Source organism: Chloroherpetonaceae bacterium (assembly GCA_033763895.1).
GTDB lineage: Bacteria > Bacteroidota > Chlorobiia > Chlorobiales > Thermochlorobacteraceae > JANRJQ01.
Genome location: JANRJQ010000011.1, coordinates 115,344 through 173,014, shown reverse-complemented (window position 1 = coordinate 173,014; position 57,671 = coordinate 115,344). Strand labels below are relative to the sequence as shown.

General features: G+C 40.8%; 49 protein-coding genes and 1 pseudogene (2 of these 50 cut by a window edge). 22 read left to right on the top strand and 28 right to left on the bottom strand.

All coding sequences use genetic code 11. The features are described from left to right. Together SFU91_13070 and SFU91_13065 are read right to left on the bottom strand one after the other, a co-directional pair. Nucleotides 1–490 carry the 5' end (the start) of a DUF4065 domain-containing protein gene (locus tag SFU91_13070; GenBank protein MDX2129957.1) on the bottom strand. It extends 515 nt beyond the left edge of the window, so the window shows 490 of its 1,005 coding nt (coding positions 1–490); the start codon lies at nt 488–490; the stop codon falls past the left edge of the window. An 8-nt stretch (nt 491–498) separates the two neighbouring features. Next, nucleotides 499–855 carry a toxin gene (locus SFU91_13065; protein MDX2129956.1) on the bottom strand — a complete coding sequence of 119 codons (357 nt, stop codon included), beginning with the start codon at nt 853–855 and terminating at the stop codon, nt 499–501. Nucleotides 856–1,180: 325 nt separating this feature from the next. Between SFU91_13065 and aat the strand changes: the two genes are divergently transcribed. The 9 genes from aat to SFU91_13020 all read left to right on the top strand — a co-directional run bounded on the left by aat (nt 1,181) and on the right by SFU91_13020 (nt 12,467). After that, nucleotides 1,181–1,906, top strand: a complete 726-nt coding sequence (aat, locus tag SFU91_13060; GenBank protein ID MDX2129955.1) for a leucyl/phenylalanyl-tRNA--protein transferase — start codon at nt 1,181–1,183, stop codon at nt 1,904–1,906. Nucleotides 1,907–1,908: 2 nt separating this feature from the next. Next, nucleotides 1,909–3,393, top strand: a complete 1,485-nt coding sequence (gene crtI, locus SFU91_13055) for a phytoene desaturase family protein (protein MDX2129954.1) — start codon at nt 1,909–1,911, stop codon at nt 3,391–3,393. 309 nt (nt 3,394–3,702) lie between these two features. Next, entirely contained in the window at nt 3,703–4,188 is a 486-nt protein-coding gene (locus tag SFU91_13050) for a hypothetical protein (GenBank protein ID MDX2129953.1), read from the top strand. A gap of 264 nt (nt 4,189–4,452) precedes the next feature. Next, entirely contained in the window at nt 4,453–5,421 is a 969-nt protein-coding gene (locus tag SFU91_13045; GenBank protein ID MDX2129952.1) for a hypothetical protein, read from the top strand. A 149-nt stretch (nt 5,422–5,570) separates the two neighbouring features. Further along, nucleotides 5,571–8,006 (top strand): TonB-dependent receptor, encoded by a 2,436-nt coding sequence (locus tag SFU91_13040; GenBank protein ID MDX2129951.1) that lies wholly within the window; start codon nt 5,571–5,573, stop codon nt 8,004–8,006. Between the two features lie 89 nt (nt 8,007–8,095). Further along, nucleotides 8,096–9,529, top strand: a complete 1,434-nt coding sequence (locus SFU91_13035) for a BCD family MFS transporter (GenBank protein MDX2129950.1) — start codon at nt 8,096–8,098, stop codon at nt 9,527–9,529. Nucleotides 9,530–9,541: 12 nt separating this feature from the next. After that, on the top strand, nt 9,542–10,921 hold the full coding sequence (locus SFU91_13030) for an MFS transporter (protein MDX2129949.1): 1,380 nt from the start codon (nt 9,542–9,544) through the stop codon (nt 10,919–10,921). A 32-nt stretch (nt 10,922–10,953) separates the two neighbouring features. Then, nucleotides 10,954–11,754: a class I SAM-dependent methyltransferase gene (locus SFU91_13025; protein MDX2129948.1), complete on the top strand. Its 801-nt coding sequence runs from the start codon at nt 10,954–10,956 to the stop codon at nt 11,752–11,754. A gap of 17 nt (nt 11,755–11,771) precedes the next feature. Then, nucleotides 11,772–12,467: an isoprenylcysteine carboxylmethyltransferase family protein gene (locus tag SFU91_13020; protein ID MDX2129947.1), complete on the top strand. Its 696-nt coding sequence runs from the start codon at nt 11,772–11,774 to the stop codon at nt 12,465–12,467. Nucleotides 12,468–12,521: 54 nt separating this feature from the next. Here the strand turns inward: SFU91_13020 and meaB are convergent, their stop codons facing one another. From meaB to SFU91_12995, 5 genes are all read right to left on the bottom strand, one after another. Further along, entirely contained in the window at nt 12,522–13,460 is a 939-nt protein-coding gene (meaB, locus tag SFU91_13015) for a methylmalonyl Co-A mutase-associated GTPase MeaB (protein ID MDX2129946.1), read from the bottom strand. Nucleotides 13,461–13,587: 127 nt separating this feature from the next. Beyond that, the gene (locus SFU91_13010) at nt 13,588–14,349 is read right to left on the bottom strand and encodes a lysophospholipid acyltransferase family protein (GenBank protein ID MDX2129945.1); all 762 of its coding nucleotides are present in this window, start codon (nt 14,347–14,349) and stop codon (nt 13,588–13,590) included. A 108-nt stretch (nt 14,350–14,457) separates the two neighbouring features. Further along, the gene (eno, locus tag SFU91_13005; GenBank protein MDX2129944.1) at nt 14,458–15,741 is read right to left on the bottom strand and encodes a phosphopyruvate hydratase; all 1,284 of its coding nucleotides are present in this window, start codon (nt 15,739–15,741) and stop codon (nt 14,458–14,460) included. Between the two features lie 194 nt (nt 15,742–15,935). Then, nucleotides 15,936–17,639, bottom strand: a complete 1,704-nt coding sequence (gene dacB / locus SFU91_13000; protein ID MDX2129943.1) for a D-alanyl-D-alanine carboxypeptidase/D-alanyl-D-alanine-endopeptidase — start codon at nt 17,637–17,639, stop codon at nt 15,936–15,938. A gap of 86 nt (nt 17,640–17,725) precedes the next feature. After that, nucleotides 17,726–17,956, bottom strand: a complete 231-nt coding sequence (locus SFU91_12995; GenBank protein ID MDX2129942.1) for a hypothetical protein — start codon at nt 17,954–17,956, stop codon at nt 17,726–17,728. Nucleotides 17,957–17,988: 32 nt separating this feature from the next. Between SFU91_12995 and SFU91_12990 the strand changes: the two genes are divergently transcribed. From SFU91_12990 to SFU91_12980, 3 genes and pseudogenes are all read left to right on the top strand, one after another. Beyond that, entirely contained in the window at nt 17,989–18,972 is a 984-nt protein-coding gene (locus SFU91_12990) for a B12-binding domain-containing protein (protein MDX2129941.1), read from the top strand. 356 nt (nt 18,973–19,328) lie between these two features. Next, nucleotides 19,329–21,602, top strand: a complete 2,274-nt coding sequence (locus SFU91_12985; protein MDX2129940.1) for a photosystem I reaction center subunit IX — start codon at nt 19,329–19,331, stop codon at nt 21,600–21,602. A 220-nt stretch (nt 21,603–21,822) separates the two neighbouring features. After that, nucleotides 21,823–22,107: pseudogene (locus SFU91_12980) on the top strand (4Fe-4S dicluster domain-containing protein). A 55-nt stretch (nt 22,108–22,162) separates the two neighbouring features. On the opposite strand, the gene SFU91_12975 reads toward SFU91_12980, so the two are convergent. Both SFU91_12975 and purH read right to left on the bottom strand, forming a co-directional pair. Beyond that, nucleotides 22,163–22,852 (bottom strand): glycosyltransferase family 2 protein, encoded by a 690-nt coding sequence (locus tag SFU91_12975; protein MDX2129939.1) that lies wholly within the window; start codon nt 22,850–22,852, stop codon nt 22,163–22,165. A gap of 18 nt (nt 22,853–22,870) precedes the next feature. Further along, nucleotides 22,871–24,469, bottom strand: coding sequence for a bifunctional phosphoribosylaminoimidazolecarboxamide formyltransferase/IMP cyclohydrolase (gene purH / locus SFU91_12970; protein MDX2129938.1), 1,599 nt, complete (start codon nt 24,467–24,469; stop codon nt 22,871–22,873). 79 nt (nt 24,470–24,548) lie between these two features. Here purH and asnB point away from each other — a divergent pair, with 79 nt between their 5' ends. Both asnB and SFU91_12960 read left to right on the top strand, forming a co-directional pair. Next, nucleotides 24,549–26,480 (top strand): asparagine synthase (glutamine-hydrolyzing), encoded by a 1,932-nt coding sequence (gene asnB, locus SFU91_12965; protein ID MDX2129937.1) that lies wholly within the window; start codon nt 24,549–24,551, stop codon nt 26,478–26,480. Between the two features lie 60 nt (nt 26,481–26,540). After that, nucleotides 26,541–27,575, top strand: a complete 1,035-nt coding sequence (locus SFU91_12960) for an aspartate-semialdehyde dehydrogenase (GenBank protein MDX2129936.1) — start codon at nt 26,541–26,543, stop codon at nt 27,573–27,575. On the opposite strand, the gene SFU91_12955 is transcribed toward SFU91_12960, so the two are convergent. The 6 genes from SFU91_12955 to SFU91_12930 form a co-directional block, all read right to left on the bottom strand. Then, on the bottom strand, nt 27,572–28,243 hold the full coding sequence (locus SFU91_12955) for a MarC family protein (protein MDX2129935.1): 672 nt from the start codon (nt 28,241–28,243) through the stop codon (nt 27,572–27,574). The two genes, SFU91_12960 and SFU91_12955, sit on opposite strands and share 4 nt — an antisense overlap. Beyond that, complete coding sequence (locus SFU91_12950) at nt 28,234–29,040, bottom strand: alpha/beta hydrolase (protein ID MDX2129934.1); 807 nt, start codon at nt 29,038–29,040, stop codon at nt 28,234–28,236. Before SFU91_12950 ends, SFU91_12955 begins: the two co-directional genes overlap by 10 nt. A gap of 14 nt (nt 29,041–29,054) precedes the next feature. Then, nucleotides 29,055–29,441: a YtxH domain-containing protein gene (locus SFU91_12945; protein ID MDX2129933.1), complete on the bottom strand. Its 387-nt coding sequence runs from the start codon at nt 29,439–29,441 to the stop codon at nt 29,055–29,057. 2 nt (nt 29,442–29,443) lie between these two features. Then, nucleotides 29,444–29,755 carry a heavy metal-associated domain-containing protein gene (locus SFU91_12940; GenBank protein ID MDX2129932.1) on the bottom strand — a complete coding sequence of 104 codons (312 nt, stop codon included), beginning with the start codon at nt 29,753–29,755 and terminating at the stop codon, nt 29,444–29,446. Between the two features lie 112 nt (nt 29,756–29,867). Further along, on the bottom strand, nt 29,868–31,457 hold the full coding sequence (locus tag SFU91_12935; GenBank protein ID MDX2129931.1) for a RagB/SusD family nutrient uptake outer membrane protein: 1,590 nt from the start codon (nt 31,455–31,457) through the stop codon (nt 29,868–29,870). A 68-nt stretch (nt 31,458–31,525) separates the two neighbouring features. Then, complete coding sequence (locus SFU91_12930) at nt 31,526–34,720, bottom strand: SusC/RagA family TonB-linked outer membrane protein (GenBank protein ID MDX2129930.1); 3,195 nt, start codon at nt 34,718–34,720, stop codon at nt 31,526–31,528. Between the two features lie 325 nt (nt 34,721–35,045). Between SFU91_12930 and SFU91_12925 the strand changes: the two genes are divergently transcribed. Then, nucleotides 35,046–36,791, top strand: a complete 1,746-nt coding sequence (locus SFU91_12925) for a methylmalonyl-CoA mutase family protein (protein ID MDX2129929.1) — start codon at nt 35,046–35,048, stop codon at nt 36,789–36,791. Further along, nucleotides 36,788–37,948: a glycoside hydrolase family 3 N-terminal domain-containing protein gene (locus SFU91_12920; GenBank protein MDX2129928.1), complete on the top strand. Its 1,161-nt coding sequence runs from the start codon at nt 36,788–36,790 to the stop codon at nt 37,946–37,948. Before SFU91_12925 ends, SFU91_12920 begins: the two co-directional genes overlap by 4 nt. 25 nt (nt 37,949–37,973) lie before the next feature. On the opposite strand, the gene SFU91_12915 is transcribed toward SFU91_12920, so the two are convergent. After that, on the bottom strand, nt 37,974–39,476 hold the full coding sequence (locus SFU91_12915; protein MDX2129927.1) for an NAD(P)/FAD-dependent oxidoreductase: 1,503 nt from the start codon (nt 39,474–39,476) through the stop codon (nt 37,974–37,976). Nucleotides 39,477–39,536: 60 nt separating this feature from the next. Between SFU91_12915 and SFU91_12910 the strand changes: the two genes are divergently transcribed. After that, the gene (locus tag SFU91_12910; GenBank protein MDX2129926.1) at nt 39,537–40,364 is read left to right on the top strand and encodes a PhzF family phenazine biosynthesis protein; all 828 of its coding nucleotides are present in this window, start codon (nt 39,537–39,539) and stop codon (nt 40,362–40,364) included. Between the two features lie 61 nt (nt 40,365–40,425). On the opposite strand, the gene SFU91_12905 is transcribed toward SFU91_12910, so the two are convergent. Next, nucleotides 40,426–40,794 (bottom strand): iron-sulfur cluster assembly accessory protein, encoded by a 369-nt coding sequence (locus SFU91_12905; GenBank protein MDX2129925.1) that lies wholly within the window; start codon nt 40,792–40,794, stop codon nt 40,426–40,428. Between the two features lie 166 nt (nt 40,795–40,960). On the opposite strand from SFU91_12905, the gene SFU91_12900 reads away from it, so the two are divergent. The 4 genes from SFU91_12900 (at nt 40,961) to SFU91_12885 (ending at nt 44,969) form a co-directional block, all read left to right on the top strand. Further along, on the top strand, nt 40,961–41,617 hold the full coding sequence (locus tag SFU91_12900) for a DedA family protein (GenBank protein MDX2129924.1): 657 nt from the start codon (nt 40,961–40,963) through the stop codon (nt 41,615–41,617). A 69-nt stretch (nt 41,618–41,686) separates the two neighbouring features. Further along, a complete protein-coding gene (locus SFU91_12895) occupies nt 41,687–42,427 on the top strand; it encodes an electron transfer flavoprotein subunit beta/FixA family protein (protein MDX2129923.1) in 741 nt (246 codons plus the stop codon). A 66-nt stretch (nt 42,428–42,493) separates the two neighbouring features. Then, on the top strand, nt 42,494–44,257 hold the full coding sequence (locus SFU91_12890; protein MDX2129922.1) for an ABC transporter ATP-binding protein: 1,764 nt from the start codon (nt 42,494–42,496) through the stop codon (nt 44,255–44,257). 22 nt (nt 44,258–44,279) lie between these two features. Next, nucleotides 44,280–44,969: a DUF1573 domain-containing protein gene (locus SFU91_12885; protein MDX2129921.1), complete on the top strand. Its 690-nt coding sequence runs from the start codon at nt 44,280–44,282 to the stop codon at nt 44,967–44,969. 47 nt (nt 44,970–45,016) lie between these two features. Here the strand turns inward: SFU91_12885 and rho are convergent, their stop codons facing one another. The 11 genes from rho to pgi form a co-directional block, all read right to left on the bottom strand. Beyond that, nucleotides 45,017–46,342, bottom strand: coding sequence for a transcription termination factor Rho (gene rho, locus SFU91_12880; GenBank protein ID MDX2129920.1), 1,326 nt, complete (start codon nt 46,340–46,342; stop codon nt 45,017–45,019). 391 nt (nt 46,343–46,733) lie between these two features. Then, nucleotides 46,734–47,342, bottom strand: a complete 609-nt coding sequence (gene ruvA / locus SFU91_12875) for a Holliday junction branch migration protein RuvA (GenBank protein MDX2129919.1) — start codon at nt 47,340–47,342, stop codon at nt 46,734–46,736. A gap of 7 nt (nt 47,343–47,349) precedes the next feature. Next, complete coding sequence (gene rpe, locus SFU91_12870; GenBank protein MDX2129918.1) at nt 47,350–47,997, bottom strand: ribulose-phosphate 3-epimerase; 648 nt, start codon at nt 47,995–47,997, stop codon at nt 47,350–47,352. A 9-nt stretch (nt 47,998–48,006) separates the two neighbouring features. Beyond that, nucleotides 48,007–50,400 (bottom strand): BamA/TamA family outer membrane protein, encoded by a 2,394-nt coding sequence (locus tag SFU91_12865; protein MDX2129917.1) that lies wholly within the window; start codon nt 50,398–50,400, stop codon nt 48,007–48,009. A 35-nt stretch (nt 50,401–50,435) separates the two neighbouring features. After that, the gene (locus SFU91_12860; GenBank protein ID MDX2129916.1) at nt 50,436–50,663 is read right to left on the bottom strand and encodes a DUF2795 domain-containing protein; all 228 of its coding nucleotides are present in this window, start codon (nt 50,661–50,663) and stop codon (nt 50,436–50,438) included. A gap of 235 nt (nt 50,664–50,898) precedes the next feature. Further along, nucleotides 50,899–51,885 (bottom strand): M23 family metallopeptidase, encoded by a 987-nt coding sequence (locus SFU91_12855; GenBank protein MDX2129915.1) that lies wholly within the window; start codon nt 51,883–51,885, stop codon nt 50,899–50,901. Between the two features lie 137 nt (nt 51,886–52,022). Further along, the gene (locus SFU91_12850) at nt 52,023–52,754 is read right to left on the bottom strand and encodes a DUF4412 domain-containing protein (GenBank protein ID MDX2129914.1); all 732 of its coding nucleotides are present in this window, start codon (nt 52,752–52,754) and stop codon (nt 52,023–52,025) included. Nucleotides 52,755–52,768: 14 nt separating this feature from the next. After that, nucleotides 52,769–53,953: a glycosyltransferase gene (locus SFU91_12845; GenBank protein ID MDX2129913.1), complete on the bottom strand. Its 1,185-nt coding sequence runs from the start codon at nt 53,951–53,953 to the stop codon at nt 52,769–52,771. A gap of 18 nt (nt 53,954–53,971) precedes the next feature. Next, on the bottom strand, nt 53,972–54,496 hold the full coding sequence (locus SFU91_12840) for a DUF1801 domain-containing protein (GenBank protein MDX2129912.1): 525 nt from the start codon (nt 54,494–54,496) through the stop codon (nt 53,972–53,974). 24 nt (nt 54,497–54,520) lie between these two features. After that, nucleotides 54,521–55,039, bottom strand: a complete 519-nt coding sequence (locus tag SFU91_12835) for a DinB family protein (GenBank protein ID MDX2129911.1) — start codon at nt 55,037–55,039, stop codon at nt 54,521–54,523. A gap of 79 nt (nt 55,040–55,118) precedes the next feature. After that, nucleotides 55,119–56,795, bottom strand: a complete 1,677-nt coding sequence (gene pgi, locus SFU91_12830) for a glucose-6-phosphate isomerase (protein ID MDX2129910.1) — start codon at nt 56,793–56,795, stop codon at nt 55,119–55,121. A 211-nt stretch (nt 56,796–57,006) separates the two neighbouring features. Here pgi and SFU91_12825 point away from each other — a divergent pair, with 211 nt between their 5' ends. Next, a protein-coding gene (locus SFU91_12825; GenBank protein MDX2129909.1) for a sugar transferase crosses the window boundary here: on the top strand, nt 57,007–57,671 show its beginning. 922 nt of this gene lie beyond the right edge of the window; only the first 665 of its 1,587 coding nucleotides appear in the window; it begins with the start codon at nt 57,007–57,009; the stop codon falls past the right edge of the window.

Here is a 57,671-nt window from a genome sequence, read left to right as displayed (position 1 = left end):
TATATTCTTGAAACGCCTCGAAACCGCGATTTTGATCTTTTAGCTCTGAAATTTGCCGTGCCCGTTGGCAAACTTTCAATTTGATTTCACTACTTAGGGTTGTTGATAGTTCCACCATTTTAGTAAAGTATGTACTATCATCTACCATCTGTATAATCTTTGCATTGGCAATGCTTGGGATTTCTCCCGCTTCGTATTGGCGATAGCCGTTCACGCCAAACCCTAACACTTCAGACATTTTAACAGCCGATAACCCATACTTTTCACGTATTCCGGCGATTTCTTCAGGGAACGGAATGTTGAATTTTTCGCGGTATCGGTTATGAACTTGATTGATATTCAATTCATCCAATGCCGTGGTGGTAAACTGCTCTCCACTATCCTCACATTTGTAATAATGATATACAATCTCAATTTTTTCCTTGCGAAATTCCATAGACCTTTTTTCTTTCTTTAAGGTCATTTCTTTCCCTGTAATTGGACTTTTCATATACAGTGTTACTTTAATGGGTACTTCATTTTGTGCTCCGCTTCATGAAATGAAATACAGATGACACTTCTCCCGTGTTGACCCATTGTGATTTTGATGTAAACTTCTTTTTTCTTTACCTCTTTCCCAAAAACCCACATATCTGCTCCGTGGTAGAGCGTATCGGAGAAAGGCCCTTCGGAGTAATCGTTTATATAGAGATTTTCAAGTACCTTGTTTCGCTCAATTGGGCGTAGCTCCAAGTCTAAAAGGGCTTGGGCATTCTTGCCTCTTTCGTCGCGGAAGAGCACATCCCATACTTTCATCTTTTCCTTAAAGTTCTTAAGGAAAGAGGCAACTTCCTTTTCTTTTGCCTTTATATCCATTCATAACGATTAACACTTTGTGGAATTGTAAATATACAATGTTAAAGTTTATTTAATCATATTTTTACTAATTTTCTCAATGTTAAAGTTGCTTTACACACAAAATAAGTATCTATTCCCTTCTTTGTCCTTCTTCTCATTTCACCGCACTTAAGGCTTAAATGAAATGGAGTCATCCTTAGGTTATGCATCAGCTTATCCCCAAGCCACATCAAAAGAAATCTTTATTTTTATTCTCAAAATCGATTTACATTCGAAGATTATCTTCTTTTAGTGTTCTTGGTTTCAATCATTTTACCATATTTTTATCGAGACATCGCTACGAATGAAAATACCACAACCTGCTCCGGCACTCACGCCGGATTTAGTTCTATACGGTTATACTATTGGGGTTTTCCCAATGGCCGATTCTGAAAACGGCATCATCCGTTGGTATTTCCCACTCAAACGCGCCATTATTCCACTTGAAAATTATCATGCCCCGCGCTCGCTTCGGCAAGTGATAAAAAAATCCACTTTTGAAATTCGGGTGAACACCAATTTTGAAGCCGTGATGCGCGCCTGTGCTAGTGAACGCGGCGATGGCTACGGCACTTGGATTTCGGATGAAATGATTGAAGTTTATACCGAGCTTCACAAAGCCGGTTATGCGCATAGCATTGAATCGTATTATAATGGTGAGCTTGCCGGTGGGCTTTATGGGATTTCAATCGGGGCGGCGTTTTTTGGCGAATCAATGTTTTACCGTGTCCCCAATGCAAGCAAAGTCGCGTTTGATTTTCTTATCTCCCGGCTGAAAGAGCGCCAATATGAACTCTTGGATTCGCAATACATTAATGACAATGTGAAACGGTTTGGTGCAATCGAAATTTCTAAAGAAGAGTACACCGATAAGCTAAAGCTCGCACTTCGGCGGCAGCTTTACTTTGATCAAACCCCAATTAACCCCATTTTGAACGATTCGGATTGGGATCGAGAGGAAAATGAAGCCATTATTGTTCCCAATACCCGAATCATCTTAAATAACGATTGGGAAGAAGAAGGCGACTAACTGTGGCATCCTCCAAAAAAGTTATTGTCATTGGCGCAGGATTGGGCGGACTTTCAGCAGCCATTCATTTGGCAGCGAAAGGCTTTGATGTAACCATTATTGAAAAAAATGCAACTGTGGGCGGAAAAATGCAAGAACTTCGCTCGCCAAATGGCTACCGGTTTGATTTAGGCCCAACACTTATCACAATGCCCTTCGTTTTTGAATCTCTTTTTGCGGCGGCGGGCAGGAAACTTTCCGACTACCTTGAACTCATTCCACTTGAGGCGTCGTGCCGATATTTCTTCCAAGATGGCACAGTCTTTACGGCATATTGCAATCGCTTTCAGTTTGAAGAGGAAGTCGCCCGTGTTTTTCCTTCAGCCGCTCCCGCGCTCAAGCCATACTTTGATTATGCTAAGCGCATCTATGATGCCACCGCCGAAAGTTTTATTTACAACCCACTTTCTTTTTCACGCCTTTTTAAAACAAATCCGATTGACTTATTCAAAATCGACGCGCTTTCGACCGTCCATAAAAGCAACGTGCGTTTTTTTTCGGATCCTCGTTTTGTGCAGTTTCTCGATCGGTTTCCAACCTATGTGGGCTCTTCACCATATTTCGCACCCGCAACCCTCAATGTCATTGCATTTGTGGAACTGGCTTTTGGCGGCTTTTATATTAAAGGCGGGATGCAGCGGCTTGCCGAGGCTTACCTGAAGCTTGCCTTAGAACTTGGCGTTACACTTGAAACCAATGCCGAGGTGACGGCAATTCTTGATCGCAATAAAGTTGTGACAGGCGTTCAAGTCAAAAAAAACGGGGCGATAGAAACGTTGGAAGCACTGGCTGTCGTCTCGAATGATGATGCGATACACACATACACGGCATTAACCGATAAAGCCCCAAAGCGATTGAAAAATCTTGAGGCGTCTTGCTCGGGCTATGTTCTTACGCTCGGTGTAAAGGATACTTATCCAAACCTTTCTCATCACAATATATTTTTCACAAAAGATTATAAGCACGAGTTCGAAGAAATTTTCACGCAAGGTGTTATGCCAAGCGACCCCACGATTTATCTCACTCGGTCGTGCCATAGCGATGCTGGACAATCGCCCGAGGGCTCGGAAAATTGGTTTCTCTTAATCAATGCGCCGTTTCTTTCTGAGCGTTACAATTGGAAGCAAGATGGGAAATTGTACAAGAATTTGGTGAATGAATCGCTGGAGAAGCGCGGTTTTATTGGGCTTTCGGGGAAGATTGAATTTGAAGCTGAAGTGACGCCCGAAATGCTTTATCAAAAATTTTATTCACACCGAGGCTCAATCTATGGCCTTTCGTCAAATGGGATGATGTCGGCTTTTTTGCGCCCTCGAAACCGCTCGCCTTATTTGAAAGGGCTGTACATCGCGACAGGGAGCGCGCATCCGGGTGGTGGCACACCAATGGTGACTCTCTCGGGGAAGTTCGCGGCAGAACTCTTAATCCAAGATTTTCAAGAATTGTGAAAAAGTTCCCCGTTTTATCCTTCGAGAAACTGGTTAAAAGCGGATTCGAAGTAACGAAACGGTCGATTTTCCCTGTAAACCACGATTTTATCGTCACTTAAATTTAACCCTAAATCATCAACTTTCACTGAATCTCTAAACCTTTGTAGTTATTCCTGTGAGTAACTTTGTGAAGTTATGAAGTTAGGTCATTGATATTCTCTTTTGGTTGTAGTCAAAAGGTTGAACCATTGAGAATGTTAATGCTCGTTGAGTGAGGTGAAGAAATGAACACCTTTTTGAAGTAAAGAGAAAAGAAGTTAGGGGAAAATGCCAAAGCGCGAAAACATCCACCGCCGATTTGCCAAAAGCATCTGGAAGCTTGTTGAAGTCCAGATTTTCTTTTGGGTTTCGATTCTTAGTGGCGGGAACGCGATTATGAAGCATTCTTTGGCCGATGCTTCAAAGGCAAAAGATAAAACAATCAAGACGGCGAGCGGTAAGGTTTACCACCGCGGGATTGAGAATTTTGTTTTTGAGCGTCCGAAAGAACCAGATGATGAACTCTTCGCTTCTACCTCACAAAACAATGTTGCCAAACTTCCATCAAGCGCCATTGAAAAAGGGGCTGATTCTCATGTTTCCATCGCAGCTGTCGCAGATGTTGGGTCTCTTGTCAATCTTTTTTGTGCGTTATCACAAGCGAGAAATGACTTGCACCCCAGTTGCAGCCTTGAGGGGTATTTCAGCAGCGATTTCTTGTCCGATTTCTCTCCGATGAACCTCCACGAATATCTTATTCCGCTTCGATCATAGCCAGCCCGAATCTTATTCCAACTTAAAGTCTTAACACAATAGTTCGAATCATCGATTTCGCCTTTGAGTTTGGAATCACCGCTTTGCGATACAACAATTTTTAAAGAGCCGAAATTGCCTTTTGTATAAGGTTTAGCTGTGCATTTCTAAAATGAACGCGTTATGCTGCTAACCTTTCAAGAAGCTGGTTTCCAAAAGTAACCACGGCTCAACCTTGTTCTTTATTTTTTAATCAAAATCAATTCTTGAAAGGAATCAATAACTATGAATTACCGTCAAACGATTTCGTTGGCAAAACGAGCAATGTTGCTCACCCTTGTCGGCTTTTTGCTGATTAGCACCGGTTGTAAAGATAACGGCGGCGCACCGACCGACCCGACCGTCATAACCGGAACCATCACTTTTACATATAAAGGGGCTGCATTTGACCCGGCAAAGTGGCCAAATTCATCTGATTCATCACTTGCATTTCCATCGGGCTATGTCCGAATTGCAGTGAATCCCTCAAACGAAGCAGGCGCCGCCATTGCAGCACCAGCGAAGATTTTCGGCGGAAACAGCACCGGAATTCAAATATCAGAATTAAGTAATGGTGTTTATACCTACAGACTTGAAACACCTGACATTCTTGAAAACAGCTATTATCTCATTCTTCCCACTTATGTCAATCCGGCAGGTACACGTGGCGGTCCGGGAGGCGATATCCAAGTGGCCTTAGGATACAATGGCGCACAAACCATTAACGGCTTAGGAACACCTGTGAAAGCCGTTCCCGGCATTACTGTTGCAAACCTTACCGTTGACCTTGCAATGGGCGAATATGCTTACAACGCTTCCAAAGCAAAATCACAAATGACCATTCTTGGAACCGTGAAAGTGGATCAACTTGAAAAATGGCCAACCGGTGGAAAATATTTAGCGGTTGTTGGTTATAAATCGGGTGTCACACCCGGCCCGGGCATTCAACCTGATTTATTTGTTAAAATCACCAAGCCCGTCGCCTCAACTGTTGCTCCTTTTTCAAAAAACAGCGGCTTTAATGGCCTTGGCTTTGTACCGTATCAATTTGGAACCTACGACAATATCTCAGTCGGTATTTATAACTCAGATAATACACTTTCAAGCACACTGTCATCAATGACGACCGCTTCAGGTGCTACAAGCGTAACGACGAATGCTCAGAATTATATGATGATCTGGCATCCGCAAATCACTTTACCTGCAGTTCAATAAATCTGTTCTCCGAGAAGTGGATTTGTTCTCACTTCCCGTATTACAACAGAAAACTTGTTCTCTTTTCTCTGCCGGAAACGGCAGCATAATGATGTCAAAGTTGTGTTGCCGTTTCATTATTTCTAAAGAGAACATTCAAGGAGAAAATTATGAATCGGTTTAAAACCATTGCCTTTGGGCTACTCGCACTTGCCACGTTTGCCGTGCTTTCATCTGAAATAAGGGCGGAAGGCGGCGAAACCGGCATCCTAACCGGAAAAGTAACCTCATTATCGGGAGAGCCGATAATTGGGGCAACGATCAAAATTCTTGGAACCACATTAGGCGCAACCACCAATATCCGTGGGGAATTTCGAATTTCGAAAGCTCCTGCAGGAAAGATTTCCCTTCGTATCTCTGCATTAGGATACGAACCCATATCAGATGTTTTTGACTTGGAAGGTGGCGCAACTTCAACCGTTACTTTTACACTTAGTGAATCAAATTTTTCTGCATCCGAAGTTGTCGTTTCTGCTTCAAAGCATGAGCAGAATCGATTGGAAATTCCAATCACCACAACCGTTATCAGTGAGCAAGCCATTAATGCTTTGCCGCTCAGTTCATTGGATCAAGTTTTGGAATCTATCCCCGGCGTGGATGTTACCCGCTCGGGAGGCTTTGGCTCAAGCAGCGTTCAAATTCGGGGCTCAAACAGCATGACGGGCGGCGGAATCGGAACGCGTGTGATGATGCTTTATGATGGCTTTTTGATGAATACTCCCGATGCAGGCTCGGTGGATTGGCAAAATTTTATGATGAATGGTATTGGCCGACTTGAAGTCGTAAAGGGTGCGGCATCCTCACTTTACGGTTCAGGTGCAATGGGCGGAATTATCAATGTCATTGGGACAATGCCAAGCGAAATGACATTTAATGTTCGGTTTTCAAATGGATTTTATGATGCACCACCATCGTTTGTGAATACCCGAAACTACCCGAATGGGAAAGTACCGTATTTCTATAACACAATGTTTACACACGGAAATACGATTGGCGATCTCAGCTATAATGTTATTTACTCTCGAATGAGTGATGAAGGCTACCGTCAAAATTCAAATCAATTGATGGATGATTTAAAGCTCAAACTCACTTATCAGATTACTCCGACACAGCAATTGATATTCTCTGGATTAATTAATCGAAACGAAGGCGGACAGGTTTACCCGTGGCGCTCAAAAGCCAATGCACTCAGCGCCGATGCTAATGATTATCTCTCCGACGATCAAAAAGAATCTGGAATGGAATTTGCCGGGCTTACACATGTTATGGTTTTTGATCAATACACGAAACTTGAAACACGCGCCTCATACTACAGGTATCACTTTGTAATCAAATATTATCCTCAGTTTAGCGAAGCGTTCGGCCCATTTCAACAATACACCTTACGCCGACGCGCGCCGTATGACCCCAACGACCCAAATACATTCAACAATTCTGATGCTAAGCGCCTTTCCTTTGGTATTCAATTGAACCGGCTTGCTTCTGATCATCAAATTACAACCGGTATAGATGCATATATAGACGATGTTCAATCCACGCTTTATTACAATAATAAGTCCTATACGATTGGGGCTTATATACAAGATGATTTCAGTCTCGGTGAACGCCTTCGATTCAGCTTCGGAATTCGTTTTGATTTGAACCATCTGATGAATCGAACAGATGTTTCATACCTTGATATTCTTAATCCGTTTTCAACTGCACAGCCTGACGGCTCAATCTACCCGACGGTTGTGTCTCAAATTGAGCATCCGACTTTGTGGCAGCTTAGCCCAAGAGTTGCAGCAACTTATAAACTTGATGACGAATCGGCACTGCGCGCCTCCGTGAGCCGCAGTTTTAGAGCGCCAACGCTTGCCGAGCGCTTTATCACTGAAGCAGGGATCTTCGCCGGAATTCCAAATGGCACGCTTGACGCAGAACGCATGACGAGTTTCGAATTTGGCGTTTATAAAGCATTCGGAAATCAGTTTTCAATTGACTTTTCAACTTACGCCAATTTTTACACCAATCTGATTGAATCGCAAGATATCTCTCCGGCTAAACCCAACAAGCAAGTGGGCGATATCATCTTCCAATACAAAAATTTCGCTGAAGCTCGCATTCTTGGTTTTGAATTCGCGCTCACTTTCCGCCCTATCAATGAACTGACCTTTCAATTGGGTTACAATTTTATGGATGCCCGCGATTTGAGCCCAAATAAAAATGATTTGCTTCGTGCCGTTACTGCTGATTCAACCAACAATTGGCTTCCTTATCGACCTCAACACAACATTTCCGGAAGTGCCAATTTTACTTGGAATGATCTTTCAATGATGTATAGCGCTCGCTATTTACCGCAGTATCGTCGAATTCGTTTAGCGCTCTCTGAAGCCGATTACCCGGGTGATTTCTTGGTGATGGATTTGACCGCGGCTTATCAAGTTCTTTCTCAATTTAAGGTTACGGCAACTGTACAAAATTTCACCAATACGCAGTATGAAGAACTTGAGCAGTTCCGTATGCCGGGAAGAAGTTTTCACATTGGTTTTGAATTTAATCTCTGACACACCGTCTCTAATTCGGCACGTTTCCGATTTGGTACTCTATGTATTTCCAAATCGGAAATCCGAGATTAGAGTAAAACACAATAACTATGTCAGAAACAGTTTCTTCAAATAAACTTCTTGTCGCTCACCAAGCCTTGAATCTCTTACGCTTAGCCTTGCCTAAGCTTGGAATTGGGTGGATGTTTGCGCTTCTAACCGCCAACTTCAATCGCGTATCGATTCATGAGCTTGCCATTCCTGCTGTGATTATCACTTCAATGATAGGGTGTTATCATTTCCTTTCGCCGTTTCAAATTTACTTTGGTTCGCTTGCCGATCGGTTTCCAATTTTCAGGATGAAACGCACACCCTATCTTTTTCTTGGATCGATGATTGCCAGCATCATTTTTCTATTTCTTCCGGCAATGATGCTTGCAATGAGCCAAAGCCATTGGTGGGGCTTTTTGGGTGGCTTTTTTCTGCTTATTGTTTTCGGCGTTGGGCTTGCAATGTCTGGTAATGCTCATTTAGCACTTATCTCAGATATCACAACCGATAAAACGCGGGGGGTTGCGGTGGCATTGGTTTGGACAACAATGATTTTAGGCCTTGTGCTTTCCGGAGTTGTGATGAAGTATCAGATGCCGGTCTATCATCATGAAACTTTGGTAAAGCTCTATAGCATTACACCGGTGATTGTTTTCTTTACTTGTGGCGTTGGCTTGCTTGGGCTAGAACCACGTGTAAAATACGACCTAAGAAACCCCAAAGTACAGCCAATTAATGAACCCTCGATAAAACGCGAGAATATGATTCGCCTTGTTCAGCGACTTTTCAGTACTGGAAATGCGACTCGCTTGTTTTTCCTCTTTATAGTTGGGAGCACAATCGGCATTTTTCTTCAAGATACCATTCTCGAAGTCTTCGGAGCCGCAGTGCTTGGGCTATCATTGAAAGAGACTTCCTCATTTCAACCGATTTGGGGAATCGGCGTCTTAGGCTCAATGCTGCTGGTGGGCTTGCTTTCACTTTGGTTTCGATTTGATAAACAATCTGTTGCAAGAATTGGAAGCGGTGGAACTGCCATTGGTTTATTGCTTCTTGCAATTATTAGTTTAAGTGAATCGAGCCGTTTTATGTTTCATGCGCTCTTCTTTTTGGGCCTCTTCACCGGTTTTCATACAATTGGAACGCTCACCACAATGATGGAAATGACATCTCAAAAAGAACGCGCCACTTATATGGGGTTGTGGGGATTTGCAACTTCATTAGGAAGCGGGCTTTCAGGGGTTCTCGCGGGTGCGCTTGTTTCGCTCCTTATTGAAACATCATTTTTTTCAGCCTCAATCGGTTATGCCATTATCTTCTTCATTGAATCTTGTTTAATGATACTTTCGGTTTACCTATTAGGACGAGTAAGTATTTCTGACTTTAAGTTACAAACCGGCCAAACGGATGCCAATCGTTCAATGCCAGAAAATTTAACACCCTTAAAACCGGCAGATCTCACTATTGTGATGGAAGCCGAAACAGGGGATTAAACCTTATTCTTTATGAGCCGAGTCACCGTTCAATTCATGCTCCCAAAGTTTGCGATTGCCTTGATGTTTGCGCAAGTCACGGTCAATTTTAATCGAGTTGCAATTGTTGAATACCAACTACCAGCCCTCCTCATTGCGCTGATGATTGGATTGTATCCGTTTTTTGGTCCGTTTCAACCCTTCTTTGGGAAAATGACCGATCGTTTTCCCATTTTTGGATATCGCCGCAGTCCATATCTTCTCATTGGGCTTATGACCGGAAGCTTTTCACTTTTACCGCTTCCATTCATGCTTGAGTTTCAGAAGGGAGGAAATCTTTTTGCCATTCCGTTGATGTTTCTTCTTTTTTTCATTTTTGGTCTCAGCATTGCGTTGATGGCCAATACTTACCTTGATCTCATTGCTGAATGTACAACAGCAGAAACCCGCAGCAAGGTTTTCGCCGCGGCTTGGACAGGGCAAACGTTAATTCTTGTTGTTTGGGCTTCGCTTTTTGGGCTGTGGATGCCGGAGTTTTCAGAATCGCGACTTCAAAGTCTTTATCTCATTTCGCCCTTGATCGTCTTTATTCTCGGATTTCTTGGCATCTTTGGCTTAGAACGGCGGCTTACAAAAGATGAATTGCGAGAATTAACAGTCGGGAACCAAGTTTCACTCCCCGCAGGTCAATTATCTCGAGAACAAAACCCATTTAAGGATTCTCTTTCAATGCTTCTGAAAAATGCAACGGCCAAACGCTTTTTTCTTTTTATCTCCCTTTCCTTTTTCGGGATTTTTACCCAAGATTTACTTCAAGAGGTAATGGGTGCTGAAATTTTTCACCTTAGTGTGAGCGATTCCTCCATTTTTCAACAACTATTTAATACAGGAGTAACGCTTGGAATGGGAATGACTGCCGCCTTGGGTGCAAAGCTTTTGGGAAAAAAAGAATCTGTGGCACTTTTAGAAATGAGGGACAAAAAAAGCATTGCAACATTCGGCGGAATGCTTGCAGCCTTAAGTTTCGGTTTAATCGCATTCTCTATTCTTTATCTCAACCTCACCCTTGCAATCATCTCTTTTGGAATCAATGGTTTTTGTGTCGGCATCTTTACGATGGCTGCCGTTACGATGATGTCTGACATGACGGTAAAGGGTCAAACCGGAAAGTATCTTGGGATTTGGAGTATGGCTCAAGCATTTGGATTAGGGGGGTGCTTTATACTTTGTGGGTTAATATATGAGGTTATTATCGGCTCAAGTATTTTTTCTTCTGCTCCAATCGGCTATGCTGCATTCTTTCTTGCTGAAGGCTTTTTTATGATTTTATGTGTGATTTCATTGCGCCCGGCAAGTATAGCGTCTCTTGAGCGCGATGCCATTAAGAATGAAGTCACTTTGATGGTAAAGTAAGTTGGGTTTAATTCATCGAAACGGGAGGGATTATGGCGATATACACTTCAATGTCGTTCAAAGAAATTGCGAAACATTACAACGCGATAAATTTCATTCCTGAAAAATCGGCAACTGAAATTGGTGAATGTATTCGCGATTTGATTGGGAGAGAATCTCACCTATTGGATATGGGAGCTGGCGCCGGAAGAATATCGGTATCCATAGCAAAAGCCGGGGCTCGCGTTACAGCTTTAGATATAGAGCCAGAGATGCTTGCTGTAGCCGGCGAACTCGCGGCTTCAATGAATATACCAATAACACTTGTTGAAGGGGATGTTACAACTTTACCATTTGCATCAAATTCCTTTGATGCCGTTTTTACAAGCAATGTCCTTCACTTGGTCAGTAACTGGAAAACCTCGCTTCGAGAGGTTCAACGCGTGCTTAAGCCGGGAGGACTATTCATTCAAGGACGAGATTGGCTTTCACCTAATGCCTTTGCATCTGAAATGAAAATGGAATTTCGCAAAATTGTTGCTTTGCTGAACCCGGAGATGTTGCCTACAGCCGCTGCCGGGCCGATGCTCTTTCAAGAACTTCATTTGATTGGCGCGGAACCCGCCTCTGAAATTATTGCATCTGCTTGGACAGAAGAAGCGTCTCCTTTACTTTTATTTGAGAAAATGAAAAATCGGACTTACAATGAAACTTGGCAATTAGAGGAGCCGCTTTTTTCTGAATCACTTCGCCGTTTTGAGGCTTGGTTAAAAAAACAACCCATTGAGCTTTCCCATAGCGAAACCATTCAACGCCGGTTTGTTCTTTATATCAGCCGCGGATTAAAATCATAAATCAAAATCATCTTGCAATGAACCGTATTTTTCGGGTTGTTTCGCTTATATCGCTTCTTGCCTTAATGCAAGCAGCACTAATCCTACTTCCTGCTTGGATTTTCGGGATTTTCACAATGCCGGTCGTATGGCTGATATACTCCTCCTATATGATTTTCTTTTTCGGCACCATTCGAAGAAGCATCGTTCACGGAAAGCTTGCCGATCGGAAGGATGATGAACAGGTTCATTCCTCCTCAGGTAAAGCCGCTTTTATGGTTCAAATTTTTGGGCTCATTGCTGTTCATTACACCGGCATTTATGACTACTCAACGGTTTTGTTGAGCGGCTCTGTTTCCCAATCCGTCTCGTCGTCGCCCTTTTTTTGGGGCGGGATAACCCTCATGATCATCGCAACCGCATTGACCTATCATGCCACCATCACTTTAGGAAAGTTTTATGATCGCTTAGCCATTAAAAACGATCATCGACTTGTTCAAGATGGGATTTACCGAATTTTGAGACACCCGATTTACACCGGTCATATTCTATTCTTTCTTGGGTTTTGCCTTCTGACACAATCCTTCATTGCTCTTCTGATTTTTGCTTTAGTGAGCGTCGTATGGTACGGAAGCCGGATGAACATTGAGGAATCGATGCTTGAGCGAAAATTCGGTGAGGAGTATCGCCATTACTTGAACCGCACGAAACGTTTGTTTCCGTTCATTTACTAGTCTTAATTTTTGAAGGCTTGAACGGAGTCGTCGATTATGATTCCGTTCATTTTTCTATTCGGAATTCAAAAGGGTAGAAACGATTTCATATTTATTTTTCTTCTCAAAAAAAAGCCGCTTTAATTCTGTTTCGTTTTCTACACTCCAAAACCGTTCTGAGAGTTTCCGGCCAATTTTCTCCCGAATCCATAACTCGTGTCTCCTTTGCCTTTTCGATTCAAGCAAATTACGATCACTCAAAAATGTTCGGTGCCTTTCAATTTGATGCAGTACTTCATCGATTCCCTTACCTGAATTTGCACTTGTAGGAATCACTTCTGGAATCCACGTGGTTTCATCATGATCTCGAAATCCAAGGGTTGAGCGGAGTGATTCTGCCGCTTTTTCACTTTCAGGTCTGTCCGATTTATTCATTACAAAGACATCTGCGATTTCCATTAGCCCCGCTTTCATCGCTTGTATCGAATCGCCGGATTCCGGAACCAAAACGACAAGGGTGGTATCTGCAGCTTTAGCAACATCAAGTTCCGATTGACCCACACCCACCGTTTCAATCAAGATGCGGTCAAACCCTGCTGCTTCCATAACATCCGATACCTCAGAGGCTTTTTCGGCAAGGCCGCCCAAGCTTCCTCGGGTGGCCATTGAGCGGATAAAAATGTTCGGATCAGTAAAAATCTCATTCATTCTCACTCGATCGCCAAGCAATGCACCTCCTGAAAACGGGCTTGTGGGATCAACCGCAAGTATTGCCACGTGATGTCCCATTTTACTCAGGCTTAGCGCAAGTTTACTTGTCAAAGTGCTCTTACCCGCACCCGGAGGCCCCGTGATTCCAATTCGATATCCGCTTCCAATTTGAGAGGCAATTACTCCTAAAATGGCGTCACTGGATGGGTCATCATTTTCGATTTTCGAAATCACTCTCGCCAAGACCCTTCGATTTCCTGAAAGCAATTGCGCCGTTACGATTTCCTCTCCAAATTCTATCATTCAACTACTTCAATTATGATTTTTGCGGTTTCGTTAAGAATTGTAATACTATGGATATACATCCCCCAATTTCAATCCTGTTCATATTGAATTTCCATTTGCGGGTGAGAAACAATTCCTTTTTTCATTACTCCTTGCATGAATTTTGATTCATTAACGCAATATCTTCCGCTGTGAAACACGCATTTTTGTACCTTTCAAAATTCTCTGATACGGCTAGGTAAGTTTCTTTTAGAAGTTCATCGGCACTTTTACCTAAGTTTGAGATTGGCTTCCCAATTACAACGGTTATGGTCCCAGATGAAATGAGAGAAGAATTCCGCTGCATTATTTTATGACTTCCTAAAATCGTTACAGGAAGAATATCAGCACCGGCTCGTTCAGCAACCATAAACGCTCCTCTTTTGAAAGGTTGAATATTGCCGTACATCGAGCGTGTTCCGTCAGCAAAAAGAACGACACTTTTTCCTTCTTTTAGTCGCTTGATTGAGCCATCGAGACTTCGGAGTGCTTCACGATTTGCGCCTCGCTTAATGAAAATGAAATCACCTCGTTTCATCCCCCATCCCAAAACGGGAACATAACTTATCGATTGCTTTGCCACCATTCTGAATTCAAGCGGTAAGTAAGCCAGCAAAGCAGGAATATCGAAGTAGCTAGAGTGATTGCTTGCAACCACATACGCTTTTGCTTTCTCGATATTCTCAGTACCGAATACCTTTACTTCGGTATTTGAAATCCCAAGCCAAATTCGAGCCCAAACCCGCGCCAAACGCAAGTAACTCCGCCCGGAGCCATCCCAAAAACTAACGATGATTGCCACCAATGATAACACCGTCATCATGAATGTCGTCACAATCCAAATAAGTGCTGAGCGCACAGCAAGCATAACCTAAGTTTTTTCTGTTGTTGTTTGCTTCAATAAGAAATCAGAATAAAAAAATAACTCCTGCCTATTGGGCAGGAGTTACTTCAAAAGGAAAATAGAAATTCTTTCTTACACTCGAAACGCCTTTCTGCCCAAGTATATTGCATCATCTCCAAGTTCTTCTTCGATCCGAAGTAATTCATTGTACTTGGCAATGCGGTCTGTTCTTGAAAGGGAACCGGTTTTAATTTGTCCTGCATTTGTTGCCACTGCAATTTGAGCAATGGTGGTGTCTTCGGTTTCGCCGCTGCGATGCGAGATAATGCTTGTGTAACCGTTTCGCTTCGCTAAATCAACTGCTTCAAGTGTTTCTGTGAGTGACCCAATTTGATTGACTTTAATTAGAATCGAGTTCGCAACATGTTGATCAATTCCGGTTTGAAGCCGCTTGGTGTTGGTTACAAATAAATCATCACCCACAAGTTGCACGCTATTCCCGATTTTATCAGTAAGCATTCTCCAACCTTCCCAATCATCTTCTGCCATTCCATCTTCAATTGAAATAATCGGGTAATCTTTGCTCCATTTTGTCCAATATTCGGCCATTTTTTCTGATGTAAGTTCCTGCTTGTTCGACTTTTTGAACACATACTTTTTCTTTTCCTTGTCATAAAACTCCGATGATGCAGGATCTAAAGCAATCATCACATGCTTTTCAATTTTGTAACCTGCTTTTCCAACGGCTTCGATGACCAATTCTATCGCTTCTTCATTCGACTTCACATTTGGAGCAAAACCGCCTTCATCACCAACGGCAGTATTGTAACCTTTTGATTTCAACAAGCTTTTGAGTGAATGAAAAACTTCTGTTCCGCATTGCAAGGCTTCGCTGAAAGATTTAAAGCCCAATGGCATAATCATAAATTCTTGGAAATCGACATTGTTATCGGCATGTGCCCCTCCGTTCAATACATTCATCATTGGGCTTGGGAGTGTTCGTGCCAAGGTTCCGCCAATGTAACGGTAAAGCGGTTGACCGGTAAAATCTGCACCTGCCTTTGCACAAGCCAATGAGACCCCCAAAATTGCATTTGCACCAAGCTTTGACTTATTCTCCGTTCCATCAAGTTCAATCATCATTTTGTCAAGTTCAACTTGTTGTGTCACAAGCATTCCTCGCAGTTCTTTATCAATAATCGTATTCACATTTTTTACGGCCTTGAGAACACCCTTTCCCAAATAGGTTTTCTTATCGCCATCGCGCAATTCCACGGCTTCGTGCTCACCCGTGCTTGCCCCAGAGGGAACGGCGGCACGCCCGAATGAATTTTCGGTATAAACATCTACCTCAATGGTTGGATTTCCTCGTGAATCTAAAATTTGACGAGCGATAATTTTTTCAATAATCGGCATACTGCGTTAAAATTGGTTTAGATAAAGTTTGTAGCATGACTCCTAAGCGCGGCTATCTCAGTATTTGACTGAATTCATTTTTCGCCGTATTTAAATATAAGGATATGTGAGGGTTAGATTTTTGGATTTCGTCTTGAAGGATGTTACGAAACTGTGATTTTACTATGGCTTTGAAGCGCGAGAAAAACGTGACACTACTTGCCATTCCATCTTAAAATCAATTCTATCGCTTTGTCTTGAACCGCCTCGATTTCCGCTGTTGGTTGTGTGTAATTCATCGCCATTATCGAAAAGGTGACCCATCTCTTTTCACCGTTTAGCACATATCCCGAAAGTGTTCGAATACCGGAAACAAATCCGGTTTTTGCAAATACGCGATTCGTAAATCGCTCCTTTTTCAATCGTCGTTTCAACGTTCCGTCTTTCCCGCCAATTGCAAGCGTTTGCCGGTAGCTATCGAAAAAGCGCGAAGCGTAAATTGCATTCAATAAATCTCTCAGCGCTCCCGGCGATATTCTATTTTTTCTAGTGAGGCCGCTTCCGTCAAATGCTAGAAAATTTTTCTTTGATACCCCAATCGAATCCAACATCTCTCCAATCGCACGAAGACCGGCTCTTTTTGTGCCCTCACCATATCTGACCTTTCCAATGATGCGTAATAGTTGCTCTGCGGTAAAATTGCTGCTTTCCTTATTCATATAGGCAAGAATTTGCAAAAGTTCCGGAGAAAGTGTTTGATGCAGCAGTTTCGTATTCTCTCTACCAGCATAACCGGGCTCACGGCGAAGTATGCCACTGACGTCAATTCCCTTTGCATTCAGCGCCGATTTTAACTCCCATAAAAAATAAAACGCCGGTCTCTCTACAGCCACCATAGTTTGAACGGTATCCACATCCAGCGGCATTGCTCCCGTTGAAATAAATTGATTCGAACCGATAACACGAAAAAAATCAGCCGTTTTTCTCTCACCTTTAGAAACATAAAAAGCATTGTTCTGATAAGTTCCGTAAGAAGTTTTTGGCATCCATTCGAGCCTTGGCTTTTGCAACACACTGTCGCGAATCAAAAAAAATCGAATCGAATTTTCATTATACGAAAGGGCTGAAACTGCCGTCGCAGTTCCATTTGAGACATCATCCCAATCCCAACCCTCTGAATAGTCACCATCACCTTCACCAACAGCATAAGATATTGCCTCTGTTGAAAAATAGCCGTCATCTGCTATGAGATCACCCGCAATTCGCTGAACCCCTTTTACATGCAAACTTTCTGCCACATCTTTGAAAAATTGTTGAGAATTGCCCGCAAAAAATTTCTCTGAAAGCGCCGGATTCCCATCACTGAATGCCACCAGATTTCCAAAGAGTACACCATCTTTAATTTCTCCCTGAATTCGAACATCTGTTGTAAATCGTTTTGTCGAATCAAGCAGAAAAAGTGCCGCCGCTGAACTTAATAATTTTTGATTCGATGCCGGAATAAAGTTCTTTTCGGCATTGAGCTCAAAAAGCACCTTGTATTTTTCTCTTCGATCTTGAATTCTCAACCCCTTTTGGGTATTGGGCGCCGTTATTGAAACCCCCCAAAAAAAATTGGCAGTCGCTGAATCCTGAAATAAGGCTGCAAATTCCTTTTTTAATTCTTTCATGCTCATGAGCGCTTCTTTTGATATGCGCTTTACCTCTTTCACAGATTCATTCAAGCCAATATTACTTTGCTTGTGCGGAATTGGTTTTTTTATTCCACTCTTTTTTTGTGCCGTAGCACTAAAGAGCAACGGTTGATTGATGAGCGTTCCTGCAAGAAATAGGAAACCAAGTAACCGCCGAATGAATAAGCGTGAAATTTGAGTGGGTAGAATACTCCTTAAGCAAACTTGAACAAAAAATGATAGCATCACATTAATAGTATGAAAATTGTAACAAAATGGTGTGTTATGGTTTTCTATTTGCTTCGAATGGCTTTCGCAAATCAATAAAGCATTTATTTCGCTTCATAGGAAATTAATCTTACCTCACGGCTGAAATCATCTTTATCATCTGGAACAAATTTAATCTTTAATAACTGATTTGGCCGTTTTCTCGCCAAAGGCTTGATTTCATCAGCAAGAAAAGACATCGCATTTGCTGAGATTAATCCATTGATAACCTTGCGAGCACCTCTGTTTTTGTGTAAGTTTGTGTGTAGTAAATCTAATGATTGGGTGAAATTCAAAACAGTTGAACACTCGAAAGGAAGTTTGAGGAGTGAATCAGTATTTTTCGTCTCGGCAACTCTCTGAGTTATGCGATGTCGGCGAGACCACCATTAAGCGTTGGTCTAATATGGGTTTAATACGCCATCATAAAACCGTCGGCGGTCATCGTAAGTTCAAAATTGAAGATGTTTTGGAGTTTTTGGAGCGAAATAATATTCGCATCCCGGAGCACAAACTCGAACAATTGAATTTGGAAAAGAAATTTTCCAACAACATTGATATCAACACCGAAATAATATTAATGAAAGGGGAGCTTTCTTCCATTTCATTAAAGCTCTTTGAAAATCTTATTCTTTATAAGCGAGACGAGGTTGAAGCCTTGCTCAGCAAATGTATTGAACAAGGTGTTGGTGTTGCTTCTATATTCGATGATGTCATTGCACCGGCAATGTACCGCGTCGGTGACCTGTGGGCACAACGCAAATTAGGCGCAGGTGAAGAGCACATCATCACCAATATTCTCATCGAATCTGTTTTGCAAATAAAAGCACGCTATGCCTTCAAAACGCATAATGTTGTCATTTCATCCGATCAATCAATTACAAAACCGGCAGATCAAGATTCAAGTTTGAATGCGGTCATTTGCACGGCACCCGAGTCAGAATATCACGAGGTGGGGCTTTTGGGAGTTTCAATGGTGTGTCAAACCCTTGGCTTTAAGGTGAATTATGTTGGAGCTGCGGTTCCATTTAAGGATCTTGAAAATGTCATTGAAGTGCTTCATCCATCCGTTGTGTGTATGTCTATTACGCTCGCGAAGTTCGCTCCGCCGGTTTTTAAGAAGTATGAGCATTTTAGAAAAGTAATGAAGAACCTTGGCGTCAAGTTTGTCACAGGAGGGCAATTCTTTGGAGAAAAGAAAAATCAAGTTTTGCAATCCGATTTTCGCTCTTCAAGTTGCCGGGCTTTAGAAGAATATCTTCGTGAAAATTTCCAAGTCATTGATGTCACCGATATTTCTGCGAAGGCTTAATCGGTGTTTCGCAAAAAATTCTGTTCTTTTTTCACCTGATTTTTTTTGATTTTTCTTTCCCTTCATTGGGAAAAAATGAACTTGTTCTTTGGTCGTTTGAAGAAGTAACGTGTGTGTGAGGGATTCGGCGCGATAACCGACTGCATACACGAGTAGTGCATTATCGTGCCTTTATGCCGTACCTTGGCTTATGACTGCCTAGGGACGTGCGTTAAAAGAGAGAAACGAGCGATGATGCCGTCTTATTTCCAAGGGTTCAAATGAACACGGTTGGCACACACCAAGGCCTCCGGAACCCGAACGGAATTTGTCATCACTCATCTTATGATGACACTTCAAATAAAAAGGAGAACACTATGGCTGATCAAGAAAAACCTGTCGCATCGGGCGGCGGTGAAGCTCCAAAAAAACCGACGCTGCAAGCAGCCAAATTGCAAGCAACGGCGAAAAAACCAGCGGCAGCCGCCGCCGGTACTGCTCCGGCAGTTGGAGCAAAGCCCGCACCTAAAGCGGCAGCACCCGATAAACCGGTCGTTATGGAAGCAGATGTTTCAGAAATGAAACGATTCCTGCTCAAACGCACCGAAACCCGTACTACCAAATGGTTTCAAATATTCGATGCCGATAAGCTCGATGACGAACAAGTCTTCGGCGCTCACTTGGCACTCCTTGGAACGCTTGGTATCGTGATGGGTGTCTATTATATCTCTGGAATTCAAGTCTTCCCGTGGGGCGGACAAGGGTTCTACGACAACTGGTTCTATCTCACCATCAAACCAAGAATGGTTTCGCTCGGTATTGACACCTACAGTGCCAGTACTCCCGAGCTTCAAGAAGCCGCGCGTAAATTGCTATGGTGGGCAGGCGTTCACTTCCTTGCCGGCGCATTCCTCATCTTTGGTGGATGGCGGCATTGGACAAAGAACCTCGCCAACCCACTCGCACCGCTTTTCTTCTGGAATCGCGATGCAAAAGTGCCCGGAAACTTCCGCGACTTCAGAATGTTCGGAACTGTTCTTCCCGGCGGACTTGGAGGAAGAAGCGCAAAAAATTACTCCGAAGCCTTAGGCGCACATACCATCTATCAAGCCTTCCTCTTTTTGGTTTGGGGGCTTGTCCTTTGGTTTGCAATGGGTATTACACCTAAACCCGATTTCCAAACGATTAATAGCGAAGCCTTTATGGCATTCATTTGGTCGGGCGTTTTCTTTATGGTAGGGTTCTATTGGTGGAATACACCGCCCCGTGCAGCTGAACACTTGAATGATGACCTTAAAGCCATCTTCTCGGTTCACCTTACTTCGATGGGGTATATCAATATTGCACTGGGTATTCTCGCCTTTGTGGCTTTCCGCAAAGATCAATTTTTTTATAACCAATTAAACGACCTCGTCTTCTATATCTATGGCGAACCGTTTAACCGCGTTGGTTTCGATGCCAATGGCGTAACAGATATGACGAAAGTCGAGTATCCCGAATATCCGGCGTATGCGATTCTTCCGAAACCGGGTGCCACATTCGGTATGGCTCAAGTCGTGATCAATCTCTTGGCTTTCAATCATATCATCTGCGGATTCCTATATGTCTTTGCAGGCGTTTTCCACGGCGGACAGTATTTGCTCAAGATTCAAATGAGTGGACTTTACAGCCAAATTAAATCCAAATGGATTGCCTTAGGCCGCGATAAAGAAGTGCAAGTGAAATTCGTGGGCGTTGTAATGGTGATGTGTTTTACCACAATGATTTCCGTCTATGCAGTTGTTTGTTGGAACAGTTGCTGCGAGCTGAATGTCCTTGGCGCAAATATCACTATGTCGTTCTATTGGCTGAAGCCGCTACCGATGTGGCAGTTTATGTTCACCGACCCGTCAATTAACGATTGGTGCGCAGTGCACGAAATCACTGCCGGATGGCTCTTTGCTTCGGTTGCAACTTCGCGCATTGCATTCTTCTCGCATACTTCTCCGCTTTGGGAAGACTTAGGGCTGAAGAAGAATTCGTTCTCATTCCCGTGCTTAGGCCCGGTTTATGGCGGAACTTGCGGTGTCTCGATTCAAGACCAACTTTGGTTTGCAATTCTTTGGTCGGTGAAGCCACTTTCTGTAATCGAATGGTATATCGATGGAGGCTGGCTCGCTTCAATGAACTATGGAATGGCTGTTGCAGATTGTAACGCGTGGGATAGTATCGCGGGGCTTTCGCATCACTATACAGGCGGTGTGTTCTATTATATGTGGACAGAAACGCAAGCCATTTGGGCAAGTTCTCATCTAACAGTCGTACTGCTTATTGGTCACCTTGTATGGTTTATCAGTTTCGCAGTTTGGTTCAAAGATCGTGGCTCTCGTCTTGAAGGTGCAGACATTCAAACCCGCACGATTCGCTGGCTGGGCAAAACCTTCGTTGGTCGCGATGTTAAATTCCGATTCCCGGTTCTGAATCTTTCTGATTCAAAATTCGCAGGCACAGTGCTTTATTTCAGTGGTACCTTTATGCTTGTGTGGCTTTATGTGGCAAACGGATTCTATATGACCAATGAACCCGCACCGCCGCCGGTGAGCCATCTCGGTCAAGCAGGTTCTGATATTTTAGCACAAACGGTTAATTATCTCTTGAAGTTGATTTCTTAATTCAGAAATGAAATACCGTTCTTTTTAATTTTTCTTCGCCACAAGAGTTCAAAAGGGGTTTGGATGCAGTTCTTCGGCGTTCAAGCCCCTTTTGCCCCTTTCATGTTATAGGGGTTTGCAAGGCGAGTAAAAGATTGGTATTATTGTTAAAATAATTTTTTCTATTCAACCCAAGGGAGGATTCGTTATGGCAGCTGTTAAAAAGCGCGTGAAGAATAAATACGATATCATCGAAAATTTATGTATCGCGTGCGGATTTTGTTTGGATCAATGCCCGCCCAAAGTCAATGCAATCGGAGTGAAACTCTATGGCGATGTTCAAGAAGGCGGATTTAGATACTATATCGATCAAGGTGCATGTATTTCATGCCAGCTTTGTTTTGATGTGGATCAATGCCCAAGTGGCGCCTTGATTGAAGTCCGCCCCGAAGGCGAAATTCTCGATTTTCGCTTCACGCCCGAAAAACGCTTAGAATTATACGATAAGCCGTTTTTTGCACGCTAATTAATTCGCAATTAAAAAGCCGCTCAATTGAGCGGTTTTTTTTATCTGCTTTTTTTTACCGATACTTGACAATCGCTTTCAATAGGCTTAAACTATCTTTCCAAGTAATCTTTTTTCCTTCTGAAAACCCTCTTGGGAAATACCGAATCGGCACTTCCTGAATGCGGCATTTTCCTTTTCGGTAAAGCCTTCCGATTTTTCCAACCAATTCAACCTCTATCCCAAAACGCCTTTCTTCAATCGTTACAATCTCAAATATCTCTTTATGACAAACCCGGTAACAGGTTGTAACATCCGTCAAATTTAAACCCGTTACCCGATTCGAAAACCACGTAAACACAAAGTTTCCCAATCGATGCAACAAATACCCTTCATCATTTTGCTTCGATAAATATCTCGACCCAAATACCACAGTTGCTTTTCCGGCCTTTATGATCGACACCAATGTGATTAGGTCATTCGGGTGATACTCTAAATCAGCATCTTGAACCACAATTATTTCACCGGTACTATGTTCAATACCGGTTCGCACGGCCGCTCCTTTCCCGTGATTTTTTTCCAAACGAATCACCCTAATTTGAGAATCTTCTTCTTCAAGCTTCTTTGCTGTATCAAAAGAAAAATCTTGCGAGCAATCATCAACAATAATGATCTCTTTTTCAAACGGAAGTTTTTGTAAGTGGGAAATAATCAAAACCAAGGTCTTCTCTTCATTAAAGACAGGAACAATAATAGAAACTTTCATCTTGCAGCTGTATTATAACTAATGTTTGAAATGCCTTATCCCTGTAAAGACCATCGCTATCCCTTTTTCATTTGCCGCATCAATCACTTCCTGATCTCTTACTGATCCTCCCGGTTGAATTACTGACATCGCCCCGGCTTCAGCTGCGGCAAGTAATCCATCGGCAAAAGGGAAGAACGCATCACTTGCAACAGCTGAACCATTTAAATCAAGCCCGGCTTCACCAGCTTTCCATCGCGCGATTCTTGAGGAATCCACACGCGACATCTGCCCCGCACCAATGCCATAAGTCTGCAAGTTCTTCGCATACACAATCGCATTTGATTTCACATGTTTGCAGACCTTCCAAGCAAAAAGCAAATCCTTAAACTCTTCTTCCGTAGGCACTCTTTTTGTAACGACCTTCAACTCTTTTCTCGTGATCATCGCTGTATCTCGCTCTTGGATTAAGATACCCATTGCGTTTCCTCTCACCTCCAATCCTTTTTTCAATACCGATTTTTTCCTCTGAATAATTCGCCGATCTTTCTTTTTCCTCATCATTTCCATCACGCCGTCTTCAAAATCCGGGGCAATCACAATTTCAGTAAAAATTAAATTTATTGCTTCTGCGGTTTCTTTATCAAGGCTTCGATTCACAGAAATAATACCGCCAAAAGGGGCTTGCGTATCGGTCTGAAATGCCTTTTTGTATGCCTCAAGAAGCGACGCATCCTGTCCAACCCCACAAGGATTTGTATGCTTTACTATCACTGCAGTGGGAGCTTCATCCCAAAATTCTTCCACTGCGCCAGCCGCCGCACTGATATCTAAAATATTGTTGAATGAAAGTTCTTTGCCGTGTAATTTTTCAAAATGCTCACGAAATGTACTTTCTCCCTCGCTTGTTCTAATTGAATAAAACCCGGCTTTTTGATGCGGGTTTTCTCCATATCTCATATCGATTTCTTTGGTTAGAACATGCAAATACTCAAGTTCAATTTTATTTGTGTCTTTCTCTTGAGACAATATCAACTCCTCTGGCAAAGCGGTAGCCAGATAGTTGCTGATTGCGGAGTCGTATTTTGATGTTAATTGAAATACTTTTTGTGCCAAATAAAACCTTGTTGCAAGTGTCGTTGCCCCGTTGTTTTTTTGCATTTCATCTAACACAGTTGCATAATCGGTAAAGTCAGTGACAACCGTGACGAACTTAAAATTTTTAGCTGATGAGCGAAGCATCGAAGGGCCGCCAATGTCAATATTTTCAATGGCCTCGTCGAATTTTACATCACTTTTTGCTACTGTTTTTTCGAAAGGATACAAATTCACCACAACCAAATCGATGAACTCAATCGAATTTTCAGTCATTTCCTTCAGATGAATTTCTTCATCTCTTTTTGCCAAGAGCCCACCGTGCACATTCGGGTGTAAAGTTTTTACTCTTCCATCTAATATTTCAGGGAATTTTGTTAGCGTTGATATACTTTGCGCGTTAATTCCGGAATCTTGAAGAGATCGTAAAGTACCACCGGTCGAGATGATCTCGACCCCTAACTTTTCAAGAACCTGTGCAAATGGAATTATTCCGGTTTTATCGGATACAGAAATTAACGCGCGTTTTATCTTTGGATTCATTTTTTTAGTGTTTTTTAGGATTCACTAAATATAATTCCTTCTTTGGGCATTTTTTGTCTTATTCAATTAAACAAATGTTATGTGTGGGATTGTTGGTATCTATAATTTCAGTGGACCTGAGCGTAACCTGTCGGAATCAGTTCTTGAATCAATGCGTGATTCAATGATTCACCGTGGGCCGGATGATTCCGGTATTTTTGTTTCTCCAAACCGTAAGTTAGGATTTGGTTTCCGCAGACTTTCAATCGTTGATCTTTCACCCGCGGGTCATCAACCAATGACGACAACTGACAATCGATTTACCATTGTATTTAATGGAGAGGTTTATAATCATCTTTCGATTCGAAAAGATTTAGAAAAAAGAGGATACCGCTTTCGCTCTACCTCTGATACTGAAACTATTCTTTATGCATTTCAAGAATTTGGCCTTGGCTGTATTTCGAAATTTTATGGGATGTTTGCGATTGCTGTTTGGGATAATTTCACTGAAGAACTTTTCCTTATTCGTGATAGAGTTGGCATAAAACCCCTTTACTATTCTTTCTTCAACGGATGTTTTGTTTTTTCTTCTGAGATCAAAGCGATACTTAAACATCCCTCATTTCATGTAAATCTTAATCATCAAGCGATTTCTGATTACCTCACTTTCCTTTCATCTCCTCCAGAAAAGACTTTATTTGAAGGAATTTCAAAACTTCCTGCCGGTCATTTTGCAGTGCTTTCAAAATCGGGAGAATACAAACTTCAACGCTATTGGAGTCTTCATCATCAAAGCGAATCCTATGATAAGAGCCAATTTAGAAGTGAACCATTTTGTGTTGATGAATTGCGTAGGCTTCTTAGAGATTCGGTTAAACTTCGCATGATGTCGGATGTTCCGTTTGGGGTTTTTCTTTCAGGGGGAATTGATTCATCCTTAAATGTTGCCCTTATGTCAGAATTGATGGCAAGACCTGTCGATACTTTTTCAGTGGGCTTCAAAGACTTTGAAAAGTACAATGAACTTCATTATGCCCGTCTGGTATCCAAACAATTTTCAACCAACCATCATGAAATATTAATTGATGAATCGGATGCAGTAGGTTTTATTGATCAAATGCTTTCTTATCAAGATGAACCTAATGCTGATCCCGTCAATATTCCTCTTTATTTTGTCAGTAAACTTGCCAGAGAATCAGGAACGATTGTCGTTCAAGTTGGCGAGGGCTCAGATGAAGAATTTTCTGGTTACTCTCATTTTCACCGTGAGTGGCTTTTCTATCATTATTATCATCAATTGGTACCAACGGGTTTTCGTGAATTATTTTACTCTTTGTCCTCTCAATTCTCTCATAGTTCCCTCATATCAGATTATGCGCGCCGTTCCCTTCAATTACAATTCCCCTTTTATGGTGGCGCTTTTGCTTTTACCGATATTCAAAAAGATCAGTTATTTATGCCTTCATATAAAAGAATGATTTATTCAGCTTCGCGCTATTCAAGTGAATATTTTTCAACCCTTTCTTCGGATGTTGGCTACTATTCAAAAATGATGTTTACAGAGTTTCAAAATCGTTTGCCTGAACTTCTTTTGATGCGTGTTGATAAGATGTCTATGGCATGTTCCATCGAAGCCCGTGTACCTTTTTTAGATCATCGAATTGCTGAATTTGCCTTTCAAATTCCTGATTCATTAAAAGTACGGGACGGTGAAACCAAGTATATTTTAAAAAAAGCCGCTGAGGGTATTATTCCTAATGAAATTATTTATCGTAAGAAGCAAGGATTTGCAGCGCCGGTTTCAGATTGGATGAGAAATGGTAAACTTAATCGCATTGTAAAGGAAACTATGTTTCGTTCTAAACTACTTTCAAATAATGTAGGGTCATTAGGGTTGCAAGACAATCACGCTTTTTTTTCAACTTCTTATGTCAAATCCCTTTTCCATCAACATGAGTCAGGAAAGGTAAATTTCCATTACCAATTATGGTCACTTTTCCTATTAGCACTTTGGTATGAAAAACATTTTTAATTCCTTTGTTTTTTGGTTTTTATATTTGATACTTTTTCAATATTTGATTTTCAATTTTTTATGAAGTATTCAGTTGCGATTTTAGGGGCGACAGGTTTAGTTGGACGAACAATGGTCTCTGTTTTGGAATCAACAAATTTTCCAGTTTCTCGCATAGTTCCATTAGCCTCAGAAAATTCTCTTGGTAAATCAGTTCCTTTTAATGGTAATGAGTTTCCAATTCAACTCCCGTCCGAAGAAGTCTTTAATCAAGTTGATATCGCCTTGTTTTCAGCCGGTGCGACACTCAGTAAGGTTTGGGCACCAATTGCTTCAAAGCAAGGGGCTATTGTTATTGATAACTCATCAGCCTTTCGAATGGATTCCTCTGTTCCCTTGGTTGTCCCAGAGGTAAATCCATTATCAATTTTTGATTCACAAGGTAATCCCCATTCAATTATTTCAAATCCGAATTGCTCGACCATTCAAATGGTGGTGCCATTAAAACCATTACACGATCGATATAAAATTAAGCGAATTATTGTATCAACTTATCAATCTGTGACCGGAAAAGGTAAGATGGGGCTTGAAGCTTTAGAATCTGAAGTTCGAGGTGAAAAGCAAGAAAAGTTTACTCATTTTCATCCTATTGCTTTTAATGTTGTCCCTCAAATTGATGACTTCACAGAAAATGCCTATACGAAAGAAGAGATGAAAATGGTCAATGAGACTAGGAAGATTATGGGAGATAATACAATTATGATTTCTCCCACAACTGTCCGTGTTCCGGTTTATGGTGGACACTCAGAGTCCGTTAACCTAGAATTTGAACATGATTTTGATTTAGAAGAAGTTTTTTCAATTCTGCGAAATGCACCCGGAGTCACTGTGGTTGACAATCCCAACCTAAAAATTTACCCAATGCCTTTAGAAGTATATGGTAAGGATGGCGTATTTGTTGGGCGCATTCGTAGGGATTTATCTCATCCAAAAGGCTTAAATCTTTGGATTGTGTCAGATAATTTACGAAAGGGTGCAGCAACAAATGCCATTCAGATTGCGGAGAAACTTATTGGTAAGCTAATTCCAAAAAGTCAAGTACCTATGCCAGTTTAAAAGGATTTGATGACATCTGAAATTCCAACCCGAATCATCATCACTGCGATTGCCGCCAAAAATAAAGCCGCTACTTTGGCTACGGCTTTCGCTCCATTTGGACCTATGAGCCGTTGTGCATAACCTGAAAAGTAAAACAGAAGAAATACAATCAGCAGATTAAGCACAAGCGCAATTAAAGTGAGTTGAAACCCGTAAGTATCTCGTAAAATTAAAAGCGTTGTTAGAGACGCAGGGCCGATAACGAGTGGAATCCCTAATGGCACGATACCGATTTTGCTTGGGTCTGCAGGTTGCTTCGATTCATCCGCGCCCGGCGAAATTAAATCCATAATTGCGAGCAGCAGTAGAATTATCCCTCCCGCGATTCTGAAATCAGAAATTGAGATACCCAATAAATCAAATAACCCCTTCCCTGCAACCATAATAATTAATGATAGTGCAAAAGCAGTCAGCACGGCTTGCGTTGTCAATCTTCTTTTCGTTTTCTCTTGAAAACTTGAAGTGAGTCCGATAAATAGCGGTAATGTTCCAATTACATCAATCGCAACAAAGAGCGGGATAAAACAAAGTAAAAAATTATCGAAAGTGATTTCACTGTTAATCGATGCAGAAGTTGCGATAAATAGGAAAGAGAGTATTAAGGTTATAAAGAGTGTTAATCCCACATTGAGTTCATGAATGGTTCAATAAATTTTTCAACGCTTCTATGAAAGTGTTCCGGTTGTTCTAATACACTTAGATGTCCACTTTTTTGTATCTCAATAAATTCTTTTTTGGTGGTTTCAGGGATTCCCTCGTAAATTTTTTTCACCACCTCCGGTGACATCAGTTCATCTTCATTTCCTGCTATCACAAGTGTAGGTTGTTTAATTCCTTTCATTAATTCAGTTGAATCGTTTCTATTCTTCAATGCCTTAATTTGTTCGATTAAACTCGTTTTACGATTCGTTTTTATGAGTGATCCTAAGTCTATACTCAGTTCGGGGTTGTTTGTTTTTGTTGTATGACCTAAAAGTTTTGGAAGATTTTGTTCAATGCAAACTTGATTCCCTCTTTCCTCAATCTGCTTTATGAGTGAATCCCGTTGTTTTTTTCCTTCTTCAGTGTCTGACTCACCTTTCGTATTACACAATACCAATCCTGCTATGCTTTCGCTTTCACTTCGGAGAATTTCGAAAGCGACATAACCGCCCATTGACACACCTATCGGAATTACTTTTTGGTATCCTATGTATCTTGCTAATTCGATAAGCTCACTTGCATATTGTGTGAAGTTCCAGTTCTTCTTTTCTTCGCTTCCATTGGTTCCGTAAACAGTTGGTGCAAGAATTGGCCAGTCTTTATTCCCAAAAAGAATTAATGTTGGAAGCCACATTTCTGCATTTAATGGAAATGCATGAAGTAATAGTACCAGCGGTTTGTTTTGATTTCCTTCAAGATTCCGTGAGAGGTATGAAATCATATTTTATTTACTTTTTAACTCTTAAAACCATTTGGTTTTGAGGCAATTAACCCACTTGCGTCTTTGGCTTCCTTTAATAATGTATTAGCTTCAGCAATGAGTTTTGCGGCCTTAACTTTTGCTTCATTGACAATGTCATCGGCCGTTTTTTTTGCATCGTTCTCATGAATGCTTTCTGTAAAGATAGATTCACTGGTATCTTGATTTTGAAAATTTGCTAAAGTTTCGGCACTTAATTCAAGTCCATTTTCAATAAGCTCGTTGATTTTTTCTTTCAGTTTAGCACGGGTTTCACTTCCTTTATCTGGTGCAAAGAGAATTCCTGCAACAGCGCCTGCCGCGGCGCCGAGTATGGTTCCCCAAAACAGCCCTTTATAGTACTGGTCTTTTTGATCACTCATAATCACAAAGAAGATTTGATAATTGGTGTACCTTCAACTTTATAGTGCAAACCTTCAATTTCTTTTGTAACAGTTTCAAGGTTTGTATTGCTTGAAAGTTCAATTGTTACTTTTCCTTCTGGTTGAGTTGCTTTTACGCTTTTCACTCCGTCAAGAGAAGCAACTTTTGTTTCAATGGCTTTTTCACAGCTATTACAAACCATTCCGCTAACTTTTACCTCTATTGTTTCAATTTTTTCTTCTTTGCATCCTACAACAATTAGGGTTATAAAAATTGCAAGCGAGGTTACCGTTTTTAAAACAAAATTATTCATATACTTTTTGTTCTATCTTTTGTTTTATCAATACTCTTTAAATATAAAACGAAAAGGCTACATTTCTGTAGCCTTTTCAAATGAGTTAAGAATTAACTCTTTTTAACATTTTTTATAGAGGTCTGGCAACAATGTTTTGTTCGCTCGGTCGTATCCACGCTTTGGTAGTATCGGTAGCTGTTCCCGTAGCTTGTTCAGCCGTTGGTGTTTGACCACCGAATGTGTAATTAGGTACTTGCATGATATTGAGCTGTGTAACAGGCACTGGAAAGTGAAGAATTGTTCCTTTTTGTAACAATTCAAATCTTCTCATATCCATAAAGTGAAGACCATAATCTGAGAACATTAACTCAAGATCGCGTTCACGATGGATTTGTTGAATTACTTCTTCCCGAGTTGCTGTTCCGGGAATATCAGCAACATTTCCCTCTGTTTTTCTACGACCAGATGGATCATTCAAAATTGCGATTGCACCGGACACATTCCCCGTCATTGCTAAAGCTTCTGCTCTAAGAAGTCGATTGGTTTCTGCGTAAAGAAAAATTGAGGGGAATGGTGTACCATCATTATCAGCAGCAAATAGGTCTTCAAATCTTCCAAATCGATAATGACTTCTTAATTGGGGTCCTCTTGTTGGGTTAAATGATCCAAAACTGCTTTCGAATCTGAAATATGTGGCTAAACGTGCATCAGCCGAACCATTGGCGGGTGGTAATGAATTAGTTTGAGGAATCGTGTTAGGGAATCTCTTTGGATAATTGGGATCAATCCAACGAATAACACGGTGATCTACTCTCCAATACCAGTCTAAACCGGCAAGAATTTGGAAATTGTTACCCCAATTTATATAATCAATTGTAATTGTAAAATCTTCACCTGTGTTTAAGCCTTTGTTTACCCAATTTAAGATTTGTGCCCAGTTTTGAGCATCATTTTCACTTCTATTTCTAGAATTTTGCACCTGCATATTCGCACGATATGTATTGATTAACCTGCTAAATCGAGCTGCATTGTACGGTCCACCAGTGGTTGGAATAAAAGAAGCGGGAAGCGTAAAGCCGCCAGAAACATTGCAAACTGAATCTGCCAAGTCAAAGCTTCTTTGAGCAAAGGTCATAACTTGGGAATAAGACGCAAAGGGTAATGAAGGATTTGATACATCTGTATTTAAATCCACAATAACCGCTTTGTCAAATACATTTGCTAAATATCCAAATGCCATTGCTCTCACAAAATACGCAGTTGCAAGTAATGCTCTTGTATCCGCGGCCGTTGATAAAGAACGTTGCTGAACTGCAATGGCTCTAATGACATCGTTTGAAGCTGATATTGCTGCATACCAACGCGAATAAGGCCCACTAAATACTGCCAATGATCCATTCGCAACCGTATTATTGAATTGAGGTCTTGGTTCAGCCTTAAACTGTGACCACCAAGTATTGACATTGTTCGTCATCGTAACATAGTCTGCGGTCCACTCCAAGTTTACATTCGAGGAAAAACCGCTAGGACCTGTTGCGTGAGGTGTAAACAATGCAATCAACGCGCCCTGTTGAACGCCCAATAAATCATTTGTGGTGGCTAAAACTCTTTCGACATCTGGATTGTTTGGATTTTCGACATTGAGATCTGCGCACCCCGAGCCTACTACGAGAGTAACCGCAATCACTAAGATTGATAGATACCTTCTAAGTGTAAACATGTTTGTTAAATATTAAGTTAAGTAAAACTTATAAATCGGGGCGACTGAATCGCCCCGAAACTTTTTGGTTAAAATCGGATTTGAACCCCACCGGTTAATGAACGGAATAGCGGATAGACAAATTGATCGACCCGATAAGTCGTTGAGTTATTTGCTAAAGCAACTTCCGGTGAATAACCACTATAGTTGGTTATTACAAAAAGGTTTCTACCGATGACCGAGAGACGAATGTCGCTAAAGAAATCAAGACCAACAGTTTTCAAATCTTCGTTACTTAAAGTATATGAAATGTTTAATTCACGAAGCCACGCAAAAGTTCCGGACTCAACGAAATGTTTCGTTGAATTATTACCATTGTAAAGGCTTTGATAATAGTTGTCGGTCTTTTTCTCACTTTGCGCCTTACCCGATTGATCTAAATCACCGTGTCTGTTGTTGAAATAGAGCAATTGGCGAGTTGCGTTATAAATATCTCCGCCAATTTGGAAATCTACCAATGCATACACCGAAAGTCCTTTCCATTGAAAAGTCGTGTTGAAACCTAATAGGAAATCTGGATTACCATTCCCGATTTCTGCAACTAATGGTTGATTGGTTTGAGTATCCAACAAAAGGTAAGTATGCTCGGCTGTAGAACCTGTAACTCCCTTACGAACAACATAACCATCAGCATTGACTTCAAAATCTTCCGGTTTTAGAGTTAATGGGTCAACACCAGCGAGAACACCTCTAAGGTTATTTACAAAACCGAGTGAGTTCGTGGTAAGTTGCGAAAGTGATGTTGCATGTATGTTTCCAAACATGACACCCAATTCTTCACCTTCTGCAATTCTGAACATATCACCGGCAATACCACCGCCGCCGCCGCCGCCAAAGAGACCGTCAGTTGAAAAAGGTGCGCGGCCTGTACGGATAACTCTATTTCTGGAACGACTGGCCGTTAAATTAAAATTAAGGGACATATCGTCGTTCTTAAATACTTGCCCTCCTAATTGAAATTCAAAAGTATTATTTGATAACTCCCCTACATTTTGGAATTGAGCACCGAACCCTGCATAAGCTGGAAGTGGTACTTGAATAATGGCATCATTAACCGTTGATGTAGCATAGTTAAACTCAAATGAAAAATCATTAAAGAAAATTACATTGGTTCCTACTTCTAACTCACGGACCGTAGAGGGGCGCAGTAAATTATTTCCAAGATTTAATTTTGACGGAGCACCACCTGTAACATTCCAAGTTTCATACTGAGCTGCAAAAGGCGGTCTTTGACCGGTTGTTCCTAAAGATGCACGGAGCTTCCATTCTTGAATATCCGGAATTTCAAGATCTTGAGTTACTCTCCAAGCTGCATTCACTTGGTAGAAGATTTGTGAACGTTGGTCGGGTCCAAAAAGAGACACTGCATCTCTTCGGACTGTTCCGCCCAAAATGTACTTTTCTTTGTAGTCCGTTTGTAGATTGAAGAAAAAATTCTCGGCGGTAATCTTTTCTGAAGTACTAGTCGATGAAAGCGTTTCTCTATCCAAATTTTGTAACACAAATAAGTCTTCCACTGAGAATGAAGAACCTGATGTAAACCCGAATTGGCTTGAATAGTTTTCAAGCTGATATCGGTAAGTACCTCTCACCGTAAAATCGTCAAACGTACGGTTTGCAAAAATTGAAAAAGTACCAATTAATCCGTCATTATTACCGTCGCCCTGCGTCATATTGCCACCGGTTACATTCATTGCGCCATCGAAAGAGCCTTTCTTCGTCGCGGTGAGAAAATTATAACTCGTTCTGTCATAAGAGAATTGACCTTCAGCGCGGAGCCAATCGGTAAACTGATAGGTAACAGCCGCATTACCCAAGAGACGTTGTTGACCCAATTGAATGATTGAACGGCTCAATCCATAAAGAGGATTGGTCGCATTGTTCGTAGGATTTGGAGCACCTTGTCTTCCGGGAGCAATTGCGTTTGCATTGCCGATAGCATTGTAATACGGAGTGCCATCAGGGTTTGGTTGATAAAGATTGAAGTCAGGCTCCAAAAGCAGAATTCCGTAAAATGGACCACCTTGCTGCCGTTGCCCAATTGGACTTCCACCTGCAAATGCGCTGCTGGAGGGACCTGATGATGATGAATACAATAACGAAGAAGAAATCTTAAAATCTCCGGTTCTGTGGTCAATGTTTAAACGACCATTGTAACGATTAAAGGACGGAGATAAAGGTAAGATACCGGGTTGAGTAAGTTGATCTAATGAGAAAAGAAAGTTTGTATTCTTTTGGGATGAAGCTACTGAACCATAATTACTAATAAATGTAAAAGGTTGAAGCAATTCGCGTTGCTGATCAACAACGGTTCCCGGAAAAGGATTATCATAGAATGCATCTGCATCAAATTGACGCTGAATATTTGCAGTTGTTAGGTTCCCATCAATAAAATTTCCGTTTGCATCTATAGAATTTCTGTGGGTTGTAAGTAAAGGGAAAGTATTTTGCAAATCGGTTCGTCCTGCTTCACCACGGTAGGTATAATCGGTTTTACCCGGAGTTTCTGAACCTCTTTTTGTAATTAGTTGAACAACGCCATTTGCCGCTTGAGAACCATACAATGAAGCGGCTGCTGCACCTTTCAGCACTTCAATCGAGGCGACATCGTTCATATTGATATCGGCTAGTGATGTACCGGGTGGCGTAATAATTCCATCCACAACAATAAGCGGATTTGAAGTACCTTGGATATTGGTTACAGCACGAAGGCGAATTTCAGGAGCTACACCCGGAACACCCGTGGGCTGTACAATTTGAACACCGGCAATTTTACCGCGAAGTGCAGTACCAGCATCAAGAGCGGGCACTTCTTTCAAGGTTTCTTCATTTACCTTGCCAACGGCAAAACCGAGCAACTTCGTGGAAGTTCCTTCCGCCACCCCTGTTACAACAATTTCATCCATTTGGCGAGCATCAACTTCAAGCTTGATGAACCCTAAGTCTGTTTTGTCTTTAACATTGACTTCGGTTGTGCGATAGCCGATTGATTTGATAACAATAACATCACGGTCAGCAGGGACATTAATTGAAAAGTCCCCTTTGGCCTTAGTAACCGTACCTATACTGGTACCTTTAACGACAACTTGAACGCCGGGAAGCGGAGAATCATCATCCGCTGCTTTGACGACACCCGTCACGGTGCGCGACTGTGCGAAGGCAATATTTGCAGAAGCCATAACTGCAAACACCAACACAAGTAACCTCATTCTCAATGAATTCATACTTTTAAAGGATTGTTGTTTGTAAACGTTGAATTGTTGAAATTATTACAAGAAACATGTCAACGAATCATGCGTAAAATCACTATTCCTTCTATCAAACATTTGATGATAAAAAGGTTCCATTTTATTCTCTCAATCGAATTTGAGATAAATAGAGTGGAATACAGCTAATGATTAGCGCTGTTTTGTTGTTGAATGAAGTATATGATACCAATAAAATTTTTTAAAAGCAAGCGTTTCTTTTCTAATTCCAAAAAAAATCCTTCCTCATTTGATTATCCTTCAATTAACTTTAGGGTATATTTTAACATTTATAGGAGTTCATATGTCACATTCCACCTTGAATGAATACCCGTTTTTTCCTCAAATCAACAAAAATGACTTTTACGATTTAGTTGCTAAAGAATTGAAACGAGCCTCTGGAAATGATGCCCTCAAAACCCTTTTATGGGAAACAGAACAGTCCATTTCCTTTGAACCTTACTTTAATTCGAGCAATAAACTTTCACCTGAATTTCAAACTCTCCTTAAGGCAACTTCTTTTCCAAGTCAATGGAATTCAGTTCTGATTATTGATTTATTGCGAACGACAGATGAACATCTTTCACACATTGTATCGACTGCAAAAGACTTGGGATGTTCAGAAATCATTCTTAAGCATTTCTCAGACCAAAGACCTAATGTTAGCAAGACCCTAAACCCAAATTTTCTTTATGGCAATGAATTAAAGGTAAGTCATCTCTTTTCACCAATTCAGTTGCAAGGTTTTTCACTAGAACCATCTCCGATCTTCAATATTAAGACTCATCACTTTTATCCTTTCATCACCCTTGAAAGTGATGTCAAATCTTGCTTTGAACTTCAAAACGCTCATGTAATCAATCCTTGGATTTCTTCAATGGAACTGGTTAAAATGGGTGCTTCTGTGAGTGATGAACTTGCTTCGATTTTATTTTTGTGTAAAGAAGTTTTCACTCACCTGATCGAAAATCCATTGCGTTCGACTATCCAAAACTTTTCCCCTCGATTTGAAGTGTTCGCATCCGGCAGTTTGTATCTTGATATTCTTAAACTTCGCGCGCTTCGGATTCTTTTGACTTTACTCAACCAATCGATTCAATCTCAAAGTCAAGAAAAACCAAATACTTTTCATATTCATTTTTCGATTCCGGAGCATTTGGTTTCAATTTTCGATGCTCATAATAATGTGCTTAGATCCACGGTTGCATGTTTTGCCGGAATTCTCGGCGGTGCCGATACCATTTTTCTTCCTTCATACGACACAAAACTCTCCAATAAAACTGAATCTTCATTGAGATTATCTCTTCTTATTCATCAGCTTTTAAGGCATGAATCACTTCTCGGTCTTGTTAATGATGCCGCAAGAGGCTCTTACTTTTTCGATACAGCGACAGAACAGTTCGCAGAAGTAACTTGGAAAAAGTTTTTACTGATTGAAGCAGAAGGTGGTCTTTCAAGAAGTCTTTTGGAAGGATCGTTTGGCAATGATCTACGAGAATACGCTAAAAAGAGAAATGTACAGTTTCAACAAAGAAAACGTGCACTTGTTGGGATTTCAAAGTATGCCGACTCACATGAAGATCCAACACCCCGTGAAGATTTAATGAAATCAAACAAAGAAGATTTCAATCCCTCATTCGAATTTGAATCTATTCGCCTAAAGATAATTGATGCAGCAAAGCAGCGCTCCTCGCCGGTAAAAGTTGCGTTACTGCTTTATGGTGATTTTGCGAAAAGATCTGCACGTGCCGATTTCGCTACTGATGTATTCGCTTCCGGAGGAATAAGAACGGAAAGAATAAGTGAAGACGAGTCTCTCCCCAAATTTGAAAGCTATGACGGCATTGTCTTTTGCAGTAATGATGAGTCTTATCTTCAAATGGTTGAAAAATTTATCACATTGATTCCAGAGTCGGTTCCAGTCATAATAGCCGGAAAACAAGCTAATGCGCAGGAGCTTGTCTCAAAAGGAATCTCTGACTTTATTTATTTTGGGATGAATGTTCCGGAGTTCCTTCACAAGTTCGCTGAAAAATATATTCTAAAATGACCTTCTTGCTTCGATCCTATAAAGTCTTTGTGACTTTTCTATTGATTGGATTTCATTTTTCTTCAATCACCTTTTCACAAGCAAAACCTGAAAAAAGAATTTCGAAAATTGATAGTCTTGATTTCAAGATTGGACAAATGCTTTGCGTAGGATTTCGAGGGATGTATGTTGACTCGGCAAAAGAGGTTATTCGAGACATTCAAACCTATCATTTAGGTTCAGTGATTCTCTTCGATTATGATGTTGAACGAAAAATTTCTTATCGAAATATTTCATCTCCCTCACAAGTGAAAGCGTTGCTCAGGGGACTTGATTCAATCACCTTTTTGAACACTTCACTTCGATTGCTGAAAGGCATTGATCAAGAAGGGGGGAAGGTGAATCGTTTGAAAATGAAATACGGGTTCCCCTTTTTTCCCAGTGCGGCTTCGCTTGGTAATCTTTCCAACAGAGATTCGACGAAACATTACGCTGCATTAACAGCCAAATCCCTTATGGAATCAGGGTTCAATCTCAATTTTGCGCCTGTTCTCGACCTTAATCAAAATCCTGATAATCCGGTAATCGGAAAAATTGAACGCAGTTTTTCAGGCAACCCCGATACCGTTATTCTCAACGCTTCCATCTTTATTGACGAGGCCGCGCAGCGAGGGATTCATAGCGTTGTGAAACATTTTCCGGGTCACGGAAGCTCAAGAAATGATTCTCACCTTGGTGTTACAGATGTCTCAGAAACTTGGAGTGACATAGAATTAATTCCCTTTGCAAAGCTTATCGAAAAGAATGGTTCAATTTCAGTTATGACCGCGCATTTATTCAATCGAAATTGGGATACACTTTATCCGGCAACTCTTTCTCAAAGCGTAGTTTCAGGTATCCTTCGAAAGAAAATGAATTTTAAGGAAGTGATTTTTTCTGATGACCTTCAAATGAAAGCGGTAACAGATCAATTTGGATTTGAACAAACTTTATATTTAGCTATCGAAGCTGGCGTTGATATTCTGGTTTTTGGGAATAATTTAGTATATGATTCCAATCTAGTTCCAAAAGCTCATGCAGCGATAAAAAATATGGTGACCTCTGGAAAGGTATCAAAAAAGCGAATTGATGAATCTTTCCAACGAATCGCACGCTTAAAACGAACCTTAAAACATTAATTCGTAAAAAATTTTCTTCATCGTTTCACGATTCGTCCGCTTTGATTCTCTCTACGGCATTTATTCCTGAAAGCGCAACACCAGCTATTCCTTGACCGGGATAAACGGTATCGCCAACAAAATAGAGTCCTTCAATCAACCCTTTAGAACCAGTAAGTTCAAAGACAGAACGCGATAGTGTATTCGGAACACCACCGACTCGCCCAAACTTTCGATGTGTCCAATCTTGCCAAGTTTTTGGTGTTGAGGAATTTTTAAACACAATTGATTCACGCGAAAAGCCTATGCCTCGAGTTTCTAAATCGCTCAAAATGAATTCTTCAACAGCCGCTTTTGACTCTTTGTATTGCATTTCTTCTTTGAACCACTCATTTGTTTTGGTGTGGGTTGAAATTGCCATTACCCGCATCGACTCAGGGTGTCTTTCAAAATCATCCGGCATTGAGAGTGAAAGGAAATATGAATCTGAATTGGTAAAAGGGATTTTACTCTCGAGATGGAATTGATGATGAAGGGTTAGGTTTTTATGAAGTGTATCATTTATAGCAATCCCCATTGTGAAAGCACCCCATCCAAAAGGAATGCGTTCAACATTATGTTTGAGCTTTGGTTTCAATGCATCTTCAAGCATTTCATAAGTATTCCATAATGTGGCATTTGAAATCACTTTTTTGGCGGTAAGAAAGCCTTTGCTTAAAGAAAGGATAAATCTGCTGTTTCGTCTCTGAATTCCATTAACTTTTTGGCGAGTGATTATTTTTCCTCCATTTTGAATAATGCTCTCGCGTAGGGTTTCTGCAATTCGAATCATTCCGCCGTAGGCGTAAAAGTTTTCTGTATTCGTATAGGTGAGACAAGGAGCTGCATAAAGAAACGGGACTTGATCGGTTTTCGCTTGCGCTGTAATCATCAACTGCTCATCGCAAAATCTCACAAATGAATCAGAAACATGTAATCCAAACGAAGTCATCACCGAAAGTGTTGATTCAAAGAGGAATCGCAGTTTTGGGAAATCTGTGATTTTGTTGTTTTGAGCAAGCCTCAATAGGTCGCTAATTGATAGTGGTGGAAACAATACGTTTGTTTTTGAAACTCTCCAAACCAAATCATTGAGTGAAAAGGCAAGGTTCCAAAATTCATCGTGCTTGTTTTTGAGTTCAGGACACGAAGAAAAAAACTTTTGAAAACACTCTGTTATCCAAGCATTTTTATCCTTGACCCGGGTTACCTGAAATTGTTTGAAGTGAATGGTCATTGAGGGATTGAGTTCAACAACCGGAAACTTAATTTCAAGTTTTTCTTCGAGGGTTCTTAAAGGCTGATTTTCGGCGAGACCAACGATTGTGGTTGCACCTGATTCAAATTTAAATTTATTTCCATCGGGTCTTTTAATGTGATATGAAGAGGCACAGCCGCCGATTGCCGATTCCGCTTCGATGAGAAGTACATCTTTACCTTCCTTCGCAAGCAAGGCCGCCGCGCTAAGACCGCCAATTCCTGAACCAATAACTACATATTCGTGATGCATTTTTGAATTTCCTTTTGCATTTTGAGTTCTAACTCAATGTCAATTCTAATTGTTTAATTCATGTCAACTTATCCGATTTACATTGCAGATGCTTTTGCATCGTCGCGTTTCAAAGGAAATCCTGCTGCGGTATGTCTCTTGGAAGAATTTCCTGAAGATCAAGTCTTAAAAAATATTGCTATGGAAATGAACCTTTCAGAAACGGCTTTTCTTGTGCCTCTGAATGGAGGGATGTATCATTTGAGGTGGTTTACTCCAGAAGTTGAGATTGATTTATGTGGCCACGCGACTTTAGCCTCAGCTCATATTTTGTGGGAAGTTGGAAAATTAAACACAAATCAAAAGGCTTCATTTCAAACCCGAAGCGGGGCGCTTTTTGCATCACAAAACAAAAATGAATTCGAAACATCAATCAGTTTGGATTTCCCTGCTATAGAAACTTCAGAGGCTGAGATACCAGAAATGCTTCCAAAAGCTTTGGGCTTGAAAGCTTCAAAGGCGCATCGAGCAAAATTCGATTACCTTATTGAAGTTGAAAGTGAGGAAATTCTTTTATCACTTAGCCCCGATTTCAATGCGCTTCGAGCGTTACCGGTTCGTGGCATTATTGTTACCACGCTTAGCTCTGAAAAAAATGGTTATGATTTTCTTTCGCGTTTTTTTGCACCTGCAAGCGGGGTTAATGAAGATCCGGTTACAGGCTCGGCACATTGCGCCTTAGCAACTTATTGGAACAAGCGATTAGGAAAAACTAAATTCAACGCCTTCCAAGCCTCGAAGCGCGGGGGAGAAATTCAAGTTGAATTAATGGCGCATCGGGTAAATTTGAGTGGAAAAGCATTTACAACTTTGAAGGGCGAAATCATCATCGATTCAAATCAATCATAAATAGAAGAAGGGCGTTTAAGACGCCCCTCCATATACTTTTGCTTGGTTTCGAGAAAAAACGTTACGCAGAGAATGAACTGCCACAACCACAAGTTTTTTTTGCATTTGGATTTTTGAATTCAAATCCTCTTCCTTGCAAACCGTCAACAAAGTCAACTTCTGTTCCCATTAAATAAATTGCATGACGCTTATCAAGAAGCACTTCAAGCCCACCAATGGACAAAACTTCATCGTTTTCGCGTTGCTGGTCAAAGCCCAATTGATAGCTCATTCCTGAACATCCTCCACCAGTAACACCAACCCGAAGTCGCATCGATTCGGGAACTTTATTTGACTCTAAAATCCGCTTCACTTCGCGAATAGCTCCTTCAGTGAGGCTAAGAAACCCCGGTTTGGTTTCAACCGCTGCTTGATCCAAAAGTGCACTCATATTTGATTCCTATTTGAATTAAAAAAATTTTTTTAAGATAACCATCTTAACGCGTAAACACAATCATAAAATTCACTTCGATTTTTTTTAGAACAATTGACATTCCATTCTTCGATTCAACTCATATTCGTATCTTCGCGCGTCATTTTTCAACATGAATTCATTTATGGAATTTATCCGCAGTTTTATTGATATCGTTTTACATCTTGATAAGCACCTGTTTGGTCTTTCTCAAGACTACGGCATCTGGCTTTATGCCATTCTCTTTGCAATCATTTTTTGTGAAACTGGTCTTGTCGTTACACCATTGCTTCCCGGAGATTCTTTGCTTTTTGCTGTTGGGGCACTTGCTGTATCAGGTGCTTTGGATATTACATTGGTCATTATTCTACTCAGTATTGCAGCCATCTTAGGAGATACAGTCAATTACTTTATTGGGCATCAATTTGGCGATTATCTCATCAATCATCCTTCAAAATTTATTAAGAAGGAATACCTTGATAAAACTCATTCCTTTTATGAGGAGTATGGCGGGAAGACCATCATTCTTGCGAGGTTTGTTCCCATCGTAAGAACTTTTGCGCCATTTGTCGGAGGTTTGGGAGCAATGACATACTCTAAATTTATCATTTACAATATTGTTGGCGGGCTTGTTTGGATTATTTCTTTGACACTTGCCGGATACTTTTTTGGTACAATTCCAGTAGTGAAGAAGAATTTTTCTTTGGTAGTTTTTGGGATTATTGGCGTTTCGCTTTTGCCAATGGTTTATGAGATTATCAAGGCTCGCTATATTTCAAATTCCAAGGGATCAAACGCCTGAGTACATTTCAACCTTTTCCTAAAGGTTAGTAAAAGGTTATCGAACATCACCAATTAATTTAGAAGAGATATGAAAATTGCAGTTTGCATTAATCAAGTACCCGATACCGCCTCACGAATTACCATCTCGCCCGACGGCAAAGGAATTGAAAAACAAGGGATTAATTTTGTTATCAACCCTTATGATGAATACGCTTTAGAAGAAGGACTTAAGCTGAAGGAGAAGTTTGGTGGTACAGTAACCGTTTTTTCGATCGGTGATGATTCGTTTCAAACTAATCTCAGAAAAGCATTTGCACTTGGGGCGGATCATGCCGTGTTGATTAAATCTGAGGCAAATGATGCATCTTCCATAGCACACGTTCTTTCGGAATCGATTCAAAAACACTTTGGCGGAAATCCAGACACAGTTCTTTTGGGAAAGGAATCAACGGATCATAACGACGCGCAAGTTGGACCAATGTTAGCCGAACTTTTGAATCTCCCTGCTGTCACAGTGGTCGTCAAGATTGAAACCGATGGAACTTCGGCAAAAATCTGGCGTGAAATCGAAGGCGGTTCTGAAGTTGTAGAGCTTACTTTCCCTTTTCTAGTTACCGCACAAAAGGGCCTCAACATTCCGCGAGTCGCGAATATGAAAGGAATTATGATGGCAAAGAACAAACCTATTGAATCACTTTCACTTGGCTCTCATCCTGCAAAATCCGCATCGATTCAGCTTGAAAAGCCAGCGCAAAAATCTGCGGGAAAATTATTTTCAACATCCGCTGAACTTGTTCAAGCGCTTAGAAACGAAGCAAAAGTGATTTAACACTTTGGAATGTACAAGGCTTCGTGATTGTTTTATATTATGTTTTCAATTTAAACTCGGAGCCTTGTGAAAGAACTTCAATCCTTAAACCCATACATCAAGCGTTATTGGAAGGAACTGCTTTTGGGTGTTTTTTTCCTTATTGGCACAAATTTTTTTCTTGTGCTTTCCCCTAAGTTTGTCGCAGAGTCGGTTGACGCGTTGGGTCGTCCAAATTTCGCCTTACCGGATATTTATTCAACCATTCTCTTTGGCGTTCTTTCTTCTGCCGCTGCAGGATTTTTTCTTTTTCTCGTTCGACAAACGATTATTGTTGTTTCTAGAAAAATAGAGTTTGATCTTAAAAACGACTTTTATGCACACCTTCAAACCCTCGATTTTTTATACTTCAAAGCCAATAGCACCGGCGATTTAATGTCAAGAGCAACAAACGATTTGAATGCTGTTCGTAACTATTTGGGGCCCGGAATCATGTATTCTACTAATACGCTCTTTCGTTTGATTTTTGCGCTAACGGCAATGTTTACCATCTCACCTTCGCTCACGCTTTTTGTTATGCTACCTGCACCGCTGATAAGCTTTATCGTTTATTTTTTGGGAAAGAAAATTCATGATCGAAGTCAGGAATTGCAAGAAAAGTACTCTGCCATTACTTCAAAGGTTCAAGAAAATTTATCGGGCGCGAGAATCGTTAAAGCATACACTCGTGAAGACGCAGAGATTCAATCGTTTCTTTCTCTTAATACTGAGTACTACCATAAAAATTTAACTCTCGCGAAATTGCAAGCGCTCTTCTTCCCATCAATCACGGCTTTGATTGGGTTTTCGATTATGCTTGTGATTTTTGTTGGTGGTAACCAAGTTATCGAAGGTGTAATTTCACTTGGAACGATTGTCCAATTTTTGATTTATGTCCTGACGCTTTCTTGGCCATTGATTTCGATAGGCTGGGTGACCAATATCATTCAACGAGCAGCGGCTTCTCAAAAACGCTTAAATGAAATTTTGCTACTCAAGCCAAGCATTCGCGATACTGTTCATACGGATGTAAGTCTCAAGGAGATCCACGGTGCGATTGAATTCCGATCTGTTTCTTATTCCTATCCCTCTAATCCTTCAAAAAAGGTTCTCGACTCCATCTCATTTAAGATTGAGAAAGGTGCTCGTGCTGCGATTGTTGGTGCAACGGGTGTCGGAAAATCTACTTTTGTTCATCTCATTCCTCGTCTTATTGAGCCAATCTCCGGGGAGATATTGATAGACGGCCGCCGAATCCAAGATTTTCCGATTTCCGTGCTTAGAAACAACATTGGATTTGTTCCTCAAGATTACTTTCTCTTTTCAGATACTGTTCAAAATAATATTGCATTTGGCGTGTCGCCAGATTCTCCTTACTCTGACTTCGCCTTTGTAAAAAAAGCGGCGGAAGAAGCATCGCTCTATGACGATGTGAAAGACTTTCCCGACCAATTCTCGACGATGTTGGGTGAGCGAGGAATTACGCTCTCAGGTGGGCAGAAACAGAGAACGGCCATCGCGCGAGCACTGTTACGTCATCCAAAAATACTCATACTTGATGATTCGCTTTCGGCAGTCGATACCAAAACAGAGGATACCATTTTAAGTCATCTCTTTAGCGACCGTGAATCAACCATTCTCCTTATCAGTCATAGAATTTCAACCGTAAAAAACTGTGACGTTATCTTTGTTTTACATGATTCAAAAATCGTCGAATCAGGCTCTCATGATACATTGCTTAATGCTAATGGTTACTACTCTGAACTCTACCGTAAGCAACAACTTGAGGAAGAAATTTCATCACTTGATTAACCAACTTGTTTCAATACAGATTTTGAAACTATCGAAATTGATTTCGCTTTTCGTCGCGTTTTCTTGTTTCAAAGGCGTTTCAATCGTCGCACAACCTATTTTAGAAGTTTCTCCAAAGGAAGTTGATTTAGGAACAATCTACCTTGGTAAAGCCGCATCACTATCTTTTGAGATTCGAAACGTCGGCAATGAAACGCTTAAGATTCTCAAATTAACTCCCTCTTGCGGCTGTACTGCAGCAGAATTACCAAAAGACAGCCTCAGACCTGCTGAGTCTCAACAAGTGTCACTCTCTTTTGACCCAACGGGTTTTTTAGGTGAAGTCAAGAAGACGGTAGGAATTTACGCGAACTCACGAGAGAAGTACTCTCAATTTTCTTTTTATGCAAAGGTTTCAACCGACCTTGACTATATCGGAGGGGGAATGTCAGCTTGGGCTGGAAGAATTAAGAAGGGCGAAAATAAAACGATTAAAATTGAAATGGCGAATCGAGCCGGGTATCCGATAAAAGTGAAATCCATTCAATCGAATTCACCCGAATTGAAATTCACTCTTCCAAAGTCCGCGAATGTTTTAGCGTCAGAATCTTTTGTATTTGAGGTTAAAATTCAAGGTACGGGTGAAGAATTTTCTCAAGCCTTGCTTACCATAGAAACAGACAACCCCCGTCAACCGCTTGTTCCACTTCGCTTGACATTTATCGGCGAATAAAAAAAGCCTGAAAAATCAGGCTTTCGTTAAATTTTTTTCCAAACTTCTTAAGCGTTCATCATCTTAAAAAATTGGGTATTGCTTTTGGTTTCACCGAGTTTATCCAATACAAATTCCATTGTTTCGATTGGGTTTTTATCGGCACAGTATTTTCTAAGCAGCCACATTCGTGATAGTTCATCTTGAGTGAGCAAGAGTTCTTCTTTTCTTGTGCCTGAGCGTAAAATATCGATTGCCGGAAATACGCGACGTTCAGCTAATCGCCGATCAAGCAAGAGTTCCATATTTCCAGTACCCTTGAATTCTTCGAAAATCACATCGTCCATTCTTGATCCGGTATCAACCAGCGCGGTTGCAATAATGGTAAGGCTTCCTCCTTCTTCAATATTTCGAGCAGCACCAAAAAATCTTTTGGGCTTGTGTAATGCATTGGAATCAATACCGCCTGAAAGAATCTTCCCTGAGTGAGGAATGACGGTATTGTGTGCTCTTGCTAATCTTGTAATTGAATCAAGAAGAATCACGACATCGCGTTTACACTCCACAAGACGCTTCGCTTTATCAAGCACCATATCCGCCACCTGAACATGACGCTCGGGCTCTTCATCAAAGGTTGAGGAAATCACTTCCGCTTGCACGTTTCGCTCCATATCCGTCACTTCTTCAGGTCTTTCATCAATTAAAAGGACGATTAAATAAACCTCAGGGTGATTTTTTGCGATGGCGTTCGCGATTTTTTGGAGTAGAATGGTTTTCCCGGTTTTAGGCTGTGCAACAATCAAGCCTCGCTGCCCTTTTCCAATAGGAATAAAAATATCCATTACGCGAGTTGAATGCTCATTAGCCGTGGTTTCTAATCTGAATCGCTCTTGCGGGTAAAGCGGCGTTAGGTTATCGAAGTGGGTTCTATCACGAATGGCCTCAGGTTCGAAGCCATTGATTGTTTCAATTTTGAGAAGTGCAAAAAAGCGTTCGCCCTCTTTTGGAGCACGAACTTGTCCGGAAACGGTATCTCCGGTACGCATATTGAACCGTTTAATTTGAGAGGGAGAGACATAAATATCATCTGGTGAGGACAAGTAATTGTAATTGGCTGAGCGAAGAAAGCCGTATCCGTCAGATATGGTTTGTAAAACACCTTTATTGACGACAACCACACCGCTTTCTTTTCCGTCTGCTCCCGGTGATTCTGATTTGAGGGTCTGAACTTCTATAATTTTGAAAATGAGCTCGTCTTTTTTTAACCCTGTTGTAACAATGCCCATTTCTTTCGCTAAGGCGGTCAAATCCGCAACTTTCCTTTTTTGAAGAACATTGATATCTAAACCATTAAAGGGAGCATTTTGACCCGAGGATGAGGGTGGGTTCATCATTGAATTTGGCATAAGTGTAACTGAAGATTATAAAGGATAGTTAAATTAAAGTGAAGCAAAAACACTTCGAAGGGCTTTTTAGACAAATGGATACTTTAGGGAATCGATGTTTTTTCTTTTTGGAAATGAGTTTAGATCAATTTTGAAATTCAGTGATTCAAAACGAATTTTTTCCTTGCGTTGGATCTTCTTGGTAGAAACCGTGTTCTGCGATAAAAACCAACAGAGGCTTCAACAGGTTCCGTTAACGAATTACTGAATTAATGATTAAGGTATTTGATTGGAACGGTTTCAATTCGGTTGCTAGTAGATAGCACCTTCTGAGATTCGGTTCATTTATCTCAATTATTAATCCAAATTAAACCAGTTTCACTAAAAGTACAAATAAATTTTACCCCTTTTCTGATTGTGCGAAACGGAGTGAAAGTCGAATTAACACTTCAGCCGAAGCCGTTGGGTTTTCTGAAATTGCCAATCGAAGTGACTTCTCGGCAGCATGTTTTGTGAATCCTAACGAGAGCAACGCTGAAAAGGCGTCGTTTCGAGCTGATGAAAGAGAACCTGTTGATTCAACTGAAAGTGATGATCGAATTTCAAGTTTTGTAATTTTATCTCTTAATTCAAGAATAATTCTTTCGGCTGTTTTTTTCCCTACGCCCGATATACCTGTCAATCGATGCGTATTCGCTGAGATGATACTTTCTCGAAGTTCAATCGGATTTAATCCGGAAAGAATGGTTTGCGCCATTTTTGGTCCAACGCCTGAAACACTTAAAAGCAACTTAAATAGGGCGCGCTCTTCGTCACCTGAGAATCCAAATAAAATCAAGGCGTCTTCCCTGACATGAAGATAAGTCACTAACTTTGCAGTTTCTCCAACTTCAGGCAAAGACTGAAAAGTTGTTTGAGAAATCTGCAACTGAAGCGAAAGAGCACCAATATTTATGACAACTTCATTTTGCGATTTTTCTTCGATAATCCCTTTAATAGATGAAATCATGATTTTCTTATCGCAATTTTTTTACCGCTTCAATTGGGTCTTTAGATTTAAATACTGCTGAACCTGCGATAAGTGCCTCTGCACCGGCTTCCCGAACTTTTGAAGCATTTTTTTCACTGATACCTCCATCGATTGCAATGATGAGCTCGGGGTTCAATTCCATTTTTAATTGATTGAGTTTCTTGACTTTTTCATACGAAGATTCAATAAACGATTGTCCGCCAAACCCGGGATTAACCGACATAATCAGCACCAAGTCAATCATTGGAAGAATTTCTTCAAGTGTTGCAACCGGAGTTGCAGGATTAAGTGAAACCCCCGCTTTCGCGCCCAGTGAATGAATGAGTTCAATTGTGCGGTGTAGGTGTTTGACTTCTTCTTGATGAACGGTAATATGATTTGAACCGGCATCAATAAAGGCTTTGATATATTGATCAGGATTTTCAATCATCAAGTGTGTATCGATGGTAAGATTTGTTGCCCTTCGAACCGATTCAATAATAAAAGGACCAAATGAAATATTTGGCACAAAGTGCCCATCCATCACATCGGCATGAATCCACTCCACCCCGGCGTTTTCGACCAGTTTAATTTCTTCACCCAATTTGGTGAAGTCCGCTGCCAGTATTGATGGCGCAACAATATTTCTTTTCATATTCAATTATTAGAAAACTTCACCGATACCGAAGTTAAACGATACGCCGTTTGCTCCTGTAAATCCCAATTGCCATTGACTGATTTGCCACCGTTGCCCTTCAGGCTGGGTAGGGTCGTACACGCGATAAGCAAAATCAAACCTGATCGGCCCAATTGGTGTATATATTCTGATTCCAATCCCCACATCCCACCCCATTTGAGTAACAAAGTTTTCAAGCGATAGAGAGTTTTCCCCTTCACGACTCCAGACATTGCCAATATCCCCAAAAAGAACTAAGCCTGCGGGAAACCCGAAGAGAGAGAAAAAGTTTAACCGCTGCTCCAAACTGGCCTCAAATCGAATATCTCCTCGACCGGCCTTTAAAGGATCTGTAAATACAGATGTTCCACCGGGGCCAATACCAGCAAACGGCCAGCCGCGCAGCCCGTTCGGACCGCCCCCAATAAATTGCCGTTCAGGTGGTGTTTGAGTTGAATCATTTAAACTTCGTAAGTAAGGAACAAGATAGCCAATGGCAAACTTAACTGCAGTAGCACTTTCACCTAAAATATTCTTAGAAAGGCTTACTTGTGCATTCAGCCTCGCGAATTGGTTGTATTGAATGCCAAATAATCGCGCAAGCGGCTTTTCAAGCTCATCATTGGCGTTCTTTTCTACAAGCACATCTAGCGCATAAGGAATTAATCCTGCAAGTTCGACTGAAGTAAAAAGCTTCACATCTAACACTCGATCCAATTCATCGAGATTTGAAAAAAGAAATTCTATTCGATTGGCAAGCGTAAGTGCATTGGTGACGATAATAAAGGTCGAATCAGTCGCAATGACTCCGGTGCTTCGTTCAACGAACTCGACATCCACCATATCAAGCGTAATTTGTTGGAAGTTGTTCGGATAAATATTTCCTCTAATCCGAAATCGCGCAAATTCAAACCTAAAATTTTGTAGCTGTTGAATGCTGTATTGCAATGATGAGAGAAGTCGATTTTGTGCATTGTAAAAATAGGGCACACCAAATTCGAGTCGACCGTCGAAGTTATAAATGATGTCTCCGAAAACATTTTGGCCTTGAGTTTGCTGAGGAATGGTCAATTGCAACCCGCCCGCAATTTCAGCCTTAAATGACTCTGCTCCTTCAAATAAATTTCGATTGACATAGCTTGAAGTAAGTGAGAGATTTGGTACTTCATTTCGACTATCCAATTGCGGCTTAAAAGAGAATTGATGCCTTGGGGCAAGTATTAATTCAATTGTTGAATAAAGATAACCGTTATAAGAAGAGTCGCTTCTGAAGTTAAGGTTTTCAAAAATTGAAGCTGCACCTATTCTTCTTAAGGTTTCATTTCGCGAATCAACAGAGGCGATATCATTGGGTTTGAAACTGATGTTTCTTTCGACCAATAGGGGCGAAACCACTTTATCTCCTATGAACTTAAATGCGACACCTTGAAGGGTATCATATTCTGTTACGATAAGATCCCCTTCACTTTCGTCTGGGTTTGTTATCACCACATTGGTATAACCCGCCTTCAGTCGCTCGGTCAAGTTAATCTTAAAGTATAATTCACAATTAGACGCTGCTCTTGAAACATAATTCACCACCCGTATTGAATCGGGGGTGAATTCGATATATCCATTCTTTTGAAAAAAAGATACGATACGATTTCGCTCTCTGACGATTTCTTTTGCAGAGTAAACCATTCCATTTTTTAGCAACGATTGCGACCTTAGCTCATTTCGAAGCCCCAATTCAAGTTGTTCTGTTCCTTCATGATAGATTTCCTTGATAATTAAGGGTGCTCCTTCGTCAATTTCAATGACGACTTTCACCTCGGTGGAATCGGAACTAAAATTTAAGATTGGTTTGATTCTTGCTGAGGGATAACCAAGATTGTTATAGAGTTCTTTTAATCTAACGAGATCAAGTTCAAAAGCACTTCGGTCTAAAGTTCTTGGTACTTCGCCGAATGTTTCAAGGGCCCAACTTTGAGCCCCGCTGGAATCCGGAAAAATAAGTTTCATGATGTTATTGACATCTCGCCATAACTTGAAGAATCCTAAATAAGCAGTGTTCTCTTTTGTTTGAAGCTCGCTACTCAATGTTTCCAAAGTAAAAGCTTTATTTCCAACGATCTTTAAATCGCTTATGTACACGGCTTTTGGGTCTGAACTTTTTGATTTTGTGGGGGTTTTGATATATCTCGTTATGGTGGGGTGTTGTATCGTATCGTGAGGCGTCTCTTGAGCTACGATTGGTTTTACCCAATTGGTGAAGAGAAGAAAAATATTCAATAAAAAAACAATGAACAATACACGAACCGGGCTTGGGAAATGAGGGGGAAAATTATCATGCCTTTTTTTCTTGACTAAAAGCCAATACGGAAAGGCAAGGCAAAAGACCATCGAGATGAATAAGTCAAAATGAAACCAAAGAGCAATTAGTAATTGTCCGAGTCGTCGTCGTTATAATAGAAGTCTTCATTTGTCGGGTAATCAGGCCAAACTTCTTCAATACTTTCAAAGGGCTCTTCGCTTGAAAGTTCTTGAAGATTATTGATCACTTCATTTGGAGCACCAATGCGCTCGGCGTAATCAATCAATTCATCTTTTGTTGCCGGCCAAGGTGCGTCAACCAAATATCTTGCTAAGTCTAAATTCCAATACATATTCTCGTAAAGATTCACTTGGGTTTAAAGAAATGACTTGAAGTTTAATCTTCCTAAAAGTGACAAAACCAATTTGACCACAAATTGATTTCAAGGAAACTTCAAAAATTTACGCGAAAGTAGTGCTTGGGGTTCAAATTCACAAGTAAAAAACAAAAATTTTTTGGGTTTCCTTTTCTCGAATGAATTATCATAAAAGTAACTGGGGGCTTACTTAATTCGAGCGGTCATTTGGTTAGTGACCAATGTTACTTCCATCCAAAGGAGTCGGATTCTGAACATCGGCGTTTTCTTCAGGAATTCCTGACAAAAGCGTGGTTTTCAAGGCTGTGTTGTAAGCAGCCGGAGTCATATCATCGAAAAAGAATTGCGAGGGATTGACTTTGTTTCCGTTTTTAATCACCTCATAATGAAGATGAGGAGATTCTGAAATGCCGCTATTGCCCGACAGCCCGATTCGTAGGCCACGTTGAACCGAAGTGCCCTCCTTCACAAGCGTTTTTGAAAGATGTGCATAGACGGTTTTATAACCAAATCCGTGGTTAATGATCACTACCATACCATAACCATCCATAAAACCCGAGGTTTCTACAATTCCATCGCCGGTTGCATAAACATCGGTTCCAAGTGGTGCACTAAAATCTTGCCCGCTATGAAATTTCATAATTCTGTAAATGGGGTGAAGTCGCATTCCGAAGTCGCTGGTTTTATCACCTGCTACCGGACGAATCGCTGGAAGACATGCAAAAAACCGCTTATTCTGCTCATATTTTTCCAAAATTTCAGAGATATTATCCGTTTGCTCTTTGATTTGAAGCTCTAATTGAGCAAGTTGATTTGAGGATTCATTCAGCATTGCAAGCTCGGTGCTTTCGGTTTGCCAATGTCTCCGGTTTCCGCCTCGACCAAAAGCAATTTCCTCAACCGATTGTAGTGGAAGATTAACTGCGTTTCTTAATTTATTTCCGGTTTCACTGATTTGTGCCAAACTTTGACTAACCATATTCAGACGATCTGTAAGGCGAACGATTTCAGCCTCCAACTGCTTTTGTTTTGCATCAGCGAAATATTTTCCACCATAAAATTTGATAAATCCACCGGCCAAAGCAGCAGAAAGAATCAATACGACGGCTGCTTTCCCAAAGAGCGAAGCATAATTTCGCCGAACTTCAATATATCGACACTCTTCTTCAGAGTAGAAATAGTATTTGTTCCCGGACATAACGGTTTTCTGTTACTTGTGTTTGCTTCAAAACTAAATGATGAGGTGAATCGTCTTGCAAGATACGCATTTGGGTTTATCTAACAAACTTTCCGTCACCCAAAGTGCCTCTCCTCACGCGGCTTGAAATATCATCTTTAATTTTGAACCGGAGGATTCGCTTCACTTTGCTTGTATCCTTTTGGAATAGAAAACTTTTCTTTGGATACTTTTCCTTTCTTTATCGCGGTAACTTCCAATGTTAAGGCAGCATTCTTGATTTTAATCGGAAAGCCATCAATGCCTAATTTTTGAATTGCCTTTCCAAAACCTCCCATTTGTACTCTTATGATCCCCAATTGCGTTTTCAAAAAAGTATCATAAGACATAAGTTTTGGTGCTATCCACATTTCGGTGACCTGTCCGGAATTTTTGTTAGTGATTTCAAGATGCTCAGTCTCGTAATTCCCAATTTTTTCCTTTCCAAGTTTTTTGGCTTCAATGTCTTCAGGATCTTGATTTCCTGTAATCGCTTCCATTTGTTCTTCCATCGATCCCATATCCAACTCGAAATATTGTTTTTGGTCGGCGTCGAGTACAATAAGTGTTTTTGGGTTTGAAGCTGCAGAAAGAACAACCGATCGAATGATTCTTTTTTCTCCTGTTTGAAGTTCAGCGTTCATTTCGCTTTCGATTCTTACCCCCTGCTTTGATAAAATCAATTTCAAATTGCCTTTCGATGCATTTGGGATGTTAGTGGCGGTATTGAAAGACATCATGATTTCACCTTCAAATTGAGCGAAACATTTCCCGCTTGTGAAAAGAAACCACATGAAAAAAAAGTAAATGTGATTTAAATAAAGGGCACGGGCTTCGCGAGTATTTTTCATGTGATAATGATAATTCAATTTTTTGAAAAATTATAAGTTCTACCTTTCCACTCTGCTCCGCTGCCAAATTTGATCCATCGGATTGAATTGAATCCTATTCCAATAAAAAGCATAATTGAAATGGGATAAATTGTTTGCGAGATAACCGGAAGTTGAAATCGCCACGCAATCAAGGTTCTTATTAATAAAGCAATTATGATGTTTAATACGGGAGGGATGAACTCCAGTTGGCTTGGAAAGGGGTTTGCAATGCTCAATGCAATGAGTGTAACAATCGGGCTTAAAAAAATAACTGCAAAAAGACTAAGTATAGCAATCATTCCTAAGGTATTATAACCGACTCCGGCAAATAAATTTTTTGAAAACCCTTTCCAAACACCCTCAAATGAGTCATACATCCTGCATGAAACCGCATCAATTCCATTAAATACCATTGGCTTTCCGCCGCTTCGTTTTACTTGTTTGACAAGCCAAACATCTTCAACAAGCGCATTTTTCACGGATTCATGACCGCCGGACCTTTCGTAAGCTATTCGGGTAAATAATAGGTACTGACCACAAGCAAAGGCAAAAGCTTCATTTTTTGACCGCCAAATTTGAGCGAGAGGCAAGAATGCCATAATCAGCAAATGAATCAATGGAACCCCTTGCTTTTCCCAAAACGAATTCATGATTTGAAAAGGAATGGCCGTAAGCATATCAGCCTTTTCTTCGAATAAAGTCGTGACAGCACGTTTCAGAGAGTGCGGGTGATGAATGGTATCGGCATCGGTGAAAAGTAGCAATTCGCCGGAGGATTTTATGAATAATTGATGACATGCCCAACATTTTCCCATCCATCCTTCGGGAAGCCTTAGTCCGTTAATCACCGTGAGGTTATTCACTTCTCGGCTCAAAGAGTCAAGAATCGCGCCGGTTTTGTCAGAAGAATGGTCATTTAGGGCAATGATCTCGAAATTCGGATAGTCAAGCGTGGCGAGCGAACGGATACAATTTTCAATAACGGCTTCTTCATTTCGGGCGGGGATTAATATGGAAACTTTTGGAAAGGTGGTTAAAGATGAAGGGGAAATTTGACTTTCATTTGGATTCGCTTTCAGAAATTTGAGATGACCCAAATTGTAAAAAACGATTCCCAAAAAAACGAGCAATGAAGCTCCAACAAGAACTTGAGGAAAAAAAAGAACAGGAATTGCCATTTATTTCCTTTCAAACATTCAAACTTTGGCTGCGTTTTTTCGCCGCGTAGATTTTGAAAGCGCCTTTATTCTTGCATTTTCTTCGTTAATTAATGCGGCTTGGATGATTGCCTCATACACCCCGCTTTTTGGCTTTTCACCAAAGTTGAAAAAAATGTGTCGCGAAAGTCGCCCTTCTCCTATAACCATTGGATGCTGCAATTTTTGACCTTGACAAAACCCCAAGGCAATGCGGTTTTTTTGCGGATTGATATAAACCAAAAATCCGTGATGGGAGTAAAACGGTATTCTGAATTTAATTCCTTCTTGGGCATCTGGAACCGCCTTTCGAATAAGTTCGATGAGTGATTCAACGGTCTTTTTGATTTCAGGATAAGGCTCTAAAGCCATTAAGTAATCTTCAACAGTTTTTGCACCTTGAATCGGTTTAAATTCCAAGGGCTCATTTCCCATTTGTGAGGCTAAGTTTCGCGTGACCCCTTTTTTAGGGGCAGGTTCCTTTTTTTTTCGCTTACTTGTCAATCGCGCAATCATTTCATTCATAAATCTTCGTCATTTTCGTTAAAATCATTTAGGAATCGGTAGTCCCATTTCTTGCCACTCTTCTTGCGCCGGCCCATAGAGACCGGGCACTTTAAATCCAACTGCTCGAAGTAAGAAAATCAACTGAGCGCGATGATGAATCTCATGCCTTACCATCGCTTCAATCGCATAGGCCCTTGTCCAATCTTCACCGTACAAATTTATCGATTCAAAAAGCTTTTCATCGGGAAAAGAATCTTTCAACGAGATAATCGCTGAGTTGATAAATTGTTTATAAAGTGTCAGAAGCTCACTTACCGTTGTCCCTACCGGAATTTCACTTGGGAGGGTTTCCGTATAGCCCTCAACCTTCAAGCCAGTTTTCGAAAGCATTTCGCCAACTGTATAAACAATATGCCAAGCAAGTTGACCAATTGGCCGAGTATTGTTGGATATTTGTACGGGCAACACTGTATCCTTTAAGACTGAAAGCACTCTTTCGGTCATTTTGCTTTCCTCTTCAAGTAACTTGATTAGCTGCACTTGTGATTTCTGATCCATCATTTCAGTCTATTGGAATTCGTTAAATCATCGTATTCATAATGACTTAAACGAGAGAAGTTCAAAAAGAATAATTTTTTTATCACATCGTGTGACGAAGTGTCTTATAGGTGTTAATTAATCCATTGGTTGACGAATCATGTGAGCTTACATTTTCTGCTCCTTGAAGTTCGGGTAGTATTGCTTTTGCTAACTGTTTTCCAAGTTCGACACCCCATTGATCAAAGGAATTAATATTCCATAAAATCCCTTGAACAAAAATTTTATGCTCATAGAGTGCAATCAGAGCTCCGAGATTCCTTGGGTTTATTTCTTTGATTAAAATTGAATTTGTGGGTCGATTCCCTTCAAAAACCTTATGAGGTAAAATGGTTTTAATTTCATCGGCGGTCAGTCCTGCTTTTTCCATTTCCGCTTTTGCTTCCTCAGCCGACTTTCCTTTCATGAGTGCCTCAGGCTGAGCGAAAAAATTTGAGAGCAAAAGTTGGTGATGCTTACCTAAAGGCGTATCTAAATCATTGAAAGAATTTGCGGCTGCGATAAAATCGCACGGAATGAGTTTTGTACCTTGATGAATCAATTGATAGAAGGCATGCTGGCCGTTTGTACCGGGTTCACCCCAAAGTATCGGTCCGGTTTGATAGTTTACTTTTTCTCCTTCTCGAGAAATACTTTTCCCGTTAGACTCCATATCCCCTTGTTGAAAATAAGCCGGAAAGCGATAGAGATATTGATCGTAGGGGAGAATCGCATAACTTTCTGCCCCAAAAAAATTATTGTACCAAACCCCAAGCAGTGCCAAAATGACAGGAAGATTGTGATCAAATGGCTCATTTCTGAAATGTTCATCCATTTCAAAAGCGCCTTCAAGCAAGGCTTCAAAATTTTCGAAACCGATTGAAAGCGCGATCGAAAGGCCAATTGCCGACCACAATGAATACCTTCCGCCAACCCAATCCCAAAACTCAAACATATTTTCGGTATCGATTCCAAATGCGCTGACTGCTTTTGCATTGGTTGAAAGAGCTGCAAAATGTTTTTTTACTTCCGCTTCGTTTCTGGCTGAATTTAAAAACCACTTTTTTGCTGAATACGCATTGGCAAGCGTTTCTTGGGTTGTAAAAGTTTTTGATGCAATGATAAATAAAGTTGTTTCAGGGACTAGTTTTTTGAGGGTTTCGGCAATGTGAGTGCCATCCACATTTGATACAAAGTGAAGCTTTAATTCAGTACCCCCTTTACTTTTTGAATTGAACGGTTTTAATGCTTCCACAACCATCAAAGGCCCAAGGTCGGAGCCGCCGATTCCGATATTGACGACATCCGTTATCGCTTTTCCACTATACCCTTTCCATTCACCACTTGAAACTTTAGCAACAAAGCGTTTCATTTTTTCAAGGACAGCTTTCACAGAAGGCATAACATCCTTCCCACCTTCATTTATCGCGCGATTAGAGCGATTTCGGAGCGCTGTATGGAGCACTGCGCGATTTTCGGTAAAGTTAATTTTTTCTCCAGAAAACATTTTGGCTCGCATCTCTTCAAGGCCCGCTTCTTTGGCTAACTGAAGAAGGAGTGAAAGGGTTGTTTCATTGATTCTATTTTTGGAATAATCGAGGAGCAATTCACTTTGGCAAATTGAAAATTTTTTGAATCGCAATGGGTCATTGTCGAATAATGACTTCATTTGTACGGAGCGAATTTCTTTATAATGGGCGGAAAGTTTTGCAAATGCAGGTAAAGTCGTCAATAATGGCATAACGCTACAGTTTTAATTAGGGTTTAATTTAGCCAAATCGCGTTTTAGAAAATGTTAATAAATACTTGCGTTATATCTTAAATTAACCTTTCGATTTCGTCAATTAGGGTTACGACCCTTCTACCCATTGAATTGAAAAAAGGTGGTATTTTGCCGAATAAAGAAACATTGAAATTTCACTGCAAACGCTCATCACTCTCGCTAAACCGATATGTCTGTTCAACTCAATAAGGCACCAATGCCTCTCCCAAGTCATCCGTTAAAGGGTTTTGAGGAAGAATTCGAGTTAAAAACAAAGCAAGATAAGCGAGAAATCCTCAACGAGCGTTTTTTAATTCTCCTTTTGGATGTCCTTTTTATTAACATCGCATTTTTAGTCTACAAGTTTTTCCGCGAGCAAATTCCACACATTGCTTTCAGCGAACAAGCTACAATGTATGCACTCCCAATGATTGCGATGACCATTTTTTGGCTTGGATTATTTTGGCTATTTGGTTTATACCGCACTTGGCAATTCGGCTCACGATATGAAGAAATTGTTACTGTCATTCAAGCGATTACAGTTGGTTCAATTTTCATTTTTATTCTCATCTTTGCTGATGATGTCTTAATTGAAGAACCCTCCGGCATCGTTCGCCCTTATTCTCAACGGATTGGATCATTAATTTATTGGGCGCTTCTCTGTTTACTTCTCCCAATAGGACGGGTGGTTGATCGAACAATTCGTCGCCGCAGATTGGTGAAAGGGTCACGGAGGCGCTACGGTGTAATTATCGGAACCGGAAATCGGGCAAGGAAGCTCGCTGCCGATATTGTTCGACATCCTGCCTTAGGGGTGGACATTCGAGGTTTTGTATATGAAACCTCAGATTCTGT

Excerpts from the sequence above, each read along its gene's own strand:
- SFU91_13025 (MDX2129948.1), top strand. The coding sequence starts at position 10,954 with ATGGCGATATACACTTCAATGTCGTTCAAAGAAATTGCGAAACATTAC.
- SFU91_13030 (MDX2129949.1), top strand. The coding sequence starts at position 9,542 with ATGAGCCGAGTCACCGTTCAATTCATGCTCCCAAAGTTTGCGATTGCC.
- SFU91_12835 (MDX2129911.1), bottom strand. The coding sequence starts at position 55,039 with ATGATGGATCAGAAATCACAAGTGCAGCTAATCAAGTTACTTGAAGAG.
- SFU91_13045 (MDX2129952.1), top strand. The coding sequence starts at position 4,453 with ATGAATTACCGTCAAACGATTTCGTTGGCAAAACGAGCAATGTTGCTC.
- rpe (MDX2129918.1), bottom strand. The coding sequence starts at position 47,997 with ATGAAAAGAAATATTGTTGCGCCATCAATACTGGCAGCGGACTTCACC.
- eno (MDX2129944.1), bottom strand. The coding sequence starts at position 15,741 with ATGCCGATTATTGAAAAAATTATCGCTCGTCAAATTTTAGATTCACGA.
- SFU91_12950 (MDX2129934.1), bottom strand. The coding sequence starts at position 29,040 with ATGATTTCATACCTCTCACGGAATCTTGAAGGAAATCAAAACAAACCG.
- SFU91_13035 (MDX2129950.1), top strand. The coding sequence starts at position 8,096 with ATGTCAGAAACAGTTTCTTCAAATAAACTTCTTGTCGCTCACCAAGCC.
- SFU91_13020 (MDX2129947.1), top strand. The coding sequence starts at position 11,772 with ATGAACCGTATTTTTCGGGTTGTTTCGCTTATATCGCTTCTTGCCTTA.
- SFU91_13010 (MDX2129945.1), bottom strand. The coding sequence starts at position 14,349 with ATGCTTGCTGTGCGCTCAGCACTTATTTGGATTGTGACGACATTCATG.
- SFU91_12920 (MDX2129928.1), top strand. The coding sequence starts at position 36,788 with ATGACCTTCTTGCTTCGATCCTATAAAGTCTTTGTGACTTTTCTATTG.
- SFU91_12905 (MDX2129925.1), bottom strand. The coding sequence starts at position 40,794 with ATGAGTGCACTTTTGGATCAAGCAGCGGTTGAAACCAAACCGGGGTTT.
- SFU91_12945 (MDX2129933.1), bottom strand. The coding sequence starts at position 29,441 with ATGAGTGATCAAAAAGACCAGTACTATAAAGGGCTGTTTTGGGGAACC.
- dacB (MDX2129943.1), bottom strand. The coding sequence starts at position 17,639 with ATGCTATCATTTTTTGTTCAAGTTTGCTTAAGGAGTATTCTACCCACT.
- ruvA (MDX2129919.1), bottom strand. The coding sequence starts at position 47,342 with ATGATTTCATCTATTAAAGGGATTATCGAAGAAAAATCGCAAAATGAA.
- aat (MDX2129955.1), top strand. The coding sequence starts at position 1,181 with ATGAAAATACCACAACCTGCTCCGGCACTCACGCCGGATTTAGTTCTA.
- SFU91_12935 (MDX2129931.1), bottom strand. The coding sequence starts at position 31,457 with ATGTTTACACTTAGAAGGTATCTATCAATCTTAGTGATTGCGGTTACT.
- SFU91_13040 (MDX2129951.1), top strand. The coding sequence starts at position 5,571 with ATGAATCGGTTTAAAACCATTGCCTTTGGGCTACTCGCACTTGCCACG.
- SFU91_12860 (MDX2129916.1), bottom strand. The coding sequence starts at position 50,663 with ATGTATTGGAATTTAGACTTAGCAAGATATTTGGTTGACGCACCTTGG.
- rho (MDX2129920.1), bottom strand. The coding sequence starts at position 46,342 with ATGATGAACCCACCCTCATCCTCGGGTCAAAATGCTCCCTTTAATGGT.
- SFU91_12940 (MDX2129932.1), bottom strand. The coding sequence starts at position 29,755 with ATGAATAATTTTGTTTTAAAAACGGTAACCTCGCTTGCAATTTTTATA.
- SFU91_12910 (MDX2129926.1), top strand. The coding sequence starts at position 39,537 with ATGTCAACTTATCCGATTTACATTGCAGATGCTTTTGCATCGTCGCGT.
- SFU91_12845 (MDX2129913.1), bottom strand. The coding sequence starts at position 53,953 with ATGGCAATTCCTGTTCTTTTTTTTCCTCAAGTTCTTGTTGGAGCTTCA.
- purH (MDX2129938.1), bottom strand. The coding sequence starts at position 24,469 with ATGAATCCAAAGATAAAACGCGCGTTAATTTCTGTATCCGATAAAACC.
- SFU91_12930 (MDX2129930.1), bottom strand. The coding sequence starts at position 34,720 with ATGAATTCATTGAGAATGAGGTTACTTGTGTTGGTGTTTGCAGTTATG.
- SFU91_12915 (MDX2129927.1), bottom strand. The coding sequence starts at position 39,476 with ATGCATCACGAATATGTAGTTATTGGTTCAGGAATTGGCGGTCTTAGC.
- SFU91_12850 (MDX2129914.1), bottom strand. The coding sequence starts at position 52,754 with ATGAAAAATACTCGCGAAGCCCGTGCCCTTTATTTAAATCACATTTAC.
- SFU91_12840 (MDX2129912.1), bottom strand. The coding sequence starts at position 54,496 with ATGAATGAAATGATTGCGCGATTGACAAGTAAGCGAAAAAAAAAGGAA.
- asnB (MDX2129937.1), top strand. The coding sequence starts at position 24,549 with ATGTGTGGGATTGTTGGTATCTATAATTTCAGTGGACCTGAGCGTAAC.
- pgi (MDX2129910.1), bottom strand. The coding sequence starts at position 56,795 with ATGCCATTATTGACGACTTTACCTGCATTTGCAAAACTTTCCGCCCAT.
- SFU91_13050 (MDX2129953.1), top strand. The coding sequence starts at position 3,703 with ATGCCAAAGCGCGAAAACATCCACCGCCGATTTGCCAAAAGCATCTGG.
- SFU91_12865 (MDX2129917.1), bottom strand. The coding sequence starts at position 50,400 with ATGGTCTTTTGCCTTGCCTTTCCGTATTGGCTTTTAGTCAAGAAAAAA.
- meaB (MDX2129946.1), bottom strand. The coding sequence starts at position 13,460 with ATGATAGAATTTGGAGAGGAAATCGTAACGGCGCAATTGCTTTCAGGA.
- SFU91_12855 (MDX2129915.1), bottom strand. The coding sequence starts at position 51,885 with ATGTCCGGGAACAAATACTATTTCTACTCTGAAGAAGAGTGTCGATAT.
- SFU91_13065 (MDX2129956.1), bottom strand. The coding sequence starts at position 855 with ATGGATATAAAGGCAAAAGAAAAGGAAGTTGCCTCTTTCCTTAAGAAC.
- SFU91_12960 (MDX2129936.1), top strand. The coding sequence starts at position 26,541 with ATGAAGTATTCAGTTGCGATTTTAGGGGCGACAGGTTTAGTTGGACGA.
- SFU91_12975 (MDX2129939.1), bottom strand. The coding sequence starts at position 22,852 with ATGAAAGTTTCTATTATTGTTCCTGTCTTTAATGAAGAGAAGACCTTG.
- SFU91_12895 (MDX2129923.1), top strand. The coding sequence starts at position 41,687 with ATGAAAATTGCAGTTTGCATTAATCAAGTACCCGATACCGCCTCACGA.
- SFU91_12900 (MDX2129924.1), top strand. The coding sequence starts at position 40,961 with ATGGAATTTATCCGCAGTTTTATTGATATCGTTTTACATCTTGATAAG.
- SFU91_12925 (MDX2129929.1), top strand. The coding sequence starts at position 35,046 with ATGTCACATTCCACCTTGAATGAATACCCGTTTTTTCCTCAAATCAAC.
- SFU91_12985 (MDX2129940.1), top strand. The coding sequence starts at position 19,329 with ATGGCTGATCAAGAAAAACCTGTCGCATCGGGCGGCGGTGAAGCTCCA.